Annotated in this window: 52 protein-coding genes, 1 tRNA gene and 3 pseudogenes (2 of these 56 only partly in view); 19 read left to right on the top strand and 37 right to left on the bottom strand. The window is 62.3% G+C overall.

The window, feature by feature from the left end; all coding sequences use genetic code 11:
• Positions 1-1,140, bottom strand: partial view of a DUF4350 domain-containing protein gene (locus tag AC1D1L_RS09475; RefSeq protein WP_477340691.1) — the 5' portion only. It extends 66 nt beyond the left edge of the window; only the first 1,140 of its 1,206 coding nucleotides appear in the window; the start codon lies at positions 1,138-1,140; its stop codon lies off the left edge, out of view.
• The gene (locus AC1D1L_RS09470) at positions 1,137-1,769 is read right to left on the bottom strand and encodes a DUF4129 domain-containing protein (RefSeq protein WP_477340689.1); all 633 of its coding nucleotides are present in this window, start codon (positions 1,767-1,769) and stop codon (positions 1,137-1,139) included. The genes AC1D1L_RS09475 and AC1D1L_RS09470 overlap by 4 nt, the downstream gene beginning before the upstream one ends.
• A gap of 150 nt (positions 1,770-1,919) precedes the next feature.
• On the opposite strand from AC1D1L_RS09470, the gene AC1D1L_RS09465 reads away from it, so the two are divergent.
• Positions 1,920-2,702, top strand: coding sequence for a hypothetical protein (locus tag AC1D1L_RS09465; RefSeq protein WP_112563582.1), 783 nt, complete (start codon positions 1,920-1,922; stop codon positions 2,700-2,702).
• A gap of 27 nt (positions 2,703-2,729) precedes the next feature.
• Here AC1D1L_RS09465 and AC1D1L_RS09460 read toward each other — a convergent pair whose 3' ends face one another.
• From AC1D1L_RS09460 to AC1D1L_RS09435, 6 genes and pseudogenes are all read right to left on the bottom strand, one after another.
• Positions 2,730-4,415, bottom strand: coding sequence for a hypothetical protein (locus tag AC1D1L_RS09460; RefSeq protein ID WP_477340687.1), 1,686 nt, complete (start codon positions 4,413-4,415; stop codon positions 2,730-2,732).
• A gap of 125 nt (positions 4,416-4,540) precedes the next feature.
• A pseudogene (locus AC1D1L_RS09455) lies at positions 4,541-6,180 on the bottom strand (ABC transporter substrate-binding protein).
• A gap of 316 nt (positions 6,181-6,496) precedes the next feature.
• Positions 6,497-7,519, bottom strand: a complete 1,023-nt coding sequence (locus tag AC1D1L_RS09450) for an alpha/beta hydrolase (protein ID WP_477340685.1) — start codon at positions 7,517-7,519, stop codon at positions 6,497-6,499.
• Between the two features lie 13 nt (positions 7,520-7,532).
• Positions 7,533-8,210, bottom strand: coding sequence for an isochorismatase family protein (locus AC1D1L_RS09445; RefSeq protein WP_477340683.1), 678 nt, complete (start codon positions 8,208-8,210; stop codon positions 7,533-7,535).
• The gene (locus tag AC1D1L_RS09440) at positions 8,211-9,515 is read right to left on the bottom strand and encodes a M24 family metallopeptidase (protein WP_477340681.1); all 1,305 of its coding nucleotides are present in this window, start codon (positions 9,513-9,515) and stop codon (positions 8,211-8,213) included.
• Positions 9,516-9,620: 105 nt separating this feature from the next.
• The gene (locus AC1D1L_RS09435) at positions 9,621-10,517 is read right to left on the bottom strand and encodes a GlxA family transcriptional regulator (RefSeq protein WP_352589602.1); all 897 of its coding nucleotides are present in this window, start codon (positions 10,515-10,517) and stop codon (positions 9,621-9,623) included.
• A 181-nt stretch (positions 10,518-10,698) separates the two neighbouring features.
• On the opposite strand from AC1D1L_RS09435, the gene AC1D1L_RS09430 reads away from it, so the two are divergent.
• Positions 10,699-11,196 carry a GAF domain-containing protein gene (locus tag AC1D1L_RS09430; RefSeq protein ID WP_477340679.1) on the top strand — a complete coding sequence of 166 codons (498 nt, stop codon included), beginning with the start codon at positions 10,699-10,701 and terminating at the stop codon, positions 11,194-11,196.
• Between the two features lie 6 nt (positions 11,197-11,202).
• Here the strand turns inward: AC1D1L_RS09430 and AC1D1L_RS09425 are convergent, their stop codons facing one another.
• Positions 11,203-12,279, bottom strand: coding sequence for a YeiH family protein (locus tag AC1D1L_RS09425; protein WP_477340677.1), 1,077 nt, complete (start codon positions 12,277-12,279; stop codon positions 11,203-11,205).
• Positions 12,280-12,637: 358 nt separating this feature from the next.
• Here AC1D1L_RS09425 and AC1D1L_RS09420 point away from each other — a divergent pair, with 358 nt between their 5' ends.
• The 3 genes and pseudogenes from AC1D1L_RS09420 (at position 12,638) to AC1D1L_RS09410 (ending at position 15,059) form a co-directional block, all read left to right on the top strand.
• Positions 12,638-13,099 (top strand): N-acetyltransferase family protein, encoded by a 462-nt coding sequence (locus AC1D1L_RS09420; protein ID WP_477340675.1) that lies wholly within the window; start codon positions 12,638-12,640, stop codon positions 13,097-13,099.
• Positions 13,100-13,123: 24 nt separating this feature from the next.
• A pseudogene (locus AC1D1L_RS09415) lies at positions 13,124-13,499 on the top strand (ACT domain-containing protein).
• 126 nt (positions 13,500-13,625) lie between these two features.
• The gene (locus tag AC1D1L_RS09410; protein ID WP_477340673.1) at positions 13,626-15,059 is read left to right on the top strand and encodes an aldehyde dehydrogenase family protein; all 1,434 of its coding nucleotides are present in this window, start codon (positions 13,626-13,628) and stop codon (positions 15,057-15,059) included.
• Between the two features lie 85 nt (positions 15,060-15,144).
• On the opposite strand, the gene AC1D1L_RS09405 is transcribed toward AC1D1L_RS09410, so the two are convergent.
• Positions 15,145-15,408: a hypothetical protein gene (locus AC1D1L_RS09405; protein WP_477340671.1), complete on the bottom strand. Its 264-nt coding sequence runs from the start codon at positions 15,406-15,408 to the stop codon at positions 15,145-15,147.
• Positions 15,409-15,571: 163 nt separating this feature from the next.
• Between AC1D1L_RS09405 and AC1D1L_RS09400 the strand changes: the two genes are divergently transcribed.
• Entirely contained in the window at positions 15,572-15,793 is a 222-nt protein-coding gene (locus tag AC1D1L_RS09400) for an aldehyde dehydrogenase family protein (RefSeq protein ID WP_477340775.1), read from the top strand.
• Positions 15,794-15,856: 63 nt separating this feature from the next.
• Here the strand turns inward: AC1D1L_RS09400 and AC1D1L_RS09395 are convergent, their stop codons facing one another.
• The 7 genes from AC1D1L_RS09395 to AC1D1L_RS09365 all read right to left on the bottom strand — a co-directional run bounded on the left by AC1D1L_RS09395 (position 15,857) and on the right by AC1D1L_RS09365 (position 24,890).
• Complete coding sequence (locus AC1D1L_RS09395) at positions 15,857-17,167, bottom strand: HlyD family type I secretion periplasmic adaptor subunit (protein ID WP_477340669.1); 1,311 nt, start codon at positions 17,165-17,167, stop codon at positions 15,857-15,859.
• Positions 17,164-18,900: a type I secretion system permease/ATPase gene (locus AC1D1L_RS09390; protein ID WP_477340667.1), complete on the bottom strand. Its 1,737-nt coding sequence runs from the start codon at positions 18,898-18,900 to the stop codon at positions 17,164-17,166. The genes AC1D1L_RS09395 and AC1D1L_RS09390 overlap by 4 nt, the downstream gene beginning before the upstream one ends.
• Before the next feature lie 34 nt (positions 18,901-18,934).
• Positions 18,935-19,327, bottom strand: coding sequence for a hypothetical protein (locus AC1D1L_RS09385; RefSeq protein ID WP_477340665.1), 393 nt, complete (start codon positions 19,325-19,327; stop codon positions 18,935-18,937).
• A gap of 72 nt (positions 19,328-19,399) precedes the next feature.
• On the bottom strand, positions 19,400-22,741 hold the full coding sequence (locus AC1D1L_RS09380) for a M10 family metallopeptidase C-terminal domain-containing protein (protein WP_477340663.1): 3,342 nt from the start codon (positions 22,739-22,741) through the stop codon (positions 19,400-19,402).
• A 342-nt stretch (positions 22,742-23,083) separates the two neighbouring features.
• Entirely contained in the window at positions 23,084-23,587 is a 504-nt protein-coding gene (locus AC1D1L_RS09375) for a hypothetical protein (protein ID WP_477340661.1), read from the bottom strand.
• A gap of 280 nt (positions 23,588-23,867) precedes the next feature.
• Positions 23,868-24,164, bottom strand: coding sequence for a hypothetical protein (locus tag AC1D1L_RS09370; RefSeq protein WP_352589496.1), 297 nt, complete (start codon positions 24,162-24,164; stop codon positions 23,868-23,870).
• Positions 24,165-24,257: 93 nt separating this feature from the next.
• Entirely contained in the window at positions 24,258-24,890 is a 633-nt protein-coding gene (locus tag AC1D1L_RS09365) for a hypothetical protein (RefSeq protein WP_477340659.1), read from the bottom strand.
• 184 nt (positions 24,891-25,074) lie between these two features.
• On the opposite strand from AC1D1L_RS09365, the gene AC1D1L_RS09360 reads away from it, so the two are divergent.
• Entirely contained in the window at positions 25,075-26,223 is a 1,149-nt protein-coding gene (locus tag AC1D1L_RS09360) for a hypothetical protein (RefSeq protein WP_477340657.1), read from the top strand.
• A gap of 74 nt (positions 26,224-26,297) precedes the next feature.
• On the opposite strand, the gene AC1D1L_RS09355 is transcribed toward AC1D1L_RS09360, so the two are convergent.
• The 8 genes from AC1D1L_RS09355 to AC1D1L_RS09320 form a co-directional block, all read right to left on the bottom strand.
• On the bottom strand, positions 26,298-26,828 hold the full coding sequence (locus tag AC1D1L_RS09355; protein ID WP_477340655.1) for a J domain-containing protein: 531 nt from the start codon (positions 26,826-26,828) through the stop codon (positions 26,298-26,300).
• A 423-nt stretch (positions 26,829-27,251) separates the two neighbouring features.
• Positions 27,252-27,731 carry a hypothetical protein gene (locus tag AC1D1L_RS09350; RefSeq protein WP_477340653.1) on the bottom strand — a complete coding sequence of 160 codons (480 nt, stop codon included), beginning with the start codon at positions 27,729-27,731 and terminating at the stop codon, positions 27,252-27,254.
• A 17-nt stretch (positions 27,732-27,748) separates the two neighbouring features.
• A complete protein-coding gene (locus AC1D1L_RS09345) occupies positions 27,749-28,033 on the bottom strand; it encodes a hypothetical protein (RefSeq protein ID WP_477340651.1) in 285 nt (94 codons plus the stop codon).
• Positions 28,034-29,190: 1,157 nt separating this feature from the next.
• A complete protein-coding gene (locus tag AC1D1L_RS09340) occupies positions 29,191-29,313 on the bottom strand; it encodes a hypothetical protein (protein ID WP_477340649.1) in 123 nt (40 codons plus the stop codon).
• Positions 29,314-29,333: 20 nt separating this feature from the next.
• Positions 29,334-29,534 carry a hypothetical protein gene (locus tag AC1D1L_RS09335; RefSeq protein ID WP_192253112.1) on the bottom strand — a complete coding sequence of 67 codons (201 nt, stop codon included), beginning with the start codon at positions 29,532-29,534 and terminating at the stop codon, positions 29,334-29,336.
• Between the two features lie 785 nt (positions 29,535-30,319).
• Complete coding sequence (locus AC1D1L_RS09330; protein WP_477340647.1) at positions 30,320-30,697, bottom strand: DUF2934 domain-containing protein; 378 nt, start codon at positions 30,695-30,697, stop codon at positions 30,320-30,322.
• Between the two features lie 210 nt (positions 30,698-30,907).
• Positions 30,908-30,981, bottom strand: a tRNA-Gln gene (locus tag AC1D1L_RS09325).
• Between the two features lie 137 nt (positions 30,982-31,118).
• Positions 31,119-32,051 carry a lysylphosphatidylglycerol synthase domain-containing protein gene (locus AC1D1L_RS09320; RefSeq protein WP_477340645.1) on the bottom strand — a complete coding sequence of 311 codons (933 nt, stop codon included), beginning with the start codon at positions 32,049-32,051 and terminating at the stop codon, positions 31,119-31,121.
• Positions 32,052-32,336: 285 nt separating this feature from the next.
• On the opposite strand from AC1D1L_RS09320, the gene AC1D1L_RS09315 reads away from it, so the two are divergent.
• Together AC1D1L_RS09315 and AC1D1L_RS09310 are read left to right on the top strand one after the other, a co-directional pair.
• Entirely contained in the window at positions 32,337-33,680 is a 1,344-nt protein-coding gene (locus AC1D1L_RS09315) for a Ppx/GppA phosphatase family protein (protein WP_477340643.1), read from the top strand.
• Positions 33,677-34,423: an RlmE family RNA methyltransferase gene (locus tag AC1D1L_RS09310; RefSeq protein ID WP_477340641.1), complete on the top strand. Its 747-nt coding sequence runs from the start codon at positions 33,677-33,679 to the stop codon at positions 34,421-34,423. The genes AC1D1L_RS09315 and AC1D1L_RS09310 overlap by 4 nt, the downstream gene beginning before the upstream one ends.
• A gap of 100 nt (positions 34,424-34,523) precedes the next feature.
• Here AC1D1L_RS09310 and AC1D1L_RS09305 read toward each other — a convergent pair whose 3' ends face one another.
• Both AC1D1L_RS09305 and AC1D1L_RS09300 read right to left on the bottom strand, forming a co-directional pair.
• Positions 34,524-35,945 carry an MFS transporter gene (locus tag AC1D1L_RS09305; RefSeq protein WP_477340639.1) on the bottom strand — a complete coding sequence of 474 codons (1,422 nt, stop codon included), beginning with the start codon at positions 35,943-35,945 and terminating at the stop codon, positions 34,524-34,526.
• 133 nt (positions 35,946-36,078) lie between these two features.
• Positions 36,079-36,270 (bottom strand): hypothetical protein, encoded by a 192-nt coding sequence (locus AC1D1L_RS09300; protein ID WP_477340637.1) that lies wholly within the window; start codon positions 36,268-36,270, stop codon positions 36,079-36,081.
• On the opposite strand from AC1D1L_RS09300, the gene guaB reads away from it, so the two are divergent.
• Genes guaB through AC1D1L_RS09285 form a run of 3 tightly spaced genes read left to right on the top strand, consistent with a single transcriptional unit; the run spans position 36,257 to position 38,790 of the window.
• Entirely contained in the window at positions 36,257-37,759 is a 1,503-nt protein-coding gene (guaB, locus tag AC1D1L_RS09295) for an IMP dehydrogenase (RefSeq protein ID WP_477340635.1), read from the top strand. The two genes, AC1D1L_RS09300 and guaB, sit on opposite strands and share 14 nt — an antisense overlap.
• Positions 37,760-37,802: 43 nt before the next feature.
• Positions 37,803-38,348, top strand: a complete 546-nt coding sequence (locus AC1D1L_RS09290) for a hypothetical protein (protein ID WP_477340773.1) — start codon at positions 37,803-37,805, stop codon at positions 38,346-38,348.
• Positions 38,349-38,370: 22 nt separating this feature from the next.
• The gene (locus tag AC1D1L_RS09285) at positions 38,371-38,790 is read left to right on the top strand and encodes an MAPEG family protein (RefSeq protein ID WP_477340633.1); all 420 of its coding nucleotides are present in this window, start codon (positions 38,371-38,373) and stop codon (positions 38,788-38,790) included.
• A 13-nt stretch (positions 38,791-38,803) separates the two neighbouring features.
• Here AC1D1L_RS09285 and rnd read toward each other — a convergent pair whose 3' ends face one another.
• The 3 genes from rnd to AC1D1L_RS09270 all read right to left on the bottom strand — a co-directional run bounded on the left by rnd (position 38,804) and on the right by AC1D1L_RS09270 (position 41,957).
• A complete protein-coding gene (gene rnd, locus AC1D1L_RS09280) occupies positions 38,804-39,955 on the bottom strand; it encodes a ribonuclease D (protein ID WP_112563616.1) in 1,152 nt (383 codons plus the stop codon).
• 74 nt (positions 39,956-40,029) lie between these two features.
• Positions 40,030-41,274 carry an MFS transporter gene (locus tag AC1D1L_RS09275; protein WP_477340632.1) on the bottom strand — a complete coding sequence of 415 codons (1,245 nt, stop codon included), beginning with the start codon at positions 41,272-41,274 and terminating at the stop codon, positions 40,030-40,032.
• A gap of 263 nt (positions 41,275-41,537) precedes the next feature.
• Positions 41,538-41,957: a hemin receptor gene (locus tag AC1D1L_RS09270; protein ID WP_477340630.1), complete on the bottom strand. Its 420-nt coding sequence runs from the start codon at positions 41,955-41,957 to the stop codon at positions 41,538-41,540.
• Between the two features lie 223 nt (positions 41,958-42,180).
• Between AC1D1L_RS09270 and aspS the strand changes: the two genes are divergently transcribed.
• Positions 42,181-43,971, top strand: coding sequence for an aspartate--tRNA ligase (gene aspS / locus AC1D1L_RS09265; RefSeq protein WP_477340771.1), 1,791 nt, complete (start codon positions 42,181-42,183; stop codon positions 43,969-43,971).
• Positions 43,972-44,088: 117 nt separating this feature from the next.
• Here the strand turns inward: aspS and AC1D1L_RS09260 are convergent, their stop codons facing one another.
• Positions 44,089-45,279 carry a hypothetical protein gene (locus AC1D1L_RS09260; RefSeq protein ID WP_477340628.1) on the bottom strand — a complete coding sequence of 397 codons (1,191 nt, stop codon included), beginning with the start codon at positions 45,277-45,279 and terminating at the stop codon, positions 44,089-44,091.
• Between the two features lie 404 nt (positions 45,280-45,683).
• Between AC1D1L_RS09260 and parC the strand changes: the two genes are divergently transcribed.
• From parC to AC1D1L_RS09245, 3 genes are all read left to right on the top strand, one after another.
• Positions 45,684-47,936 (top strand): DNA topoisomerase IV subunit A, encoded by a 2,253-nt coding sequence (gene parC / locus AC1D1L_RS09255; RefSeq protein ID WP_477340626.1) that lies wholly within the window; start codon positions 45,684-45,686, stop codon positions 47,934-47,936.
• 236 nt (positions 47,937-48,172) lie between these two features.
• The gene (locus AC1D1L_RS09250) at positions 48,173-49,378 is read left to right on the top strand and encodes an AI-2E family transporter (RefSeq protein WP_477340624.1); all 1,206 of its coding nucleotides are present in this window, start codon (positions 48,173-48,175) and stop codon (positions 49,376-49,378) included.
• Positions 49,379-49,433: 55 nt separating this feature from the next.
• Entirely contained in the window at positions 49,434-49,835 is a 402-nt protein-coding gene (locus tag AC1D1L_RS09245; protein WP_477340622.1) for a hypothetical protein, read from the top strand.
• Between the two features lie 8 nt (positions 49,836-49,843).
• Here the strand turns inward: AC1D1L_RS09245 and AC1D1L_RS09240 are convergent, their stop codons facing one another.
• The 4 genes from AC1D1L_RS09240 to AC1D1L_RS09225 form a co-directional block, all read right to left on the bottom strand.
• Complete coding sequence (locus AC1D1L_RS09240) at positions 49,844-50,740, bottom strand: DMT family transporter (protein WP_477340621.1); 897 nt, start codon at positions 50,738-50,740, stop codon at positions 49,844-49,846.
• Between the two features lie 131 nt (positions 50,741-50,871).
• Complete coding sequence (locus AC1D1L_RS09235) at positions 50,872-51,636, bottom strand: arginyltransferase (protein ID WP_192253163.1); 765 nt, start codon at positions 51,634-51,636, stop codon at positions 50,872-50,874.
• A 139-nt stretch (positions 51,637-51,775) separates the two neighbouring features.
• Positions 51,776-52,246 carry an RDD family protein gene (locus AC1D1L_RS09230; RefSeq protein WP_477340619.1) on the bottom strand — a complete coding sequence of 157 codons (471 nt, stop codon included), beginning with the start codon at positions 52,244-52,246 and terminating at the stop codon, positions 51,776-51,778.
• A gap of 108 nt (positions 52,247-52,354) precedes the next feature.
• On the bottom strand, positions 52,355-53,047 hold the full coding sequence (locus AC1D1L_RS09225) for a methyltransferase family protein (protein ID WP_477340617.1): 693 nt from the start codon (positions 53,045-53,047) through the stop codon (positions 52,355-52,357).
• 200 nt (positions 53,048-53,247) lie between these two features.
• Between AC1D1L_RS09225 and sthA the strand changes: the two genes are divergently transcribed.
• On the top strand, positions 53,248-54,636 hold the full coding sequence (gene sthA / locus AC1D1L_RS09220) for a Si-specific NAD(P)(+) transhydrogenase (RefSeq protein ID WP_352560476.1): 1,389 nt from the start codon (positions 53,248-53,250) through the stop codon (positions 54,634-54,636).
• An 8-nt stretch (positions 54,637-54,644) separates the two neighbouring features.
• Here the strand turns inward: sthA and AC1D1L_RS09215 are convergent.
• Positions 54,645-54,824, bottom strand: a pseudogene (locus tag AC1D1L_RS09215) (hypothetical protein); the annotation flags it as partial.
• Between the two features lie 130 nt (positions 54,825-54,954).
• Between AC1D1L_RS09215 and AC1D1L_RS09210 the strand changes: the two are divergent.
• Positions 54,955-55,596, top strand: coding sequence for a DUF47 family protein (locus AC1D1L_RS09210; RefSeq protein ID WP_477340615.1), 642 nt, complete (start codon positions 54,955-54,957; stop codon positions 55,594-55,596).
• Positions 55,597-55,599: 3 nt separating this feature from the next.
• Entirely contained in the window at positions 55,600-56,604 is a 1,005-nt protein-coding gene (locus AC1D1L_RS09205; RefSeq protein WP_352589417.1) for an inorganic phosphate transporter, read from the top strand.
• A gap of 125 nt (positions 56,605-56,729) precedes the next feature.
• Here the strand turns inward: AC1D1L_RS09205 and AC1D1L_RS09200 are convergent, their stop codons facing one another.
• A protein-coding gene (locus AC1D1L_RS09200) for a hypothetical protein (RefSeq protein ID WP_477340613.1) crosses the window boundary here: on the bottom strand, positions 56,730-56,765 show its 3' portion. It continues 135 nt past the right edge of the window; the window shows 36 of its 171 coding nt (coding positions 136-171); the start codon falls outside the window, past its right edge — the gene reads right to left on this strand; the stop codon is at positions 56,730-56,732.

The raw sequence follows: 56,765 nt of genomic DNA, 5'->3' as shown, positions 1-56,765 counted from the left end.
TGTCAGGGTCTTTGCCGCGTCGGCGGCTTGCAGGCGGGTCGTGAAACCGCCGGGTTCGTCCTTATCGCGGGAATCGAGCCAGCGGTCGAGCGCTTCGCCCTGCAAACCATGCGGCGCGCCGAGCAAAGCGCCGGCGCGCACCCGCGCCAACGCGCCATAGCGGTCGCCCAGTTCCTCCAGCCGGCCGGCGCGGCGCAACAGCATCGCCGTGGTGTCGACCAGCGCGCGCTTGCCGAAGGCGATGGCGCGCTGATCGGCCCGCGGCGGACCGAACCGGCCAAGGCCATGCAGGAACGCAAGTGCTGCCGCCGCCAGGATGGTCAGCGTCAACGCCAGGAAAGGCGGTTCGACCAGGAGCTTGGCGAGGTCGTATTTTCGCCCGAAACCGTGCAGCGTCAGGTCGAACATCACCGGACCCTCTTCGGACTGCAGGAACTCGATCAGCTTCAGCGCCGCCGCTGCCTTGTCGGGATCCTTGAGCGCGGCATTGTTGATCAGGTCGGGGTCGGTCAGGATATAGAACCGCTCGTCTTCCACCTCGGTCAGCACGGCCTTTCCTTTGCCGGCGTCAATGAGCGGGGTTTCGTCGGCCACCCATTGCAGCTGGTCGGGAACGGTAACCGTCTGACCTGCCACATCGAGTTGCTTGACCGTGGTCTCGCCCTCGCCGAGCTTGGCTTTGGTGATGCGGCCGAGCCAGTCGTTCACCACGACGGCCGGCAGCCGCTCGATCTTCATCTCCCAGCCCTCATGCTGGAACAGCGGCAAGGTCGCCCATTTGGGCAGCACGAACAGCGTATCCATACCCTTGCGAAGCTTGATGATGTTGGAGAGCGCATCTGGATCGCTGTCGGGTGAGATGGTGACGACCAGCAGCATTTCGGTCTCGAGGTCGCTGTCGGACCGTGCCATATCGGGGGCTTCGCCGGTCAGCTTCAGCCATTCCGCCAGGCCCGCATAGCCGATGCCGCTCTTCGACAGCGGCGTCGCGCCGCCGACGCTGGGCTGACGGAAGTCAGGGGCATAGGTGGACAACAGGAAGAAGCCCCCCGCCGCGAGCAAGCTGGCAAAAATGCCCCAGAACAGCGTCCTTCGGCTGAACGTTTCCTGTTGGGCGATGTCGGCGGTCGAAGCACTCACACCCAGGCATCCCTGAAGACGAATCGCTCATAGGCGCCGCGCGCCTCCTGCCAGCCCTCGGGTCCGACCGGCCGGCGCGCGAACAGCGCCGCTTCGACGATGCGCGCGATCTGGGTGAAGGCGCTGCGTGCCCGTGTTGGGATCGAAGCAGCATTGGCGATGTCGCGCGCGGTCAGCGACGGGCGCAAGAAGTCGGGCAGGCGCCCGGCAATGTCGGCGACACTGCGGCGAAGCAGGAGATGCACCGCTTCGTCATACTCGCCGCGGGCAGCCAGCGCATCGGCTTCCGACAACAGGATCTGGGCCGCACCGACGTCGGGACGCCATGTCCCTTCCGCCTCCGCCACGCTCTTCTTGCGCCGCCACGGCAGGCGCCAGGCAACGCCTTTCACCTCGAGCAAAATCAGCAACAGGATGATAGCGGCACCTGTGATCACAGCGCCCCAGAACAGGTAGATCATGTAGGGGCCAAGCCATTTCAGGAACTCGCCAAACGGCTTCAGCCACTCGGGGGGCTGGGGCTGCACATAGGCCGGCAGGTCGAACTGGATCGAATCATCCGACAGCAACTGCTTGTGCAGTTTGGCCAGCCATTCGGCTTGCGCAGCGTCCGGCTGTGCAGCAGTCACCTTTTCGCCCCCATGCAACCTGCGGTTCGCGGACCGACACTGACAATGCAGCGCAACATTTGCAAGTGGGCTAGACGGCGCTCACCAATCTTGGCAAATTTACTGCTGCGATCGCTGGACAATATTCGGCGATGAAACAGGGGGCGCATCATGACTTCGGCAACATTTGCACGGCCTGAGAAATTTCAGATCGGCAGGGTATTCAACAACAGCTTCTCCGTCATCGGCCGAAATATCGTCCTGACTGTCGGACTGGCATTGCTGTTTTCAGGGTTGCCGACGGTCTTGATGCAGTTGTGGACTGAATCGCGCATGCAGGCCATCCTGGCGGTCGATCCAGGCGCCGCGGCCGATCCCGCCTTCGCGTTTCGCAATTCCTGGATCTCGTTTGTCGCCATTTTCATAAGCTCCATTTTTGCGCTGCTGCTTCAGTCTGCGCTTGTGCGGGCCACGATCGAGGATTTGAACGGAAAGCGTCCGACCTTTGGCGACAGCCTGCAGATCGCCATTCGTTTTTTGCTGCCAACCCTGGGGATAGGTTTCCTCGTTGCTTTGGGATCGGGCCTGGCCATGATCGCCTTGATCGTGCCCGGCATCATCCTTTGGCTCGGCTGGTCGGTTTCGGTGCCGGTTCTGATCCAGGAGCGGCTTGGCGTGTTTGGTTCGATGTCGCGCAGCCGCGCCCTGACCAAGGGCAGCCGCTGGTCGCTGTTCGGCCTGTTCCTGGTCCTGATCATCATCGCCATGGTCATCCAGGGGGCGGTTGGCGTGGTCGTCTACCTGTTTCACGGCATTGTCGCGGCCATCGTGGCGGGGCTGGTGCAGAGCGTGATGTCTATGCTGCTGTCGGTTGCCGCTGCGGTCAGCTATGTCGAACTGCGCCAGGTCAAGGAAGGCACCAGCGTCGACGAGCTGGCGGAGATCTTCTCGTAAGGCGACGCCGCTGCGGTCGGCTGGGCTTCAATGGCAACAGCTATGGTCCGCTTGCACACTCGTCCGGCACACGCATGACGAGGTGATCGCCACATCCGCCTTCGCCAGCGCAGCGGCAAGCTTCGCCTGCAACTCCGGCATCTCCACGCTCTCGCCGCGCCGTTTCAGGCATTCGACCAGCCCGTGCAGCGCCCAGACATTGTCGGGATGCTGGGCGCAGCGTTGCACCCTGCCGCTCAAGCCCAGATCGTCGCGATAGACCTGCTCGGCCTCTTCAGCGTGGCCCTGGTCGAGCAGCAGGGCGGCCAGCGCATGGCGGGGAGGATGCATCCAGGCCCATGGCTCGGTGTAGGACAGATTGTCGTCGAGCTCGACCGCGTCGCGCAGATGAGCGTAGGCGTCGTCATGGCGGCCCTGGTGATAGGCAAGCTCGCCATCGAGCAGCGCCGCGCCGACGGCCAGCGAAGCCCGCGTCGGATTGCTGAGGAAGCGCCGCTCGGGCGCAATGCCCTCGACATGCCTGCGGAAGTTCTCGCGCTCGCGCTCGGCCGCCGAAAATTGCTTGAGCGTGGCATGCGCGACGCCCTTGGCGTAGTGCTGCATGGCTGATGTCAGCACGTAGAGTTCCGGCTCTGCCACCATCGGCTCGTCGATGATCTCCTGCCAGCGACCGAAGCGCACCTGCACATGCGCGCGCATGGCGTGATAGCCTTCAACCGTCTGCGTCAGCTTCGGCCGGTCCTGGATGGCGACCACGTCGCGCGCGACCAGGCTGCGCACCTTGTCGGCCGCCCACAGCGCCGGCTGGTACTGGCCAAGGAACATGCAGGTGAACATCATCAGATGCAGATCGTGGCAGCAGCCGAGCAAATAGTAAGTCGGCTCACTGGCATAGGCGAGGTAGAGGTCGTTGGCGCGCACCGCCTTTTCGCTGGCGAGCTTCGCCTTCTCGTATTCGCCGCACAGCACATGGATATGCCCAGGCATGTGGTTCATGTGGCCGGCATCGGGACACATCGTGCCGAGCCGGTCGGCCGAGCGAATGCCGCGCTCCGGCTGCGTCGACATTTCCAGGAGATGGATGTGGAGGTGTAGGATCGCCGGATGCGGCGCAGTACCTGCTTCGTCCGAAAGCCGGATCGAACGCTCACAGACATCCAGCGCTTCCAGCACATCCGAGTTCGGCGCCGGTATGCCGGTCTTCAAATCCCACAGCCGCCGCACGGTGCGCATCATCAGCGCCTCGACGGTGAGCGCCATCACGTCATGGTCGTCGGGAAAGTCGCGATAGACCTGCCGCATCGCGGCAGCATAGGCGTTGTCCCACTGTTCGAACTCGGCCGGTTCCACGCCGTGCGGCTGCTGGAAGCGCGCGGCCAGCGCTTCGATCAGCCGCTGCTCGACGGGGCTGGCGCCCGCAGAACCAGCCCGCGCGAGCTGAACATGATCGAAGCAGCGCTTGGCGGCGCGGTTGGCCTCGTCCTTGCCGTGCTCCTTCCAGGTGAGGTTATAAAAAGGCCCGGCGGCATAGGCGATGCCCCAATGCGCGAAGGCGCAATCAGGGTCGGCCTCCAGCGCCTTCTCGAAGCACTTTATGCCTTCCTCATGGTTGAAGCCGTAGCACCAGTTCAGCCCGATATCGAACCAGCGCTGCGTCTCAACCGAAGAGGTGGAGATGGGGCGGCGATAGGTGCCGAGGTCGAAATGGTCCATGCTTGATTCGCTCTGAGCCGAAAGTCGGTCAGGCGCAATCTGTGCCAAAAATCATGCGCATGGCAAACGGCATTCGGCCGGCGCGGCTCATTCGAACCGCGCCGGCCCAACAGTCCTGGGAGGGATCAGCTTTCCAGCCACACCTTCTCAAAGTGCTGCTCGAGCGACTGGTGCTGTTCGCAGCCTTGCACGCCCTTGCGATAGGTGCGGTAGACCGAGCGCCAGTAGGGCTGGATGATGATGCCGGCATTGCGCAGATTCTGCTCGATCTTGGCCATGATCTCCTTGCGCTGGGCGGCGTCCGGCGTTGCCAGCGCCGTGTCGAGAAGGTCGTCGAACTCTTTGTTGGCGTACGCGCTTTCGTTCCAGGCAGCACCCGATTTATAGGCTAGCGCCAGCACCTGGACCCCAAGCGGGCGGCCGAGCCATTCGGTGGTGGAGAAGGGGTATTTGCTCCAATCGTTCCAGAAGGTCGCCGCCGGCAACACCGTGCGCTTGATCTTCAGGCCGGCCTCGCGCATCTGCGCTGCGATCGCGTCGCCAGTGCTCTTTTGCCATTCGACATCGACGGAGATCAGGTCGAATTCGTGGTCGGCTTTGCCGGCCTCGGCAAGCAGTTTCTTCGCCTGATCCACGTCACGCTTGGCCGGGCCGATATCGGCAAACTCAGGATGCATCGGCCGACATGATGGTTGTCGGCGGGCTTGCCGCGACCACCGAGGCCAAGCGCCAGCACGGCCGAATTGTCGACCGAAAGCTGGGCAGCGCGGCGCACCTTGACGTCGTCATAGGGTGCATTGCCGACATTGAAGCGGGCGACGATGGTCGAGCCGGTGGCGATCTCGGAATTTAGCAGGCCCATCTTCTCGGTCTGCGACACGGCGTCGGAGGCGGTTTCGTGGTCGGTGTCGATCTCGCCGGATTCGAACGCCGACAGCATGGCGTTGGGGTCGGAGCCGTAATCGACCCATTTGATGCCGTCGAGGTAGAAGTCGCCCTTCCACCAGGGCTTGTCCTTGCGCTTCACCTCAGCACTTGTCTCGGCATTCCAGCTGACCAGTTCGCAGGGGCCGGTGGTGATCGCCAGCGCCTTCATCGGGTCGTCGCCGCCCTCATAGGAGCGGTGCATAATCAACGCCGGATAGTCGGCCATGCCGGCGATCAGCGAAATATCGGGCTTCGGCAGATTGAGTTTGACGGTGAAGTCGTCGACCTTCTCAATGCCGCCATCGACCGGCTTCTTGGTGTCGGCATTGACCAGCGCGCCCATGCGCGCGGCGACCGAATTGCCGGCCACTGACGCATCGCACCAGCGAGTGAGATTGTGGATGACGTCGTCGGCGTTGAAGGTGTCGCCGTTCGACCAGGCGATTCCCTTGCGCACATGGAGCGTGATTGTTTTCGCATCGTCGCTGGTTTCCCAGCTTTCGAGCAGCCAGGGCTCAAAGGTGAAGTCGCGGTTCCAGCGCACCAGATATTCGTTGCAGTGGCGCGCGACATTGGACATTTCGACGCCGTCGAAAGTGCGCGGATCCTTGAAGCCCTTGACGTTCATGGCGACGCGCAAGGTGCCGCCGCGCTTCGGCTCCTCGGCCCGGGCGGGCGAGGGGGCAAGACCGCCCAGCGCCAGCGCGCCAGCCGCGCTGACTCCGAAGCCAGCCATGATGGCGAGATATTCGCGCCGGTTGACGCCGCCCTTCCTGAAATCGTCGGCAACGGGTTTCGCCTTCGGATGCAATCTTCTGTCGGTCAGCATGAATTTCATCGTCGTTCCCTCTTTGTTGAGCGCCCCGACGGATCGCCTCCGCTGGGGGCGGATGCGACCGCCGGGCGCCGTTGCCTGAGCGTCGATGATAGGGCGGGCTGACGCAGGGAAATGTTCGCTTTTCCGCAATTCTTGTGCGCTGCTCCGCAGGAGTGTGCAGGACAGAGGGGGCGCTTTCCGCCGGCCCCTTCTGTCGGCTGGGGTGTCTTCGCAGACAATCGTTGCGTTAGAATATTGGAGGGCCGCGATCCTTCGCGCCCCCTCTGGCCTGCCGGCTTTCGGCGTTCGGAACGCCAAGCAATTGGCTTTCCACCCGCTATGCGGACCACTCCTCAACCCCCACGAGGGGGGAGATCAGCGTTTCGTCGTTCTTGCCGAGCACGGCGACGGCGGCGATGGCCGCCAGGATGCACAGGAAAGCCTCGCCGGCGCGCTCTACATTCTTGCGGGCACGCAAAAAACTGTGCACCAGCCGCGGCTCCTCGTACCACCAGGCGCGGCCGCCGGCGGCGACGATGCGGTCGCGGTAGGTCTCGCCGTCCGACGACAGCGGATCGCATTGGGCGGTGACGATGACCGTCGGCGGCAGGCCGGAGAAATCGCTGTCTTTAAGCGGCGAGAATGTCGGGTCGTCGGGCGTGTGCGCCGGGCCTGAGCGGATGGCGCGGTAGGCCTCGATGTCGCGCAGCGTCAGCAGCGGCGCTTGTGCGTGCTCGACATAGGAGCCGGCGTTTTCGTCGCCGCCGAGGCCGGGATAGATCAGCACCTGGCCGACGGCGTGGCGCGGGTGGCGGCGCGACGCATGCGCGACCGCGGCGGCAAGGTTGCCGCCGGCACTCTCGCCGACGAGCACGATTGGCAGGTCGGTCGTCTGCGCCGCCCATTCGAAGGCGGCAAGCGCATCCTCGAAGGCAGCCGGATGCGGATGTTCCGGCGCCAGCCGGTAGTCGGCGGAGACGACGTCGAAGCCGGTGCCGGCACAGATTTCGGCGCAGATGTCGTCATGACTGTCGAGCCCGCCCAGCACAAACCCGCCGCCATGATAATAGACGACGAGTGCGCGTAACGGCTTGCCCGCCATACGGTAGTGGCGGATGGGAATGGCGTGCCCTTTATCGCCGGCAATGATGCCATCGTTTGCGGTGACGCCTTTGGGATAACCCTGATGGAAGGCGCGGCACATCGCATCATAGACCGACCTCTGCTCGGCAATCGGCAGTTCGGCGATTTCGGGCGGAAACCAGTCGTTGACGCGGTCGATGTAATCCCACAGCGCCGGGTCGAGCAGGGTGGCGTACTTTCCCCGCCCTGCGGTCTTGAGCTTGTGGACCATGCCCATTGTCTCTTGCCGCTCAGAGTTCGCCGTAGAGCCGGCCGGCGTTTTCAAAGGTGAAGCGCAGCGGCACCGAGCCCTCGACCTGCCATGCATCAACCGTGTCGCCCGCCATCAGCCGGCAGGCGTCGATGGTGTTGGTGACGGCGCCGCCATAGAGCCGGTTGGCGAGGTTGAGGATGGCGGTCTGGTGCATCGCGGCACTGCCGCTGCCGCAGGCATCCTTGACCAAAAGTACACGAAAGCCGGATGCGACCGCGTCCTTCACGGTGGCGTCGACGCAGGCCTCGGTCCACACGCCGGCGACGATCAGCCATTCGATGCCGCCGGATTTGAGGTCGCGCGCCGCCGGCCCCGAACGGAAGGCGCTGGCCTCCGCCTTGATCAGCAACGCTTCGCCATTGGTCGGCGCCACCTCGTGGCAGATTTCCGTCAGCGGATCGCTCTTGTCGGAAAAGGCCGACTTGCCGTCGGCATCGAGCGGATGGAACGGCCGCGCCTTGGCGGTGTCGACAATATAGGCCCAGTGGTAGAGCGGCACGAAATTGCGCCGCGCCGCCGCCTGCAGGCGCTGGACGTTGGCCAGCACCTCGCTATAGCCTTCGACCAGATAGCGCTTGTCTTGCCGATGCTCCTCCTGAAGGTCGATGAACACCGCAGCCACCGTGCCGCGTTTGATCGAGATGGGTGCCTTCATCTAGGCAACCCCTGCCAGAAACTCGTCCTCATAGGGAAAGCGCGACAGAAGCTCGGTGCCGGTGTCGGTGATCAGGATCTCGTCCTCCAGCTTGACGCCCTCGCGGCCGCCTTTCTCGCCGATATAGCTTTCCACGCTGACCACCATGCCGGGCACGATACTGCCGTCGCGGCCGTAGGTCTCATAGTCCATGGCATGCGCAATGAACGGCGTCTCGCCATGCATGCCGACGCCGTGCATGACTGAGGTATAGCGCTGGTCGACAAAACGGTCCGGGATTTTCCACGCTTTTTCGGCGATCTCGCGAAAGGCCATGCCCGGCTTGACGATCGAAATATTGTGCTGAACCTGGTCGTGCGCCATGCGGTAGAGCGATTTCTGGTAGTCGGTCGGCTTGCCCGGCCCGCAGCGGAAGGTGCGCGAAAAATCGGAATAATAGCCGTAGCAGCCGATCGTGTCGGTATCGAGCGCCAAGAGTTCGCCCGGCCGGATCTTGCGGCCGCTGGCTTCGTTGAACCACGGATTGGTGCGCTGTCCCGAAGTGAGCAGCCGCGTCTCGATGAACTCGCCGCCCTGGCGGATCACCTCGCCATACATGATGGCGAACAGCTCGTTTTCGGAGACGCCGGGCTTGATTGCCTCGCGCACGGCATAGACAGCCGCCTCTGCGCCGGCCATCGACACCTGCAGGCATTTCACTTCCTCAGGCGTCTTGACCGCCCGCACAGCCAGGATTTCACCCTGGCAATCCCTGACCTCGCAGCCGCGCTTTTCCAATGCCAGCGCCTGAAGATGGCTGCAGCGGTCGAGGCCGAGCTTCATCGAGCCGCCGCCATGCTTCTTCAAAAGCTCGGCGATCTCGTCGGCGAAGGGGCCGGCGGTCTCGTCGTCGCGACCCGACACCGAAGACCACACCAGCTTGGACGGACGCGCCTCGTCGATCGTGTCGAGCGCCATCGAGACATGGTAGCTCTGCGGGTATTCGAACAGCACGATCGGCCCTTCGGTCGGGATGAAGAAATAGCGCGTCGAGTTGCGCAGGAAATAGCCGAACATGTTGCGCGAGCCGGTGGCGTAGCGCTGGTTGTAAGGGTCGAACAAAACCACGCCGCCATAGCCGGCCTCGCGCATCCAGCCGCGCAGCTTCGCAAGCCGTCCTTTGCGCAAGGCGTCGGCATCGATGAAGGACGGCTCGGTATCCGAAAGCCACATGCCGCCGGCAGAGTCGGCCGCGACCGGGTGGCGCATACGGTCCTTGAAGTCCACATCCTCGGTGCTGTCGGGGTCGAAAACGACGATGCTCATGGGTGCGCCTCCTGAAGGCTCGAACATAGCTCGGCGTTGAGCAAAGGCTGTGCGCAATCCCGCAAATGTCGTGCGAAATGCCGCAAGCGCAGCCGCGCTCAATCCCTAATGCCGTCGCATCGCCTTCGGCGCATGTCCGTGCTCCTCGCGGAAAGCCCTCGCAAAGCTCGACATCGACGCAAACCCGCAGGCCAGCGCAACATCTCGCACCATCAGCGTCGAATGCGCCAGAAGGTCAGCCGCGCGCCGTAGCCTGAGGCGCCGGTAGTAGCCGTTGGGCGAGATGCTGAGCTCGCTGCGGAAATTGCGCTCCAGCTTGTCGGAGGAGACGCCGAGCCTTGCCGCCAGTTCCGTCATGCCGAGCCGCTCCTCGACCGCATCCTCCATGATGGCGATGGCCGACAGCACCAGTTCGTTCTGGACGCCGGTGCGCAGCCTGAGCGGCATCAGTTTGCGGTCGACGCTGGAACGCAACGGGCTGTGCACGAACCATTCGGCGACACCGGCCGCGAGCTCGCCGCCATAGTCGTTGGTGATGATCTCCAGCATCATGTCGAGGCTGCCGACGCCGCCCGCCGAGGTGAAGCGCTTGCGATCGATGACATAGAGGTCGCGCCGAAGCTCGATGTCCGGGAATGCCTCGGTGAAGGCCGCCTGGCTGGTCCAGTGCAAGGTGCAGGCATGGCCGTCCAGCAAGCCGGCCCTGGCGAGGAAGAACGCCGCATCGGCCACCGCGCCGATATGGGCGCCGCCCCGCAGGCTCTTGCGCATCCAGGCAACCGCATCGTCGGCGACAAGCAAGTCCGCATTGCCGCCCGAGCAGACGACAATGCGGTCGACCTTCGGCGCGCCAGAGGCTGAGAATCCCGGTTGTATGACAACCCCATTGGACGCCTCGACCGTGCCCTGGTCGGCGCCGACGATCACCCAGCGATAACAATCCCGTTTGGCCAGCACATTGGCGGCGCGCAGCGGCTCGATCACCGAACTGAACGCCATCATCGGAAAGCCGGGAAAGACCAGCACGGCGAAGGTGAGAGGGCCTTCGCTCGCTGCCGGCTGCACCCGATCCTGTCTTCTGCTGGCATGGACGGTATTCACAATTGTGTATTTCCCGGGCGCGTCATTGGTGGCAGACAGGGATATAGCGGGCATCTTGGCTCGCCGGCAACGGAGACCAACCATGTTTGCGGCTCAGACCATCGACAGCAGCGACAAGCCAGCCTTCTACCGCGAACTGGCAGCCCAGTTGAAGGCGCTGCTGGAGGGCGAGAGCGATTCGGTCGCCAATGCCGCCAACACATCGGCGCTGATCTTCCAGATGGTGCCCGACCTCAACTGGGCCGGCTTCTATTTCCTTGCCTCCGACGAGGAACTGGTGCTCGGGCCCTTCCAGGGCAAGCCGGCCTGCGTGCGCATCGCCGTCGGCAAGGGCGTGTGCGGCACCGCGATCGATCTCGAAATGTCGATGCTGGTCAAGGATGTGCACGAATTTGCCGGCCACATCGCCTGCGACGCCGCCTCGCGCTCGGAGCTGGTGGTGCTGCTCAGGGACAATGACGGCGTCTTCGGCCTGATCGACCTCGACAGCCCGACGCCCGGCCGCTTCGACAAGGACGATCAGGCCGGCATCGAGGCGCTGGCCGCGATCTATGTCGCGGCAAGCTCGTTCGAGGACTGAGCGGCTTTAAGCGAACTTTACCAGCATCAGGCTGAAGCAGCCGATGAACAGGAACGCCGAGAAGGCGAGTGCCAGCGGCCGCAGGCCGCGCGAGCGCAGCTGCGAAATGTTGGCTTGCAGGCCCATGGCGGCGAGCCCCATGGTCAGCATGATGGTGGTGCCGAGCGCCATTGCCGACTTCACTTCCGCCGGCACGGTGATCAGGCTGTTCAGCGCCACGACGGCGACGAAAGCGGCGACGAACCACGGCATGGGCGGCCGTGCCGCCGATTGATCGCCTGACCGGTCGCTGCTCGTCTTGCGGCGCGCCATCAGGCCGAGCGCGATGACCATCGGGGCCAGCATGGAAACACGGGTCAGCTTGGCGACGGTGGCAATCTCGCCGGACTGTGCGCCGTTCTGGAAGCCCGCGCCGATGACCTGCGCAACCTCGTGGATCGAGGCGCCTGCCCACAGACCGAATGCGTGCTGGTCGAGGCCGAGCACCGGCGCCAGCAGCGGGTAGCCGAGCATGGCGACGGTGCCGAACAGCGTGATCGAGGCGACGGCGTAGGTGACGTCCTCGTCGCGCGCGTCGGTGACGATGTTGGTGGCGACGATCGCCGAGGCGCCGCAGATCGAGGTGCCGGCGGCAATCAGTTGCGCCAGCTTGGCGTCGACGCCGAGCAGCCGGCCGAGCGTGATGGTGAAGACGAAGGTCGCGCCAAGGGTAGCCGCAACAATGCCGACGCCACTGACCCCGATGGAGACGACCTGGCCGAGCGTCAGCTGGAAGCCGAGCAGCACGATGGCAAAGCGCAGCAGGCGCTTTTGCGAAAAGGCGATGCCGGCCTTGGCGTGGGCGGGGGTGCCGAGCACGTTGGAATAGATCATGCCGGCGACGACAGCGAGGATCATCGGGCTGAACAGCGCGAAGCCGGAGACGTTATGGGCCGAGAAGGCCACAGCCGTGATCATCGCCACCAGCACGACGCCGGGGATAACGCCGTTCCACGCCGAATCGAGCCGCTTGCGGCCCGCCGCCAGATCGGCAGAAATCGTGTTTTTCGGAATATCGTTCGCGATGTGGGTGGCGGAAGACAATGCAATTCTCCAAGCGGTTGCGCCGGAGGAATGCCATTCCTGAACCAATCTTTCCAACGAATTGTTTTGGTTAGAATGATCTGGTTTTACGAACGATCGGTTCTGACCTGACGAGGGAGCATCCCTGAATTCTACAGGCTGGGCCAATCTCAAAATCTTGACGGGCTGCGCTTCCTGTTCCAGCGTGGCGCCATGTCCGTTTTCTCGCTCGCCATCACCAAGCGACGTCGCCTCTGCACGATGCGGAGCGGCAAGCTGATTGCGCGACGACAAAGACCGGCACGATAGATCTCGGTTCGTTCGTTTCCAGCCCCGCCCGCAATATCAGCCGGCGGGGTTTTCATGTCTGGAGCTTGTTATGACCAATTCTTCCATCCGGTTTCGGCCGGCCGAACGCGCTGACGCCGCCGCGATCCGGGACATTGTGCGCGCCGCCTATGCCAAATGGGTGCCGGTGATCGGCCGCGAGCCGCTGCCGATGCGCGCCGACTATGACAAGGCGGTTGCCGAGCATCCCTTCGATCTCGCCATCGAGGGCGACCGCATTGTCGGCATGCTCGAAACCATGCTGGAGGACGATCATCTCTGGATCGAGAATGTCTGCGTCGCACCGCAGGCACAGGGCAGGGGGATTGGCCGGCTGTTGCTGGAGCGGGCCGAAGAGAAGGCACGCGCGGCTGGGCGCCGCGAATTGCGCCTGCTGACAAACGGCGCGTTCGAAGCCAATGTGTCGCTCTACAGGAAGCACGGCTACACGATCGACCGCGAAGAGCCATTCATGAACGGCACGACGGTCTATATGAGCAAGAGGCTGGCGTGATGGCCAACAAACGGGGAGGATCGGATGGCAGTCAGGGTCCGGTTGAAGCCGCTCTCGGGGCGGTACGCAGTTTCGCGCCTAAGAGAGCATTCCCGGCTGGGCCGACGGACCGGGCTTCGTCAGCATCACCCGGACCGAGGACGAGCTTTCGGTCGTCTGCCTGCAGGATCGGGTCCCGGACGGCCTGAAGCACGACAGGGACTGGGTCGGCCTGAAGCTCCAGGGTCCCTTTGCCTTCGACGAAACAGGCATCGTGCTGTCGGTCATAAAGCCATTGTCGGAAAACGAACTCGGCATTTTTCTGGTGTCCACCTTCGATGGCGACCATCTGCTCGTCAAAGTGAAGGATGAAGCCGCGGCGAGGGGGCTTCTGGTCGCGGCGGGGCACACGCTTCTGTAGCCGCCTGGCTCAATCGCCCCGCCCTTGCGTTTGACATCGCTCTTGCCGCATCGTTATCTCTGACGCGATACGACGATGCGGCGATCGCCCCCCAATCACATCAGATATCCCGCCCAAGGAGAAACCATGTCACACAATCTGCAGTTCTATATCGATGGCGTGTGGGTCGATCCTGTTGTGCCCAACACACTCGACGTCATCGACCCCTCGAACGAAGATGCCTTCGCGCAGATTTCGCTCGGCTCCAAGGCCGATGTCGACAAGGCGGTTGCCGCCGCCAAGCGCGCCTTCGACACGTTCGGCTTCACCTCGGCCGAGGAACGCCTCGACATCCTCAACCGCGTCATCGAGATCTACAAGAAGCGCAGCGGCGATCTGGCGCTGGCTGTGTCACGCGAGATGGGCGCGCCGCGCCGGATGGCGCTCGACAGCCAGGTCGGCGTCGGCCTTGCGCATCTGCAGAAGATGGCCGAGGTGCTGAAGTCGTTCGAATTCCGCCACGTCAAGGGCTCGTCCCTGATCGTCAAGGAACCGATCGGCGTCGTCGGCCTGATCACGCCGTGGAACTGGCCGCTCAACCAGATCACCTGCAAGGTCGGTCCCGCCCTTGCTGCCGGCTGCACCATGGTGCTGAAGCCGTCGGAAATCGCGCCGCTCGACGCCATCATCTTTGCCGAAATCATCGACGAGGCCGGCGTGCCGAAGGGCGTCTTCAACCTCGTCAATGGTGACGGCCCGGGCGTCGGCCAGGCGCTGTCCAGCCACCCCGATATCGACATGATGTCGTTCACCGGTTCGACGCGCGCCGGCATACTGGTCGCCAAGGCGGCGGCCGATACGGTCAAGCGCGTGCATCAGGAACTCGGCGGCAAGTCGGCCAACATTCTGTTCCCCGATGTCGACCTGGAAAAGGCCGTCAGCAAGGGCGTCGCCGGCTGCTTCAGCAACTCAGGCCAGTCCTGCAATGCGCCGACGCGCATGTTCGTGCCGCGCGACCGCCACGACGAGGCTGCCGGCTACGCCAAAACGGCGGCGGAAAAGTTCACCGTCGGCCCGGCCGATGCGGCTGGTTCCAAGCTAGGTCCGGTGGTCAGCCAGATCCAGTTCGACAAGATCCAGGACCTGATCCAGGCCGGCATAAACGAGGGTGCGACGCTGGTTGCGGGCGGACCGGGGCGTCCGGCTGAACTCAACCGCGGCTACTATGTCAGGCCGACCGTGTTCGCTGATGTCACCCCCGACATGCGCATCGCGCGCGAGGAAATCTTCGGGCCGGTGCTGGCGATCATGCCTTACGACACCGTCGAAGAGGCGATCGGCACCGCCAACGATACCGTCTATGGCCTGGCCTCCTACATCCAGGCCAAGGACATCCAGAAGGCCCGCGAAGTCGCCGCCCGCATGCGCACCGGCAATGTCTACATCAACTATCCGCAGTGGGATGCCGGCCTGCCCTTCGGCGGCTACAAGCAATCCGGCAACGGCCGCGAATACGCCGAATACGGGCTCGAGGATTTCCTCGAGATCAAGGGCATCGCGGGCTACGAGGCGGCGGAGTAGGGCAGGGAGACAAGGCTCTCGCTAGCTCCAATGCAATCGAAGGGGCGCGGTCTCGGCCGCGCCCTCGCTGGTCTCGTCAACCGGGTCACCGCCCGGAGACGGACCGCCGCTTGTCATAGCCATGGTTTGTCTCGATGATCCCAACCATGGCGCGGGTGAATTCGACCATGCTGTTTGCCGTGATGGCTGCATCGTCGGGACTCTGGCCGACATGCTCGGCGGCTCCGCAACATGACCGGCGGATGCTGTCGTAGTGCGTAACTCTCTCATCATCGGGCAACGCCGCCAAATTGAGGGCGCGGCCGTGGATCATGCGCAATAGCTGCGCCAGTGCGGTTTCGACACTCATGCGTTTTGCTCCGCATCGGTCGAGCGTCGCGGCACACAAATAGTGCCGGATCGTCGATCGGGAATTGGTCCCGATACGCAAAGGGTCGATCATACTTATTAATATATCGTTGAATGCTAATATGCATGGCCGTGCCGATTGAGCGCGGAGACGTTGCGGGCAGATCGGCACCGCCAACGACACCGTCTATGGGCTGGCCTCCTACATCCAGACCAAGGACATGAACAAGGCCCGCGAAATCGCCGCCCGCATGCGCACCGCAAACGCCTACATCAACTACCCCACCCCGGACGCTGCCCTGCCGTTCGGCGGCTACAATGCCGAATACGGGCTGGAGGATTTCCTCGAGATCAAGGGCATCGCGGGCTACGAGGCGGCGGAGTAGGGGCTACCCCTTCGGGATCGGCAGCCAGCCGGTCCGGATGCTTCAGCTCTCAAAGGTGCGGCTTCATTCTTCGCGGAAAGCTTTCTGGATCTGATCCGACAGCGGCTTCACCAGATAGGAAAGCATCGTCCGGTCGCCCGTCGGGAAGAACACTTCGGCCGGCATGCCCGGCGCCAGCGCCAGCCCGCGCAGCTTGGCGACCTCGGTTTTCGGCAGCGTCACCCGCGCAACATAGAAGGCTGCTCCGGTGCGCTCCTCGGTGGTAAGATCCGCCGAGATCCGCGACAGCGTCCCGGTCAGTTCCGGCGTGGTTTGCCGATTGAAGGCCGACAGGCGCAAAATCGCATTCTGGCCCATCGTTATCTGGTCGATATCCTGCGGCGCAATATGCGCTTCAACGGTCAGGTCGTCCGTTACCGGTACGATCTGCATCACCTGTTCGCCGGGCGTGATGACCCCGCCGATCGTATGCACGGCCAATTGCAGCACCACGCCATCCTGCGGGCTGCGCAGATCGATGCGCTTCAACTGGTCCTCGGCTGCCACCTTGCGTTCGACGAACTCGGAGATCTTTCCTTGCGCTTCGCGTAAATCGGTCGCGACCTCGCTGCGAAGATCCTGGTCGATCTGGATGATCTGCAGTTCGATCTCGGCCGCCTTGCCTTTCACCTGGGCAATGCCCGCGGTCAACTGCCCATGCTCGCCTTCGAGCCGCACCGCGTCCCGTTCCAGCGCCGTCATGCGCTCGATCCCTATCAGCTTGCGATGCCACAGGGATCGCACGCCTTCCAGCTCGATCTGGATCAGCTCGATCTCGCGGCGTTTGGCCTGCAGCTGCTCGGTCAGGCCGGCAGTCTCCTGCGTCAACTGGGCGATCCGTTCGCGCAATTGCGATCGCTGGCCAGACCGCGCCTGGCGCCGGAAATCGAACAGCGATTGTTCTCCGGCCATCGATGCGGCGACCCCGGCCTCGCCACGCCGCGATGTCAAAACCTCCGGGAAGCTGATCGTGTCCTTGCCGTCACGCTCTGCCTCCAGGCGCGCCAACCGCGCATAGAACTCATCCAGACCTTTTGAGACGATCGCCAGGTTGGCGCGCGTTGTCGTCTCGTCAAGGCGCACCAGAATATCGCCTGCTTTGACCCGGTCGCCTTCACGCACCCTGATCTCCCCGACCACGCCGCCGGTCGGATGCTGAACCTTCTTTACATTGGAATCGACCACCAGCCGGCCAGCCGCGATCACCGCACCCGACATTTTGGTCACTGCCGCCAGGCCGCCAACACCGCCGACAAGCAGCAGACAGGTAGCAACCCCGGCCACGAGATAGCGGTGGACCTGCTTGTGATGCAAAGCGGCTCTATCCTCGCTCATGCCGGGACGCCTCTCTCCGTAGCGGCAACGACCTTGAGCGGTGCTGCCGTTCGGAAAACCTTGTTCAGCACCTCATCCTTCGGACCGAAGGCCTGCATATGTCCGTTGGCCATCACCAGCACCGTATCGACATTGGCCAGGACAGTGGATCGGTGTGCGACGACGATAACGATACCGCCGCGGTCCCTGATGCCCTGGATGGCGGCGGACAAGGCCACTTCACCGTCAGCATCGAGATTGGAGTTCGGCTCGTCCAGGATGACCATGAACGGATCGCCATAGAGAGAGCGCGCAAGGGCGATACGCTGCCTTTGCCCCGCCGACAGCGAGGCCCCAGCTTCGCCAACCCTAGTGTCGTACCCGTCGGCCAGATGCACGACGAGATCATGCACGCCGGCGGCCTTGGCCGCCGCAAGCACCATATCGGACGACGCATCCGGGTCGAAGCGGGCGATGTTTTGCGCAATCGTTCCATCAAACAGCTGCACATCCTGCGGCAGATAGCCGATATGTTTGCCCAGCTCGTCGGTCGGCCACTGGTCAAGCGTCGCGCCGTCCAGCCGCACGGCGCCCCGCGCCGGCAGCCAGACACCCGCAAGCGCACGCACCAGCGACGATTTACCGGAAGCGCTCGGGCCGATGACCCCCAAGCCCGATCCCCTGGCCAGTGAAAAAGTTGCATCCCACACCACCGGCGTCCGTTCGCCCGGCGGCGCGACACTGACATTCTCAACCGCCAACGCGCTGACCGGCGCAGGCAGGGTTACGCCGGTTGCACCTTCCGGCAGCGCAGCCAACAGCTGCTTCAGGCGTGCCCAGCTTTGCCGCGCCGCAATGAAGCCCTTCCAATGCGCTATCGCCAGTTCGATCGGAGCCAGCGCCCTGCCCATCATGATCGAGCTTGCGATCATGATGCCGCCGGTCGCCTCTTGCTGGATGACCAGATAAGCGCCGATCGCCAGCATGGCCGATTGCAGCATCAATCGCAGGATCTTGGAAATCGTTCCAAGCGTTCCCGCCACATCGCTGGCTGCCGCGTGGGCGTCCAGGTACTCGGCATTTACGGCATGCCATCGCTCAGCGATACGCCCGCCAAAACCCATGGCCTGCATGGCTTCGGCATTGCGCCTTGTTGCCTCGGCCAAGCTGCTGCGGACGGCTGCGTGCTGTCCGGCGATCCTTGTCGGGCCGCGGGTCCGGAATTCGGCCAGAAGCGTCAGTGCAAACAGGACGACGGCGCCGGCAAGCGCGGTGACGCCGATCCAGAAATGAAAAATGAAACAGATGCCGATATAGAGCGGCATCCATGGCAGGTCGAACAGCGCGGTCGGCGCGGGACTGCCGATAAAGGCGCGAACCTGATCCAGATCCCGCAAGGGCTGCAGTCCGTCGCCGGAAGCCTTGGCGCGCAGCGGCAGGCGCATCAGCGCCGAATAGACCGACGGGCTCAGCTTTGCGTCCAACCCCTGTCCCAGCCGCACCATGAGGCGAGAACGGATCAGCTCCAGCACCCCTTGAAACACGAACAGTGTTCCCGCCAGCACCGCCAGGCCGACCAGCGTCGGCACGCTGCGACCCGGAACGACCCGGTCATAGACTTGCAGCATGAAGAACGAGCCGGTCAGGGTTAGCACGTTGACCACCCCGCTCATCAGGACAATGCCCGAAAAAGCACGTCGAAAGGACGCCAGAATTCCGACCAGCGTAAGCGGCGGCGATGGCGTCAGCTGCATGCAAGCTCGCAATCGGAATATGGCATCGCGTCCTTCAATACGTAACTGCCTTGAGCGTGACATGGACGGGCAAGCCCGCCTCGACCTGGGCGCTGCCCCGCGCCACCAGCCAGCCGTCCGCACGCTCCAGGCGCGCAACGACCTGCAGCGTTGGTGAAGCCGTCGAGCTTGCGGGCAGGGGCAAGGAAAATTCTATCGTCTTTGAGCCGCCCTCGCTTTTGAGGCTGGTTTTCGCAGCGCGACGTCGCGCACTGTCCTGAATGGCGGGGTCTTCGAGATAGATCTCCAGATGACCTTCCGGGATAGCCTTGCCGCCCACGAACGTGACTGAGCCGCGAATATCCGTCGATTGCGCAGCCGCTGCCCCGGTGGCCGCGGCGACAGCCGCAACTCCTGCGGCCATCAATACTGTGCGGCGGTCGGTCATTGCGTCCTCTCCCTTTTCGCTGCGGCGACGCGCTTCAGGAGGGAAGCCCGAAAGCCCCCTCCTGGTAACGCGTTAGATGACAATGAAGTCTGCAGCCGAAAGATCCAGATTTGTGTTTAGGTGCGCAAATTGAATGGCTGCTTCTTGTCCAGAACCATCGGCGTCGTAAGACAATATTCCATTGTCGGTATCGTAGATGATGCGGTCGTCGGCATCATGAGCAGCACCCGCTGCGCTCTTGTAGAATGAGCCCAGGGCGAGGGCGCCGTCGCCGCCAACGCTGGCAAAGATGAGGTTGTCCAGCAGGATCGTGTCGTCGGCGACCTTGAAGTCCTTGATCCAGTCAATATTGCCGTTCCCGAGCGCTGTCGAGAAGCGGAAATAGTCCTCGCCCGCGCCGCCGGTCAGCGTGTCGGCAGCCAGCCCGCCATCCAGCAGGTCGTTGCCGCCGCCGCCTGAGAGCGTATCGGCGCCCGCTACGCCCGGTTGAGCCGGCGCTGGTGGGAATTCGACCGATACGTTCAGTTTATATGTCGAGCCCTCGGGCACGGATTCCACCCAGCCATCGCCGGGAGCCGAGGCCGACCATTCGCCTTCCAGAATATAGTAGGTTCCGGTTTCCTGAACGATGAAGCTCGTGCTCGAATCCCGGCCGTTTGTGGAGCCGGGGTCGTCGCCGCCATCGTCGTTTTGGGCGACGACATTGCCATCGCTGTCCAGCAGCCTGACGATGCTGTCATGGACATTGGGGTCGGCAATACCATCGATGTCGATGGAGATGATCGTGCCGGCAGCCAGGTTGATACTGTAATATCCGCCCAGTCCGTTTCCGGTGGCGTTGACGGTGGTGTGAAGGGTGGTCGTCGAATCGAAGATGTCGGGGTCGGCGGCCAGCGAGAAGTTGTTCGAGATGTCGAAGGCGGTCGAGATCGAATTGTTCGTCGCATCGGGTCCGAGCGTGGCGTAGCCGGTGCCCATGCCCGGGCGTGGCGGAGCATCGCCCTGATAGGCGAAATCGCCGAGCAGAGTGTCATCGCCGCCGCCGCCGTCGATCTTGTCGGCGCCGCCCTGGCCGGTCAGCACGTTGGCCGAGCCGTCGCCCGTCAGGTGATCGTTGAAGCCCGAACCGGCCAGATTTTCGATCGAGATATAGGTGTCGCCGCCGGATTTGCCGCCACCCAGCTTGAGACTGAGCCCGCTGGTCGCGCCGGCGTAGTCCGCCGTGTCGCTGCCGGCGCCGCCATTCAATGTGTCGGCGCCGCCCCCGCCGGTCAGCGTGTCGTTGCCCGCGCCGCCGGAAAGTTTGTTAGCCTGGGCATTGCCGATGAGATGGTCGTCGAAGAATGAACCGACGGCGTTTTCGAAACCGACGAGGATGTCGTGTCGGATAACGGTGCCGCGCCCGACGATCTGCACCGGGCCATCGCCGTCACCGCCGTTGGCCGTGCCATTGGCGAGGTCGATCGTCACACCCGAGGAGCTGCCTTCGTAGACGGCCGTATCGATACCGGCGCCGCCATCCAGATAGTCCTGGCCGCCGCCGCCGATGATGGTGTCGTTGCCGGCTTCACCGTACAGGATGTCGCCGTCATTGCCGCCATCCAGTATGTCGTTGCCGCCGCCGCCGTTGAAATAGTCGCCGCCGCCCCGGCCCCAGAAATGATTTGCCGCCGACGTACCGATGAAACGGTCGATGCGGTCATCGGACCCGATCAGGTTCTCGATGCTGTAGAAGGTGTCGCCCGTGCCGGTGCCGCCATTGGCAACGTTCGTGGCGAGGTTGACGAGCAGCTGGAAGGGGCTTTCCTTGCTGTAGTCGACCGTGTCGACGCCCACGCCGCCCCTGAATATGTCGACGCCATCCTGGCCGCTCAGCGTATCGTCGCCGGCGCCGCCGTCGAGAATATCGTTGCCCTGGCCGCCGAGGATCGTATCGTTGCCGCCGCCGCCATAGAGCGTGTCATTGCCGTCGTCGCTCTCGGTCTGGTCTTCAAGGTCGGCGACATCGATGGTGTTGTTGATGTCGCGGCTGGCGAGCGAGTCGCGGCCGCCGATGATGAGGTCATCGCCGCCCTGGCCGAAGATCGTGTCGTTGCCGGCGCCGCCGTCCAGCGTATTATTCCCATTGTCGCCGAAGATGACGCTGGTCATCGTGTTGTCGCCGATGATGGGAGGCGTTTCGCTTCCGCCATCTCCCGGTTGGAGTGTCGACTCGTCGGCGTAGATGATGTGTTCGACGTTGGCAATTTTCCGGATATTCAAGTTCCGGGACAGCAGAACGACAGTGTCATTCCCTCCATTGGCTTCCTCGCGCACGATGTCGTCGAGGGAGTCGACGAAGTAGGTGTCGTCGCCGCCATTGCCGGCCATGCGGTCGCCGCCGCCGCGGCCATCCAGCACGTTGTTTCCGTCATTGCCGATCAGGACGTCGTCATGGCTGCTGCCGATGCCGTTCTCGATGTAGTAGTCGGTCCCATCGGCGTTGTGCCCGGCAAAGATCGACACATTGTTGCTATGGCCGTTGACGCTGGAGAACTGTCCGGCGCGCAAGTCAAGGATTGTGCCGGCCGTCGAGCCGGAGAAGTCGATCGTGTCGGTTCCGCCGGTGTCATGGATCACAAAACCGATGTCGTGCTGCATGCCCGAGGAGGTCAGCCGGTATCCATCCACAGTACTGCCGAAGCCGTAGACGTTATCGCCCGTGTTGAGGTCGATATGCTGATAGGTGCGCACCCCATTCTCGTCGACGGTCGAGAAAAAGCGGCGGATGACAGCCTCGATGTCGGCCATCATCGGCGTTGATGCCGACCAGCGGGTGGGTTCACCGACATCGATCCCGTCGAAATAGGACATGACGCTGTATTGCTGGCGGTCGTAGGTCCAGGTCGCATTGTTCAGATAATTGATCTGCACGCCGCCGGGACCGCTGTAATTGTAAAGGCCGGGATGGTTCAGGCCGAACTCGTGACCGAATTCGTGGATGAAGGAATCGAACACATAGCCGCCAATATCCGTCTTGTTGTGCTCGGTGTCGTGGAAACGCTGACCTATGCTGACATAGCGGTCGTTGGAATAGGCGCTGCCGTCGTCCTCCTCGCCCAGTTCGGGGCTGACAACCTGCATCCAGTCGGTCGCGCTGTTGTAGGGTGCGTTGTCGACGATTTCGAACTTCAGAGGCGTGACACTGGCCCACATCTGCAAGGCGCCGATCGCGGCGGCCTTGTATTCGGGATGGTCGTTGAGGTCAGAGACATTGATCCTTAGCGTTCCCGCCGCGATAGCCGGTGTCAGCGACCGGTCCAGCGCTCCAAGGTAGTCGAGGAAGGCGCCGTAATCTTCGCTTTTGCCATAGGGATTATCCGGCGTCTGGTCGTTGACCCACCATTGATCGCTGGCCTGGCTTGGGTTCGGCATCGTTGGGACTCCTTGTCTTACAACCGCGGCAATTACGGCTGTACGGTTTAGCTGTTGCCAACCACCGACAAGCATCGTTAGCGCTTGCCGGTCGAGCCCCGTCCCAGTGCCAACAATGCTATTGGAATCTTCGCTTGTCTACCCGCTATTCGCGCTCAATACATAAGAGTTTATTGGCGCGCTTGTCTCGGCGGATTTTGAGATACTGGCTTGGCGTTGGTTAAGCTCTCGCTAATCTATCTTAGCACCTGCCCGACCTTAACCAGCCTGCAAGGCCAAAGTGCTGGGACACTGGATGCCCGGCTGATGCCGGAAGCTGGCAGCAAAAAGCGCAGGCGTGCTTCAGGAACCCGTCCGCCGCGCAAAATGTTCATACGTCACGCGCCAGGGGTCGCTCTCCGCGCGTCTCTCCTCGCCGATCCAGTGAAAGCTGTCGGCGGTGATCTCGGTGAACCGCCATCGGGCCTGCAGACCGCGCGAGTCAGCGCCGATCTGGACAATATCCTTGCCCTCGGCCCGCCCGATCTGGCGCGAATAGTCCTGGTTGAGCGGATCGCTCCAGATGATGTGCCAGCCACCGATCCCGGGGTCGAAGACGCGCAAGGTCGTGCCATACATGGTGGACGGGGAAGGGCGCCTGGGCCTGATCCAGATGTCCTGAATGGCGCGGCCTTCCAGCACCCAGCCAAAGTGACATTCGCCGTCCATTTTCTGACTTGTGCCGTCGTTGCGGTGGTGGACCGTCTCCATGTCCCAGCTGCCAATCAACCATCCATAGAGGTCCATCTCTTTCGCCCGGTCGGCTGGAGGACCTTCAGAGCCGAGAGCGGTGAGAAACGTCGTCATGATTGTCTCCAGGGCAAGCCGCGCCAAGACGCTGGGGTCACAACCATTGCAGCGTTGAGGGTTCCGGGTCTTGGGAAAAATTGCTGTAGTGCCGCGGCTGCCAGCCTTCCGCGTTCGCGCCATTCCAGGTCAATGCACGAATGCTAATTTAGCGACGGCGGGTACCCCAATGCCCGCCTGGCCGGCGCCTCCTCGGGCAATCTCGTGGATGAGCGGCGCCGGCCGCCGGCTTGGGCGGCGACCAAATTCCTGACGTAGGAATATCAAGCCAAGCAGGTGGTTATTGCTGGGCAGTTTTGGTAGGCATTCCAATATCGGTCTGTATCCCCAGAACGTCCGCTGCCCAATCGCGCAGTTCCGGAGAAGCATCGCCCGATTTCATGATCGACACGGCTAGTGCTGCCATGTCTGCGGGCGGCTTTTTGCTGGAGGTCGCAAAGGCGAAATAGCCGGCCATGATGGCGCATCCCACCGAAATGACCGGTGGGGCGATCTGGAGGGTCGTCAAAGCTATTACGCGCCAGCGTCCGGATCGGCCGGGTGCTGGAACTTCATCCTCATCCACAAGGTCGACCATGCTGCTCTGTCCACAAGCCGCGAGACACAATCCGTAAGGATGATCTACATTAGTTAAAATGCAGATAAATCCTATTACTGATTAGTAGCTGTCCTAGTCGGTCTCTCCGGACAGCGCGGCATTTTCCCAGCCGGCCAGCTCCGGCAGGTCGTCAAGCCAGCTCTTTTCCGTCATCGACGCTTGGCCGGCCTGCGGTGCGGCCTCTGTGGCGTTTTGAATGAGCCAGTCCATCCACTTGCGATAGGCGGCAGGAGCCAGCTCGGGCGGCAGCACCTTGGCCTTGGCCAGCATACGTTTGCGGAAGCTGACTTGCCTGCGCAGTTTGGTCGTCGTGAACTTGATGACCTTGCCCTGGTATTCAACCGTCCAGCGCCCATCGCCGTGGCTGGCGAGCCTGTCGATGGCGAAACCGGCATCGACCGGCCTGTCGCGCCACGGAAGCTCGATGGCATTTCTCCTCAGATCGAGTGCCCATCGCCTGTAGTCAGCCCCTGCGCGCTGCGGCGGCAGCACGCCGGCTTGTTCAAGAATTTTTCTGCGGAAGGTCGGCTGCTTCTTGATCTGGCCGGTGGTCAGCTCGATGCGATGCCCACGCAATTCGACGTGCCAGCGGATCCTGCCATTGCCGACATACTTCACCAGCCTGTCGATGACGAACTCGTCCTCGGAAAGCGTCACGCAGCCTTGGCGGATGCGTTCGAGAATGTACTGGCTATCGGTGGGCATGACGCGACCTTGGGCAGGAACCTTTGACGAAGCTTAGCCAGTACCACAAACCAGCCAATCTTTTTCGCTCCGGGAATCTCGCCCCGAGCCGCCGGCTTGCGGCTGCCCGTCTGTGACACACCTCATTGACGCACCGTTTCGCCCGGTGCTGTAATCGGGCACGAACAGCCTTGATCGCGACCCCATGAACGACACCAGCACGAACAGCAAAGAGGTCGACGCCACCGCGACGCGGGCCTTCGGCATCGAAAAATATCTGTTCAAGAAGATCCCCTGGGCGCTGGGTTTCATGGCTCTTGCCATCCTGGTCCTGTTTCTCGCGCGCGGTGGCGACAGCAGCGACGACAGTGAGGCGAGGGTGGTCGCATTGTTCATCATCTTTGCCAGCCTCGCCTACATCGGCTTCGCCTTTCATCGTCGCAACAGCCCGCGAAAGCCGATGCTCGAGCTGTCTCCCTCCGGCATCCTGTTCCGTATCGCGAAGAACAAGGAACTCCGCATTCCGTGGAGCGAGATCCACGGTCTCGAACTGATCGACATCAGGGGGGCGAAGGGTCATATCTCCCGCGACGTGACGGCAGCGCTTGTGTCGCGGGAATTTTTCGACGCCAACAATCCGGTCAAATCGTGGTGGGGGCGGGGTCCTGGATGGAACGTCCACTTCGTTCCCAGGGACGAGATGGTGCAAGTCGCCTTCCACCACGACCTGCTGACCGTACCCGCCGACGAGTTGTGGCAGGAAATAGAGACGCGCTGGCGCCTATTCAGCGGCAACCCGTCCGCGCCGCTGCTGGCGACGCCGCGCGTGGTCAGGGAGCGCGGCTGGATTTTCGGCTGGAAGCCGACACCGCCGCAGCAGCGCGCCGGTGCCGCCATGCTGGCCGTCGCGGCCGTGGCCATGATCTATTTCTGGCAATATCTGCACGCCTCGATCACCTTTCCCGATTTCAACGGGGATATCGGCACGTATTATCTGAGCCAGGCATTCGACCAGACCGGCGTTTATGCGCGCCTCCCCGGCAAGGGCTTGGTTGTCCTGCGCCGTAGCGATTTTTCCGGGATCGGCGTGACGCGCTGCCGCAGCGATGTCGAGCGCGATGCGGCCCGCAGCGGCCTGACGCCAGCCTACACCGCGTTCGCCATCTGCTCGACGGAAATGCCGCACGTGTCAGGCGTAGCGGTTCGAGCCATCTTCAAGCTCGCCGGGCGGACGTTCACTTCGAAGGACTGGCAGGACAAGCCGGTCGAGTACAGGGCGATCTCGCCGGTGGAAATGAGCGTCGAGGAGGCCAGCGCCAGGCTTTGCGAGCTCGGCGTCTGCGCCGACGCATAGCAGCCGCAAAACGCGCTGGCGTTAGGGTTTTGACCGCCGGACCTGCAAGTAGCATAGGTCAACGGTTCAATGTTCTACGATCCCAGGAGCCGAATGCTGGTATCGCGACGCAGTTCGGAATCGGCGCGGTCGACGCCTTCAACCGTGATCGCGATTGTCCCGTTCTCAATTCTTGCGATCCATCCCTTCGCCTTCATGTACCAAAGATGGAACTCGAGATGCTCTCGCGGACAGCCCAATAACCGTTCGATTTCGACGTCGCCAATCCCGGGGTTGCTGACATCCTGGCGGCGCTTCACATAGAGCAGAGAAAGCAGTTTGGCCTGGACCACAGCGTCCTTCTGAATGCCTTTGCCGTCGCTTGCTTCCTCGGCCAATTGAAGGCGCAGACCGGCATGCTCTCGATAGGAGATGTCGTATTGGGCGCGCTTGACCGGATCTTTCAGGACATTGTGTGCTTCTACTATTTCACTGAAGCGGGCTTCATTTCCGGTTTGCTGATTGTCGGGATGATAGCGCATCGCAAAATAGCGAAATATTCGCTCAAGCGTCTCCGAGTTGGCGTTGGGGCTGATCTCCAAGAGTTCGTAGTAATCGACGAACAATGCACTTCTCCCTCAAACATCGCCCCCGAAAAACGAAGAGCCTGGGCCGCCTTGTCTGTTGCGAACCAGGCCCTCAACCGTCGGGTTTCTCAGCGATGTTGCACTTGCTTGAGGCCAGTCACAAGCCGGACTTTGGTCCCGGCCTGGTGCCAATACCGGCAAGGCAACAAACGCGCTCGCCTTGTCCTGATTATCAGCGGCAGGCGGCCAAACCGGCCCGATGGTGTTCCACTGGATGAGAGCCTGAAGGGTGGCTTCTCAATAGAGCTACCTTCTTCTCCGATCTTTTTACGAACCCAGAGCGTAAACGCCCATTTGAAGTTGAAGAGAGTCCATATTGTCGTCAGCTAGGGTAGTGGGTCAGTTTATCTGACGCTACGCTTTTTGCAGGGCGCTGTTCTTCGCTCAGCTCTGGCATATTTGTCAGTTCTTCGGCGTTTGGGGTGGCACAAGTTGAACGTATGGCGTCGTCGGTTCCTTATCAGAGCGAATGCGGCTAGGGGCCGGCTTCCCGTGTTTGCCGAGCGACCTAATGTATTGATAGAGCGATTGCATATCGCTCTCCTCCATCGCTCGAAGATTGTACCAAGGCATCGGTGGAGACGTTCTAATGCGCTTCAGCATCCCTACGAATCCACGCTCGCTCATTACCGAAGCATCTATCCGAAGATTGGTTGCATAGGTCGTGCCCCAGGGACCGCGCCAACCGACCGAGCTGCCCATTAAAGCCTTTTCAGGATCAATCTTGCCTTCTGTTTCGCTGTAGCCTTCCGTATGGCAATCGTGACAACCGCCGACGATTGATACCTGCAACCCTCGTTCGACCGATACTTCGCCTTGAGCGAAGGCTGCAATTGGCATCGTGAGCCCGGCTAATAGGAAATGCAGGCCTGTGACGCGCATCCTTCCCTCCCATGCGCTCAGCTAAGCATATATGTTGGCCGTTCGAATTTCCTCACCAACTCGACCGTACTGGCTTCGACCGTGACACGCCCGAGCACTTGCACAGTGACGCGGCCCAACTCCTCGTCGACAAAGACGACATCGCCCTCGAACCTAAGTTTGTCGCCTGGCTTCGCCTTTGGATCGATGATCGAATAGGGACTGTTGGCCGTGAGAATGTGGAGGGTAACGCGATCCTCGATACGCTTTCCCACAGTGGCGAAGATTGCCACCTTGTCACCTATGTTGATTTCCCGCGCCATGGTGACGATTCTGGCGCGGCTCGCCGCTTAGTCAAGCGGTTGCTAATGTAGACAATATGCGGGTGACCCACCAAGCGGCCCGACAGAGTCCGTTGGGGTGAATTCGACTTACCGCCGGGCCTAACCGACTCGGGGCTGGCGAGCCGGCTAATGCCACCCTAGTATTAGCAACTCCGCAACAGAACCCGGCGCGGACGTTTTCCCCAGATCAGATCACCTTGCTTTCACTCAGTCCCATTTCGGGAAATAATTGCTGGCATGAGTCTTGCTGCACGAGCTTGCCGGCTGACCCCGGTCCTGATCGCGCATTCTGATCAGGTTGTAGGCTCACCGGGCTTGAGGCTGTTGGGGTCTTCGCTCGGCGAGTTTGCCATAGCTTCAGGGCGCGAGGCAGTCGGACTGCGCATCCGCCGTCTGGTTGCAATCAAGATCAACCGTGATCCGATTTGGCGAGACGATCCAGCGTAGGAGAACAGCAATGGCTAGTCTGGGGCCGGCGCCCTCCTTTCGACACTGAACAAACCAGAGGGCGCCGAGCCTTACAGCGACGGCGCTTTGAGGGAAGCGCGCCGAGTAGTGAGCATACCGCTCTCGCTGGAGTTGTGGGAATACAGTCTTTTGGACGATGGTCCGCAGCGAACGCCGGTGAAAATGGCCGGCGCCGCAAGGGCGCTTGTTGGGGTGCCTTAGGCGGGGGGCGCCGGCCATGGCGGAAAATAGGGTCCGCCGCCAAGATAGTCTAACAGACGGGCCGCCGTTGCATATGGTGTGATCGCGGAAGAGACTGTAGCAGGGCGGCCCAGCGGCGTGGTCTAGGGGACTTGTGGCGGCTGCCGCTGGGCCTGACCAGTCTGGCTTGAACGAGGCGCGGTGCTGGCTGACTTAAGAATGAGCGCAAGCTACTTTGAAGGCAATCGGTGTCGTCTCATACGTTCGCTTATGCAGCCTCAGCCAATTTGCTTAGTTGCGACCTGCGGCCGATCTAAATCCTGCGGACCGCCCGCTTAGAAAATGCCCGGCGCCTGCTGGGAGGTCGCCTGATCAAAGGACCCAAGCCGGCCGCCTGGCAGGCCTATTGCGCCCAAATCGCTGGAGATGGCCAAGGAGATCGGCGACAAGGCACGGTGCGAGGAGATCACGCCGAAGGTGAAGAAGGGCTAGGGCAGCAGGATATAGGCGCCCAGCGCGGCCATCAGGAGGCAAGCGGCCATGCCGATCATATCGCGCTGCCTGTAGCGCCAGACCGCGCCAGCGAGGATGACGATGTGCCGAGGTACCAAATCCAGGGCAGCTGTGAGGCTTATTGGACAGTAGGTTTGGGTATGAACTTGGGCGATTGTAAATCGTGGCCCAGCTTTGTTGCCTGAGCGGGCCTAAGTATGATCGGAACAACATCACCTTCGGCCGGGTAAAGGAGTAAGACGACACCGCCGACTACTTCACTCATGGCTACCTCCCACTTGTCGATGGTGATAGCCGCCTTCTCGATATTGCGTGCCATTTTCTGCCCCCTTGCCCCGCGGTAGCATCGCGCAACCTGTGCGCGAACGCAAGCTTCGCTTCCCGCAATGGTGCGCTTGACGATTTCAGCAAGGGGAGGATGGCCGGCGCCGCTCGCTGGAGGTTGCCTGAATGGCGCCGGCCAAAGCGGCCGCGGGCTAGGCGAAAAAGCCTAGCCGGTATTGACAAAAGTACAAAAATAACTAGTAAAGTCAATGGCTTGACTCCTTCACGGCTTGCCGCATCGTTCCCCCGCGAGGCTGAATTGGCGGCTCGATCCTTGAGGGGTGGGGGCGAGCCGGTGGCAGATGCAGCGGGCTGGCGTTTCGAACCAGGTGAGTTCGTAACACACAAAGACCAAAGCTTACCGTCGCTAGTGATGGGGCGGGTTAGGACGGCCAAAGGATGCGAGATTTACGGCGTGCGCTCATTCGCCATCTTGGATCCCTGTAGGGATCGCACGATTGAGGGCGACTGCCTCAAGCCGATCGATGACGAGGCGTGGTCAGACTGCCTGCTCGCTGGCACGCAATACGACCCGCGTGTTGCCGTCTGATAACTTTGCACAGTGTGAAAAACCCGCTGCCTGGGGGAGAGGCAGCGGGTTGATTTCAAGCTCGCGGGGGGGGTGAGCTTGGCACGCCATCGCTTGGGAGGAGTAGATGGCCGACACCTAATAAAGTAGCGGCTACAATCCCGCGCCGCAATTGTGTGAAGGTGTTGCCGCCCTAAACGAAGGCGCTACCGGATCACATGAAGGTTTATCCCGCTTCGGCGGGGTCTTTTCTATTTGCTGAAATTCTGTTGGCCGGTCGCCAAACTCCGGGCTGCCTCCTCGATCGCCTCGCGGTCATCGCCCAACCTATCAATTAGGTCTTGGGCTTGGTCGCCCGTAATGCCGGTACGCATCGCCAGCGCCTCTACCGTCATGACGTCGGAACTGGCGGCCTCAGCACGCCGCTGGTTTCTCGTCTTGGCCGATAGCACCATCGCTCCAGCGGCACTTGGTTCGGTAAATGCCTGATCAGTTTCCAATTGATTCTCGCGCTCGATTTCTGCCTCAGCTTGGTGCCAATGTTTCTCTGGGTCGCTATGCACGCCGCCTTCGCGCTCCCAAATTTCGTATGCTCGTTGCTGAATTTTTTCGTGCCGTTCGTCGCCCATGTTGAGTCCTCCGTGAATTCTCTCTCAACGCGGAGGAGGGCGGAATGATCCCACCGCGGAAATGCAAATTTGCCATGTTGCTATCCATGTTGCTATTCGCAGCCTCCGATCCTTATCACTCCTTACAAATCAAGGGCTTACGTTGCTACGCATTTGGGGACCAGCAACATGGTTTGGGGCGGATTTGGTAGCTAAGTGATTGATTTTGTTTGGCTGGGGAACCTGGATTCGAACCAGGACTAACGGAGTCAGAGTCCGTGGGTCTACCGTTAACCTATTCCCCAGCAGGCGCTGTCGCGCTGGTGGGCCGCCGAAGCAGCCGCGCGTGCCTTGTAGCCGCCGCCGGAAAATAGTCAAGCCTGCGCTGCGTTTCAATCATGGGCTTTTGGTTTGTTGTGCGTCGGTGCACGGCGGGCAGGGGCTACATCTCGCCGCGGCTGTATTGCGAATGCTCGAAGAACAGCACCACCCCAAGCGCGATCACAAGCGGGATGATCAGGTAGAACAGGCGAAACACCAAAAGTGCGGCCAGCACGCCGACCGGATCCATCTGCGACAGACCGGCCAGGAACACCACCTCGAACACGCCGAGCCCGCCCGGCGCGTGCGAGATCTGCGCCACCGAGAACGACACCAGGAACACGCCGAGGATAACGAAATAGCCGGGATTGCCGGCCAACGGCAGGGCAAAGAAGATGATCGCCGCCGCGGCGAGCAGCTCGATCGGGCCGATCAGCAACTGCCGCGCCACGATCGGCAGCGCCGGGTAGTGCACCTGGAAGCCGGCGATTTTCAGCGGCTTCAGATGCAGCCAGCTGCCGAAGATGTAGGCGCCGACCAGAGTGAGCAAAGCGATGCCGGCGGCGATCGCCAGCCCATGATGCGGAGCGCCGGAGAAGCGGCCGATGATCTGCGGCTCGAACACCAGCACCAGGCCGCCGACCAGCAGGCTGGAGAGCACGAAGGTGATCCAGCAGATCGCCACCAATATGCCGACATCCTGGCCGGTCAGCCCCCTGGTGCCATAGGCGCGGTAGCGGATCACCGCGCCCGATAACACCGAGCCGCCAATATTGTGCGACAGCGCGTAGGTGGTGAAGGAGCAGAAGGTGACGAACAGCCACGACACTTTCTTGCCGATATGCAAGAGCGCGATGTGGTCGTAGCCGGCAAGCGAGGCGTAGGCGACCACCGAACTCAGCGCCGCCAGCACCCAGCCGCGCGTCGGGATAGCGACGATGCCGTCCCAGACGTCGTCGAGCGAGATGCCGCGCAGCTCATGCCACAGCAACAGCAGCGAGAAGATCACCGCTGCAATGCCGATGACCGGCCACAGATAGCGCCTCCAGTTCATGGAGTTCCCATCATGCGTTGCTGCCCATCGCCCAGGCGGGCGCGAAAAAATCCGCGATTCACCAATGTTACCCCTCATTTCAGAAATGCCTCATTGAAGCCGGCTATTCAACCGGACAAGCCCCGCTATTCAACGCCGCAAGCATTGCCGCTGCATGATGCCGGCAAAATTTGACCCGCTGCTCTTGGTGATCCGGTCCCGCACTGCTACTCTGGCGGCAACTTAAAACATTTAGGTGCCTGCTGCGTCCGGTTTCCGGTTCGCGCGGCGCCGGAAGGACCCGAAGTGGAAGACCACGACACCGGCGCAGGCGCGCCGGAAGTGGGCGTGTCCAGGGCTTCGCCGCCGTCAGGCCAGGCAAGCCCATCCGCCGGGCGGCCCCGCCAGGCGGGGCCCCAGTCCGGTGACGGACAGGCCGGCGACGCCCAGCCTCAGCGAGGCAAAGCGAGAAAGCGGCGCAAGCGCCGGCGCGGACGCAAGGTTTTTGCACGCGATGGGCTGGCGGTATCAGCGCACCTCGTTGCAGCCGGCCCGCCGGCCGTCAGCATCGCTGCCCCGAGCCCTCTAGTCGCACCTCCGGCTCCGCAGCCCAGCCCTGAACAGCCTATACAGCGGCCGCCGATGCAGGAATTGCCGGTGTTTGCCGCGCTCGATCTCGGCACCAACAATTGCCGGCTTTTGGTCGCGGTGCCGCAGCGCCATGGCCAGTTCCGCGTCATCGACGCGTTCTCGCGCATCGTCAGGCTGGGCGAGGGGCTGACCGCCAACGGGCACCTGAGCCAGGCGGCGATGGACCGCGCCGTCGAGGCGCTGAAAATCTGCGGCGATAAATTGCGCAACCGCAAGATCAAGAAGGCGCGGCTGATCGCCACCGAAGCCTGCCGCACCGCCGACAATGGCGTCGAATTCCTGCAGCGTGTCGAGCGCGAGGCCGGTCTGAAACTCGAGATCATCGACCGCCAGACCGAGGCCCGTCTTGCGGTGTCGGGCTGCGGCTCGCTGGTCGAGCGCGACACGCAAGGCGTGGTGTTGTTCGACATTGGCGGCGGCTCGTCCGAAATCGCGCTGATCGACCTCACCGGCCAGCGCTCGCCGCGGCTTGCCAACCACATCGTGTCATGGACGTCGCTGCCGGTCGGCGTCGTCTCGCTCGCCGAGCGTTTTGGCGGCCGCACGGTGACGCGCGAGATCTTTGCCGCCATGGTCGAGGATGTCGCCGTGCGGCTGAGGTCCTTCGACGGCCGCGACCGGCTGAGCCATGTGCTGGCCAGCCCGAAATTCCATCTGCTCGGTACGTCCGGCACGGTGACGACTCTGGCCGGCGTCCATCTCGACCTCGAGCGCTACGACCGCCGCCGGGTCGACGGGTTGTGGATGGACCGTGACAGCGTCGACCGCATGGTCGAAAAGCTGGTCGGCTGGGATTTCCAGCAGCGCTGCGCCAACCCTTGCATCGGCGCCGACCGCGCCGATCTGGTGCTGGCCGGCTGTGCTATCCTCGAAGCCATCCGCGCGGTGTGGCCGTCGGAGCGGCTGCGCGTCGCCGACCGTGGTCTGCGCGAAGGCATTTTGAGCGAGCTGATGGCCGATGACGGCGTCTGGCGCAACAGTGGGCGTGGCCGACAGTGACTAAGAAACCGGAAAAACCAGGTTCTGCCAGCATCCGCGTGTTGAAGACGCGGATCAAGAAAAAGAGCGGCCTGAAGGAATCGTCGCGCCGCTGGCTGCAGCGCCACATCAACGACCCCTATGTCCAGCGCTCCAAGGCCGACGGCTACCGCTCGCGCGCGGCCTACAAGCTGATCGAGATCGACGACAAGCATCATCTCTTGAAGCCCGGCATGAAGGTCATCGACCTCGGGGCTGCGCCCGGCGGCTGGTGCCAGGTGGCGGCCGCGAGGACGAAATCGACGGCGGAGAATCCGCATGTCATCGGCATCGACTATCTCGAAATGGATGCCGTGCCCGGCGCTCCCGTGCTGCTCATGGATTTCCTGGACCCCGAAGCGCCGCAAAAGCTCGCCGAAGCGCTGGGCGGCGACCCTGATGTCGTGCTGTCCGACATGGCGGCGCCGACCACCGGCCACAAGCGAACCGACCACATCCGCACCATGCATCTGTGCGAGGTCGCCGCCGATTTCGCGCTGTCGGTGCTGAAGCCGGGCGGGCATTTTCTGGCCAAGACGTTTCAGGGCGGCGCCGAGAATGAGCTGCTCTCCATGCTCAAGAAGAACTTTCGCTCGGTGCATCACGTGAAGCCGCCGGCGTCGCGGGACGAGTCGGTGGAGCTGTATCTGCTGGCGAAGGATTTCAAAGGGCGCGTTCTTCCTTCTCCCCTTGTGGGAGAAGGTGTCGCCGAAGGCGACGGATGAGGGGTGTTCCAGGGAACGCCAACGTCTCACTCCGCTGGAACACCCCTCTGCGCGCCGATCCACCTTCTCCCACAGGGGGAGAAGGGAAGGCGCCGCGCCGCTACTTCCCCGCCGTGCTCACTGGCTCCAGCGTCTTCGGCGTCGTCAGCCGGCCATGTCCCGACACCGCATTGCCGGCGTCCGACGCCAGCCGCATGAACGATATCGACGCTGCCGCCGATACAGCCGCGACAATGAAGAAGGCGATGTGGAAATCGCCAAGCGTCAGCGGGCCGCCATGGATCGAGGTCGAGACTTCCAGGATGCCGCCGGCCAGCGCCACGCCGAGCGCGATCGACAGTTGCTGGAACACCGCCGTGATCGGCGTCGCCTTGCTGGTGTCTTCGGCCGACACCTCGGCATAGGAAAGCGCGTTGACGCCGGTAAAGAACATCGAGCGGATGAAGCCGCCAACCAGCAATATGGCCAGCATCAGCGCGTAAGGCGTCTCCGGCGTGAACAGGCCGTATATGGCGATCGATGCGGCGGCGATCAGCGAGCCCCAGATCAAAACGCGGCGGAAGCCGGCCAGCCGGAAGATCAGCGCCGTGACGAACTTCATGCCGATGGCGCCGATGGCCGAGACGAAGGTGATCATGCCCGACTGGAACGGCGTCAGCCCGAAGCCGATCTGGAACATCAGCGGCAACAGGAACGGCACCGCGCCGATGCCGATGCGAAACAGCGAGCCGCCGAGCACCGAGGAGCGGAACACCTGGTTGCGGAACAGTTCCAGCGCCAGCAGAGGGTTTTTGGCGCGCCGCGCATGCAGGAGGTAGAGTGCGCCGGAAATCAGCCCGACCGCCACGGTGATGAAGCCGATCGCCGGCGGCAGATAGGGCAGGCTGACCACGGACAGGCCGAAGACAACGCCCGATGCGGCGAGCCCGCTTAGCACGAAGCCGGGAAAATCGAGCGGCGGCGTTTCTGCGGCATCGGTTTGCGGCAGGAAGCGCGTCGCCAGCCAGATGCCGATCAGCCCGATCGGCACGTTGATCAGGAAAATCCAGTGCCAGGTGAAATAGGTGGTGATGAAGCCGCCGATCGGTGGCCCCACAAGCGGCCCGACCAGCGCCGGCACAGTCAACCACGACATGGCGGCGACCAGTTCGCTTTTCGGCGTCGCTCGCACCAGCACCAGGCGGCCGACCGGCGTCATCATGGCGCCGCCTATGCCTTGCAGGAAGCGCGAGACGACAAAGGCCGGCAGCGAATTGGAGATGGCGCAGGCGACCGAGCCCAGGATGAACACACCGATCGCTGCCCGAAACACGTTCTTGGCGCCAAACCGGTCGGCCATCCAGCCGCTGATCGGAATGAAGATCGCCAGCGACACCAGATAGGCGGTCAGCGCCAGCTTGAGCGCGATTGGGCTGGTGTGGATGTCGACGGCGATCGCCGGCAGCGATGTCGCGATGACGGTCGAATCCATGTTTTCCATGAAAAGAGCGACCGCCAGTATGAGCGGAATGATGCGGTTCAACGAACGCGTCCGAACTGGCAAAAGGTGCGTGCCGACCGGGGCAAGCCGGCACGAAAAGGCGGTTATCACGCCCTTACCCGGATGTCGCATTAATTTGCTGTCACTTTTGTGCGACCGCAACCCGTGGTGGCGGCTATCGGGCCAGGCTCAACACTTTGCGGTGACATGCAATCACCCGCTTTTCATCGGCGCCGCGACGTGTTACCAGCCAGCGCCAATCCTGAAAGGGAAGAAACGAGTCGGCGCTGTCCATTGCGGTCCAGCGCTTTTTTGTATTCTCCCAGCGCTTTTTCGTATTCGAAGGACTGGCCATGGCAAAAATCATCGAAACGTCCACCGGCGCGCTGGCGCTGACCTTTGACGACGTGCTGCTGCAGCCCGGCCATTCCGAGGTCATGCCCGGCGAGACCGATATCCGCACCCGCATCGCCACCGACATCGACCTCAATGTGCCGATCCTGTCGGCCGCCATGGACACCGTCACGGAGGCACGGCTTGCCATCGCCATGGCGCAGGCCGGCGGCATCGGCGTCATCCACCGCAATTTCTCGCCGGCCGAACAGGCCGAGCAGGTGCGCCAGGTCAAGAAATTCGAGTCCGGCATGGTCATCAACCCGGTCACCATCGGCCCCGATGCCACGCTGGCCGACGCACTGGCGCTGATGCGCACCTATTCCATTTCGGGCATTCCGGTGGTCGAGAATGGCGGCACCGGCGGCCAGAAGATCGGTCGGCTGGTCGGCATCCTGACCAACCGCGACGTCCGCTTCGCCTCGGATCCTTCGCAGAAGGTTTATGAGTTGATGACCCGTGAGAACCTGATCACGGTCAAGGAGAATGTCGACCAGGACGAAGCCAAGCGGCTGCTGCACCAGCACCGCATCGAAAAGCTCGTCGTCGTCGACAAAAAAGGCAATTGCGTCGGCCTGATCACCGTCAAGGACATCGAGAAGTCGCAGCTCAACCCGCACGCCACCAAGGACGCGCAGGGACGGCTGCGCGCCGCCGCCGCCACCAGCGTCGGCGATGACGGCTTCGAGCGCGCCGAGCGGCTGATCGACGCCGGCGTCGATCTCCTGGTCATCGACACCGCGCATGGCCATTCACAGCGTGTGCTCGATGCCGTGACAAGGGCCAAGAAGCTTTCCAACTCCGTGCGCATCCTGGCCGGCAACGTCGCCACCGCCGAAGGCACTCGGGCGCTGATCGATGCCGGCGCCGACGCCGTCAAGGTCGGCATCGGCCCAGGCTCGATCTGCACCACGCGCATCGTTGCGGGTGTCGGCGTTCCCCAGCTTTCGGCGATCATGTCGGCGGTCGAGACGGCGCACAAATCCGGTGTGTCGGTCATTGCCGATGGCGGCATCAAATATTCGGGCGACCTGGCCAAGGCGCTCGCGGCCGGCGCAAGTGCGGCCATGATCGGCTCGCTGCTCGCCGGCACCGACGAAAGCCCGGGCGAGGTCTATTTGCACCAGGGCCGCTCCTTCAAGGCCTATCGCGGCATGGGTTCGGTCGGCGCCATGGCGCGCGGCTCGGCCGACCGCTACTTCCAGGCCGAGGTGCGTGACACGCTGAAACTGGTCCCGGAAGGCATTGAAGGGCAGGTGCCCTACAAAGGACCTGTGTCTGGCGTGCTGCACCAGCTTGCAGGCGGCCTAAAAGCCGCTATGGGTTATGTCGGTGGGCGCGACCTTGCTGATTTCCGCGAGCGCGCCACTTTTGTGCGCATATCCAACGCCGGACTTCGTGAAAGCCACGCCCATGACGTCACGATTACCCGCGAAAGCCCGAATTATCCTGGCGGAGCCTGACCAGCAGCCAGAGCGGAACGTGCTCTGGCGCAATCAGGCGGCGATCGTGCTGCGGCTGGCGCGCCATGCGGGCGCGCTGTGTTTTGCCTCCGGGGCGGTTTTCATCGCCATGACGCTGCTGGAATTCTTCTATTTCCGCCAGTTGAGCGGCGGCCTGCCGTCGCTCGATGTGCGCTTTGAAGGGTTCACGCCGGATGAGGGTATGGCCTGGCTGACGGCACTCGGCCGGCGCGGCAGCGAGATCATCCTCGTCTGGCACTATTTGACCTTCGACCTTCTGTTCCCGGCGCTGCTGTCACTGACCATGGTCAGCCTGATCCTTGCCACAGGGCGGCGGCTGAAGCTCTTTCGCACCCTGCCGGTACAGGTTCAGTCGCTGTTGGCGCTGGTTGTCGTACTGCCCTACACCTGCGCCGACTATGCCCAGAACATTGCGGTGGCGCGGCTTTTGTCCGATGCGCTGTCGGCCAATCCGGATTCGTTGTCCTTCGCCTCGTCGCTGATCGTCACCAAATTCGTACTTCTGGCGATACCTGTCGCCGTCGTTGCGGCCTTCATCGTCGCCAGCCAGCGGCGTCCACAGGCATGAACGACCAGGCAGGGGCAACGCCATGAGCCAGACAGCAATCTTCTGGCCGATGTTGGCGCAGGTGCTGTTGGTCTATATCGTCTATGTGGTGATGGGCCGGCGCCGCTATGGTGCGGTCAAATCGGGCGAGGCCAAGGTCGGTCAATACAAGATACGCACGACCGAGCCTGCGTCCAGCGTCACAGTCGCCAACAATCTCATCAACCAGTTCGAACTGCCGGTGCTTTTCTACGTGCTGTGCCTGGCGTTGCACGCGACCAATGGCGTCAATTACCTGACCCTGGCCTTGACGTGGGTTTTCGTGATTTCCCGCTATGCCCATGCCTGGGTTCACCTGACCAGCAACAATCTGCGGTTTCGCAGCCGCGCCTTCTACGTGGGCGCGATCATTCTCTTGCTGGCATGGATCTGGTTCGCGCTGCACCTGCTCGGAGCCGTATAGGGCTCAAAGAAGGTTACAGATCGAACACCGCGATCTTGCGCTTGTCGAACTTGATGCCGATTTCGCCGCGCACCAGCTTCAATGCAGCCTCGCCGAACACGGCGCGCCGCCATCCCTGCAGCGCCGGCACGTCGGCGGCTTCGCCTTCGGCAGCGATGCGGTCGATGTCGTCGCTGGACGCCAGCACTTTCGAGGCGACGCCTTCCTTCTCGGCTACGATTCGCAACAGCACTTTCAGCAGCTCTGCAGCCGCGCTCGAACCCTCGGGAGGCTGAAAGCTCTTGGGCAGCTTCGGCATCTCTTCCCGGGGCAGAGCAAGCGCCGTGTTGACCGCGCCGAGCAATGCGGTTGCCGTCGATGACCGTTCCCAGCCTTTCGGCGTGGTGCGCAGCTTGCTCAACGCGGCCGCATCGCGCGGCGCCTGCTGGGCGACCTCGTATATGGCGTCATCCTTGAGCACCCTGCCGCGCGGCACGTCTCGCTCGCGCGCCTCGCGCTCGCGCCATGCCGCCACCGTCTGCACGATCGCCAGCTCCTGCGGCTTGCGCAGCCGCATCTTCAACCGCTTCCAGGCATCCTCGGGGTGCGGATCGTAGGTCTCGCGCGAGGTCAGCACCTCCATTTCCTCGTTCAGCCAATGGGCGCGGTTTTCCCGCTCCAGTTCGGCGCTGAGATGCTTGTAGACATCGATCAGATGAGTAACGTCGGCTAGCGCATAGTCGAGCTGCTTGTCGGATAGCGGCCGGTGGCGCCAGTCGGTGAAACGCGATGATTTGTCGAGCCGGGCGCCGGTGATGCGCTGCACCAGCTGGTCGTAGGAGACGCTGTCGCCGAAGCCGCAGACCATGGCCGCGACCTGGGTGTCGAACACCGGATGCGGCACCAGATCGCCGAGATGGACGATGATTTCGATGTCCTGGCGCGCGGCGTGAAAAACCTTGACCACCGCCTCGTTGGCCATCAGCCGGAAGAACGGGGCGAGGTTGATATCGGGCGACAGCGGATCGATCAGCGCGGTGACGCCGGGCGCCGCCATCTGGATCAGGCACAGGATCGGCCAGAACGTCGTTTCGCGGATGAATTCGGTGTCGACGGTGACGAAATCCGACTTTTCAAAAGCGGCGAGAACGGACTCGAGCTCATTTTGGGTGGTGATGACGTGCATCAAATCGCTTTTTAGTACGGGTAAGGTTCTCTTTCAATTTCAGCCGTGGGCGCTTTCGTCAAGCCGCCCTTCGGTCAAGTATCCGTCGATCCGTCGGAATCGCCATTCCTGCGCGCCAGCCGCGCGAAGACAGTCGATGTGCGCAGCAGCGCCGTGAAGCGGCTGCGCTTGCCCGCCGGCACGCTGCCACGCACCTGCATGCGGTAGAGGATGACGGCGATGAGGGTAGCATAGACCGCAGCACTGAATACAAACAGGGCGCCCGGTCCGAAATACTGCATCACCGTCGACGCCGCGAAGGGGCCGCCAATGGCGCCGAACGAATAGAACAGCATCAAAGCGGCGTTGATCAGCACGAACTCGCCCTTGTCGGCGCGGTCGTTGGAATGCGCCGCCGACAACGAATAGAGCGGCATGGCGAAGCTGCCGAAGATGAAGACGATGACCAGGTTGAGGGTCGGATTGGCGCCGGCGACGAAGGCCAGCGCCAGCGCCGCCAGCAGGGCGCCGCATGTGGTTACCAACAGCACCGCGCGCCGGTCCCAGCGGTCGGAGAGATAGCCCAGCGGATACTGGATAAGGGCGCCGCCAAAGATGCCGACGCTGACGAAGGTGACGACATCGGCCACCGACATGCCGATCTGCTCGGCATAGACCGGCGACAGCGTGCGGAAGGCGCTGTTGGTGACGCCGACGCAGATGCAGCCGAAGCAGCCGAGCGGCGAGATCCGCCAGACGCGGGCGAGGTCGAGCTTGACGTCTTCCGGAGGCGTCGGGTTGGAACGGTCGCCAAGCGACACCGGCACCAGCGACAGCGTGATCATCATCGACATGATGGCGAAGATCGCAAAGCCGCCGGGGCCGAAGATCGGGATCAGGAACTGCGCGCCGGTAACCGAGCCGATATCGACCATGCGGTAGATCGCCAGCACCCGCGCACGATCCTTGTTTTCGACGCCGGAATTCAGCCAGGCTTCCATGACGGTGAACAGGCCGGCAAAGCAGAAGCCGCCGGCAAAGCGCACCGCGCACCACATCACCGGATCGATCACCAGCACCAGAAGCAGCGTGCCGGCCGAGGCGGTGGCGGCGAGCGCCGAAAACGTCCGGACATGGCCGACCGCCTTCAGGATGCGGGTGACGGCGAGGCATCCCAACAGAAAGCCTGCGAAATAGAACGTGCCCATCAGGCCGATGTCGGAGGCGGAAAACCCTTCCTGCGCGCCGCGCAGCGCAATCAGCGTACCCTGCAGCCCGTTGCCGCCAAGCAGAATGCCGGCGGCGATGAGGAGAGGGATCAGCGGGCGGATGGAAGACATGCGGAACCGATGCTTAGAGCATGATCCCGAAAAGTGGGAACCGGTTTTCGGAAAAAGATCATGCTTCGACAAAGAGCTAGATGAGTATGACGATTCAACGTCATACTCATCTAGGTGATTCCACAGTTCTGAACCATCAGTGCGACCATTGCCAGCGGCTTATCCCGCCGCCAACAGGTGCGTGCCCTACAAAGGTCGACGGCCGTTCAAGCTTCGTGAGCCCTCGCCAACGCTTCGCCCGCTGCCGGCTTAAAAGCAATCGTTCAAACCGTGCTGGAATTCGGCGCTTTCATCGACGCAGCGTGTACGATGAACGCTTCAATATCTTCCTTCGAGTAGCCAAGAAGAGTGCCTTCAAGCCTCGCCAGATCATTCGATGTGAAGATGTCAAAGGCCTCTCCGCTGCGGCACATTCTGGAGATCAACAAGCTCAGTTTGCAGCGCCATTCTTCTGTCGGCAGGCAGTAGCGGCGATCTTCCACGGACGTTTTTGGATCAATGTGGGTGAACTTCAGGATGCGGCCTTCTTCGACAAACGGTCCAAAGCCCGTGTCACCAACATCTTCGGCGTCCATACCCGGTTCGGCCCCGAATAGGGCCATTGGTTTGTCGCCTTGAAGCATCAGTTCCAACTCGCGGCCATTATGTGGCCCGACACCCGGCGGGACTGTGCGTTTTGGCATGAAGCATCTCCAGATTGCTCAAGGACTGCACTGTCGCGAGAAACACTTCTGACGGCAATCCGCCAAGCCTGGCAAAGACTTCGACGCTGACGATCGGTTAGAGAGACGACCCAAACCCGGCTTGCCTTGACAAATCCGGCCTCCCATGCGCTTTTCGCGCAAATTTTGGACCGGGCTTTGATGCTCGGGCCACAACCCAGCACCCCGGACTTTTGACATGACCATGCATCGTTACCGCAGCCACACCTGTGCCCAGTTGAGAAAGAGCGACGTCGGCTCTTCAGTTCGCCTGTCGGGCTGGGTGCATCGAGTGCGCGACCATGGCGGCCTGCTGTTCATCGACCTGCGCGACCACTACGGCCTGACCCAGATTGTCGCCGATCCGGATTCGCCCGCCTTCAAGGTCGCCGAGACGGTGCGCGGCGAATGGGTGATCCGTGTCGACGGCGAGGTGAAGGCGCGCCTGCCGGACACCACAAATGCCAATTTGCCGACCGGCGAGATCGAAATTTTTGCCCGCGAGATCGAAGTGCTGTCGGCGGCCAAGGAATTGCCGCTGCCGGTGTTCGGCGAGCCGGACTATCCCGAGGATATCCGCCTGAAATACCGCTTCCTCGACCTGCGCCGCGAGACGCTGCACAGGAACATCGTGGCGCGCACCAAGATCATCGCCGAGATGCGCAAGCGCATGACCGATGTCGGCTTCACCGAATTCTCGACGCCGATCCTGACGGCCTCTTCGCCGGAAGGCGCACGCGACTTCCTGGTGCCGTCGCGCATCCATCCCGGCACCTTCTACGCGCTGCCGCAGGCGCCGCAGCAGTACAAGCAGCTGATCATGGTCTCCGGCTTCGACCGCTATTTCCAGATCGCGCCCTGCTTCCGCGACGAGGATCCGCGCGCCGACCGGCTACCCGGCGAATTCTACCAGCTCGACCTCGAAATGAGCTTCGTCGAGCAGGACGACGTGCTGTCGACCATGGAACCGGTAATGCGGGGCGTCTTCGAGACCTTCGCCAACGGCAAGCCGGTGACGCAGAAATTCCAGCGCATTCCCTATGACGTCGCGATGCGCAAATACGGTTCCGACAAGCCGGACCTGCGCAACCCGATCGAGATGCAGGCCGTCTCCGATCATTTCCGCGACTCTGGCTTCAAGGTTTTCGCCAACATCCTGGCCAACGATCCAAAGGCCGAAGTGTGGGGCATTCCGGCAAAGACCGGCGGCAGCCGCGCCTTTTGCGACCGCATGAACTCTTGGGCGCAAGGTGAGGGCCAGCCGGGGCTGGGTTACATCTTCTGGCGCAAGGAAGGCGACAAGCTTGAAGGCGCCGGTCCACTGGCCAAGAACATTGGTGAGGAGCGCACCGAGGCGATCCGTCAGCAGCTTGGCCTTGCCGATGGCGACGCCGCCTTCTTCGTCGCCGGCGATCCGAAGAAGTTCGTTACCTTCGCGGGTGCCGCGCGCACGCGCGCCGGCGAGGAGCTGAACCTCGTCGACCGCGAGCGCTTCGAGCTGTGCTGGATCGTCGACTTCCCGTTCTTCGAATGGAACGAGGAGGAGAAGAAGATCGATTTCGCCCACAATCCGTTCTCGATGCCCCAGGGCGGTATCGAGGCGCTCGGTGGCGACGACCTGCTCGGCATCAAGGCCTTCCAGTACGACATGGTCTGCAACGGTTTCGAGATCGCCTCGGGCGGTATCCGCAACCATCTGCCCGAAACCATGGTCAAGGCGTTCGAGACGGTCGGGCTGGATCGCGCCACGGTCGAGGAGCGCTTCGGCGGCCTCTATCGCGCCTTCCAGTATGGCGCCCCGCCGCATGGCGGCATGGCGGCCGGCGTCGACCGTGTCGTCATGCTTCTGGTGGGCGCCAAGAACCTGCGCGAGATCACCATGTTCCCGATGAACCAGCAGGCCTACGACCTGTTGATGAACGCACCTTCGGAAGCCAGTCCCCAGCAGCTGCGCGAGCTCTCTCTGCGCGTCGCGGCGGTGAAGAAGGACGCCTGATCGCGAAGTTCCCGCGGTTCTTTAACAAACCGCCGGAACCGATTCTTTCGGATAGACAATCCAACAAAAAAGCCCGGCATCGCTGCCGGGCTTTTTGCTATTGAGCGTTTCGCTCGATCAGTCTTCGTTGGCCGTCACATGGACGCCGAGCGTCTTCGGCAGGTCGAGCGGGTTGGACATCGCGCCCGCCATGATCAGCGCGAACGGCACCGCTGCCGGCGGCTCGGCCGAAATCTCCAGGCTCTTCGGGTCGTCGAGGTATTTGCTCACAGCGGCCGTCACTTCGGCTGTCAATTCGGGATTGTTGAGCTGCGCCATGCCGAACGGCACGATCGCCTTGGCCTGGTTGGCGATGTCCTTGCCCGACATGCCCTGCTGCTTGCCGACATACTCAAGCACCTTGCCGGTCAGCGAATCGTCGTCGAAGCGGACCGAGGCGCCGTTGAAGGAAAGCTGCTGCAACAGGCCGAGCAACGCCATGCCTTGCGCCGAGTTGTCGGCCCCTTCGGGCTGCGCCGCCATCTTCTTCTGCATCTCCTGCATCGACTTGACGAAGTCGACCGTGTAGCCGCCGAGGCCGAAGGTCATGCCGAGCGTGCCGGCATTTTCGACCGAGATGTCGTATTTCGACAGGTCCATCTTGCCGTCGCTCGGCTGCCAGGTGCCGCCGATTTCGATGTTGCCCGATATGTTCTGGTAGCCCAAGGCGTTGATTGCTTCCTTGGACTTTGCATCGTCAACCAGGGTCAGGTCGGCGTTGAACTTTTCCGTGGTTGCGGAAAATTCCATCGCCTTGCCGTCGGCCGGGGGCGTGATCTGGACAGCAACGCCATCCACCGAGAAGGCGGTCTTGTCGGCAACCTTGACCGTCAGGTTTTGGAGTTCGGCCGACTTGTAGATCATCATCGAGCCGAGCGGGCCCGTAGCGCCCTCGGCCGGGATGTTGGCGTCATGAATCACGAAGGGAGTGAGGTTGAGCGTTACACCGTCCTTGCTGTGCTCGAAGGCCGAAGTCGTGATGGTCGCGACATCAAAGCCACCATTGGCCTCGGTCACGCCTTCAAGCTTGACGTCGCCGATCGGCAGCGCTTCCTTTTCGGCCGCCGGTTTGACCGACACGCCCTGCAGCACCATGCTGGAATTGTCGCCGGTAACCCCGGTCCAGGTGATATCGACGCCCTGGACGGCAAGTGCGGCCTTCAGCCGGTCGGCAACCGCCGCGTCCTGCGCAAAGGCGGCATTGAGCGGCAGAGTCAGCAAGAAGGTCGAAAAAGCGAGTTTCTTGAGTGTCGAGCGTTGGATTGTCATCGCGAGTTCCCTGAGAGAGTCCTGAAAAGTGTTTTCTTGAGTTCTGCGCCATCACCATTCCGTGACGAACTGGACGGGAAAAAGGCGCTCTCCCGCAGATTTGTCGAAAATCACGGCGAAAGGCCAACCGGAGCGGGAGCCTTCGCTCGACGCGGTGAATATGTCATGAAGGTCGGGCTCCCCTGAATACCGTCTCCTGCCTTAGAGAGGGCGTGTAACAGATTGATGTTGGTTGGCAACAGCACTGCTACCGGTGCTGTTGCACAGGGACGGCAAGCTGGAACATGAAGTCCGTCACACCCGTCATCGGATACTGAGCCGCCTTTCACAGCCCGGGGGCTGCAAATTGCGGATTTCCGCAGCTCCGCCTTGCCGCGAATCACCCGCTCGGCTAGTCCACCCGCATGGGAAAAAGGCTTTTGCCGCCTGAAGATGGCGGCGGTGACCATATCGAACCGGTCGATCTGAAGAAGGCGCTGGAAGAGCGTTATCTCGCCTATGCGCTGTCGACCATCATGCATCGGGCGCTGCCGGATGTGCGCGACGGGCTGAAGCCCGTGCATCGCCGCATCATGCACGCCATGCGGCTGCTCAGGCTCAACCCCGACCAGGGCTTTGCCAAATGCGCCCGCATCGTCGGCGAGGTGATGGGCAAGTTCCACCCGCACGGCGACCAGTCGATCTACGACGCGCTGGTGCGCCTGGCGCAGGACTTTTCCATGCGCTATCCGCTGGTCGACGGGCAGGGCAATTTCGGCAATATCGACGGCGATAACGCCGCCGCCATGCGCTACACCGAAGCGCGCATGACCGACGTGGCGACGGAACTGCTTTCCGGCATCACCGAGGACGCGGTCGACTATCGGCAGACCTATAATGAGGAGGACGAGGAGCCGGTCGTGCTGCCCGGCGCCTTCCCGAACCTGCTCGCCAATGGTTCGTCCGGCATTGCGGTCGGCATGGCCACCTCGATCCCGCCGCACAATGCCGCCGAGCTTTGCGATGCGGCCCTGCACCTGATCGAGGATCCGAGCGCGCCGGTGGCGAAGCTGATGGACTTCGTCCAGGGTCCGGATTTCCCGACCGGAGGCATCATCGTCGACAGCCGCGCCTCGATCCTCGAAGCCTACGAGACGGGCCGCGGCGGTTTCCGCGTCCGGGCCAAATGGGGCCAGGAAGACCAGGGCAGGGGCACCTGGAGCATCGTCGTCACCGAAATCCCCTATGGCGTGCAGAAGGCGCGGTTGATCGAGAAGGTCGCAGAGCTTCTGATCGCGCGCAAATTGCCGTTGCTCGAAGATATCAGGGACGAAAGCGCCGAGGACATCCGCGTCGTGCTGGTGCCGAAGAGCCGTTCGGTCGATCCCGGCATCCTGATGGAATCGCTGTTCAAACTGACCGAGCTCGAAAGCCGGTTCCCGCTCAACATGAACGTGCTGTCGCGCGGCAAGGTGCCCAACGTGCTGTCGCTGAAAGGCGTGCTGCAGGAGTGGCTGGAGCACCGGCGCGATGTGCTGATCCGCCGCTCGAAGCATCGCCTGGGCGAGATCGAAAGGCGCCTCGAGATCCTCGCCGGCTACCTGATCGCCTACCTCAACATCGACGAGGTGATCAAGATCATCCGCGAGGAGGACGAGCCCAAGCAGGTGATGATGGCCCGCTGGTCGCTCACCGACACCCAGGCCGAAGCCATCCTCAACATGCGGCTGCGCGCTCTGCGCAAGCTGGAAGAGTTCGAGATCCGCAAGGAGTTCGACGGCCTCACCACCGAGAAGAAGCAGATCGAGGCGCTGCTGGCGTCGAATGCCAAGCAATGGTCGACGATCAAGTGGGAAGTCGCCAGCATCCGCGACAAGTTCGGCCCCGAGACCGAACTCGGCAAGCGCCGCACCCAGTTCGCCGACGCGCCGGAACACGATTTGACTGACATTGCCCATGCCATGATCGAGCGCGAGCCGGTCACCGTGGTGGTCTCGGAAAAGGGCTGGCTGCGGGCCATGAAAGGCCATCTGGCCGACCATTCGACCTTGACCTTCAAGGAGGGCGACAGCCTCAAGCGCGCCTTCCATGCCCAGACCACCGACAAGATCCTGGTCTTCACCACCGGCGGCAAATTCTACACCATCGGCGCCGACCGGCTTCCGGGCGGCCGCGGTCATGGCGAACCGATCCGCATCATCGTCGACATGGACAACGACCAGGACATCGTCACCGCCTTCGTCCACGACCCCAAGCGCAAGCTGCTGCTCGTCTCCTATGATGCCAACGGCTTCATCGTGCCGGAGGAAGAGGTCATCGCCAACACCCGCAAGGGCAAGCAGGTGATGAACGTCAAGGCGCCCGACGAGGCCAAGGCCTGTGTCCCGCTTTCAGGCGATCACCTCGCCATTGTCGGCGAGAACCGCAAGATGCTGGTCTTCGCTCTGTCCGAAATCCCCGAAATGGGCCGTGGCAAAGGCGTTCGCCTGCAGAAATACAAGGATGGCGGTCTGCTCGACCTGAAACCCTTCACGCTGACGAGCGGCCTGTCATGGCAGGATTCGGCCGACCGCACCTTCACCAGATCGCGCGAGGAACTGGCTGAGTGGGTCGGCGCAAGAGCATCGGCGGGACGGATGGTGCCGAAGGGATTTCCGCGGACGGGGAAGTTTGGGTAGCTAATTTCCCCCTTGAGGGGGAGATGTCGCCGGAGGCGACAGAGGGGGTCGGTTCGACTGGACGCGACCTCCTATTTGGGACCGAACAAGGCTAGCGCTTCACGCGAGGCGACCCCCTCTGGCCTGCCGGCCATCTCCCCCTCGAGGGGGGAGATTCCCAACCATTTGGACTATCGTCACGATTGCGGCACTATAACAGTGCATAAACGCTTGGTAGGCCGGGGAGAGATGGGCGTTTGAAGGAAACGAAGATCCAGAAGCCGGAGCGTCAGCAGCGCCTGTTCGGCCTGTCGACGCCGTTGAGGGCCGCCGTCATTCCACCGCTATCGGCGGCGCGCTGGCTGTTGGTGCTGATCGTCGCCGCCGGCGTCTATTTCTTTCACGGCTTCCTGTTTCCGGTGCTGGCAGCGCTTGTCATCGCCTTCGCCAGTTGGCCGCTCTATCGCCGGCTGCTTGCCGGCGTCGGCGGCAACCGCACGATTGCCGCGACCTTTGCCATCCTGTTCATCCTCACCTTCCTGGTGGTGCCGATCGCGCTCGCCGGCACCTATGCCATCAACGAGGTCCGCGAATGGGTCGGCTGGGCGATCGAGACCAACCGGCATGGCGCCGTCACACCGCACTGGATCACGACGCTGCCGGTGATCGGCGAGTGGCTGAACGAACAGTGGGTCGACAATTTCGGCCACCCCGGCGGCATTGGCGAGCTCATCCAGCTGGTCAGCGGCGCCAATATAGGCAGCATCTATCGCGGCGTGCTGGCGGCTGGTGGCAGCGCCTTCGGCCTGCTTTTGACACTGCTGTTTATGATGATCGCCCTGTTCTTCGCCTACCGCGACGGCGAGCAGTTCGCCGCCCAGATCGACCGTCTCGGCGAACGCATCCTGCCGACGCGCTGGGAGCGGATTTCGCGAGTCGTGCCGGCAACCATCTCGTCCACCGTCACCGGCATGACCGTGATCGCCATCGGCGAGGGGCTGGTGCTGGGCGTCGCCTACTGGCTGGCCGGCGTGCCATCGCCGGTGACGCTCGGCGCACTCACCGGCGTGATGGCGCTGATTCCGGGCGGCGCCCCGCTCTCCTTCACCCTGGTGTCGATCTACCTCGCCGCCAGTGGCTCGCCGATGGCGGGGTTGGCGCTGTTCATCTGGGGCGCGGTCGAACTCTTCATCGTCGACAAGACCTTGCGCCCGAAACTGGTCGGCGGGCCGATCAAATTGCCTTTCCTGCCGACCTTTTTCGGCCTGATCGGCGGCGTCAAGACCATGGGCTTTCTCGGCCTGTTCATCGGCCCCGTGCTGATGGCGCTCTTGGTGGCGATCTGGCGCGAATGGCTGCGCGAGGTGGAACTGGCCGAGGACACCGTTCCCGATCCCGTGGCCGAGCTCGAAGGCGGCCCGCCGCAGATCGAGATTGTCGCCGAGAAAAAGGCCAGGGCATAATCTGCAGGATCAAAACGCGGCTAACCTGACGTCTCGTTTGGGGAGTATCCTACGCATGTTCTTGCGATTTGTTCGGCCAAGAATCATTAAGGGAACGCAGGCGCGCGAAGGTTTTTTTGCCGCTGCCTACGAGTTGCGGGGCCAAACGGATGTGGATCAACACACATTGGATCGGCTGGAAGACAGTCTTGCATGGTTTCGGCAGAACCTCGCGATCCCGCCACGCTTCAACCTCTCAAGGTCGAAAGGTTTTTACCGGAAACAGACGACCCAAGGACTAAGCTGGTTCAAGCCGACTGCGACGGAACATTTGGCGAGGGCTTTTGACCTCACCGCACTTCTTGCGCAGCACGGGCATCATGTCGAGGTCATGAAGAGTTCCCGTCTGGGATATGTCGTTTACGAGGACGAATACCAGATCGTTGCAGAGCCTTTTTCAAATACGGCGACCCGTTGATCGCGCCTCTAGCCAGGGTAAGCGACCGTAAGCGCCGCCCGACGCTTGCGCCCCTCATGCAATTGCCACAGCGAATGCGCTACCAGCGTGACGATCAGGATCGCGCCGCCGATCAGGCTGTTGCGCGACGGCGTCTCGGCAAAGATCATCCACACCCAGACCGGCGCCAGCACGGTTTCCAGGAGATAGAACATCGCCACTTCCGGACCTGAAATGTATTTCGGCCCGTTAGCGAGGCAGAAGAAGGCGAACGGCATGACGACGGCACCGTTGAGGATGATCCACCATGGCGCCTCCACTTGAAAACCGGTCCTGGAGACCATGAACACCGCCAACGCAAAAGGCAGGAGGACACCGGTCAACGCGGTGAAACCCATATCCTTGCCGCTGGCGCGCGAGATGGTGATGGCGCAGGCAATCGCGAAGGCCGAACACAACGCCATCACGTCGCCGAACAGGTGTCCGGTGCCGATGGAATCGCCGACGATGATGGCGATGCCGACGATCATCAACGCCATCGCCGCAAGCGTCAGCGGCCGCGGTCGCTCGTTCAAAAAGAGCCATGACAGCAGCGCCGAAAACATGGTGGAGAAGGCCAGGATGAAAACCAGATTGGCGGTCGAGGTGTTGTAGACGCCGGTGATGAAGGCGACCGCGCCGAGCCCGTAGATCACGGCGACAATCAGCCCTGACCAGCCGGGTATGAGGCGCGGCGCATTCTTGCTGAACGAGCGCCAGACGGCCCATACGATCAGCGCCGCCACGAAGGTGCAGCCGGTGCGCAGCAAAAGGATCGTCCACGCTTCGCCATGAGCAAGCCGGATAAGCGGGATGTCGACGGTCAGCATCAACCCGCCAAGCGCGGTGAGCAGAAGTCCTTTGGTGTGAGCGTTGTGAGATGACATGCAATGACTTTCGCAATGGACGGGAGGCAGGATGACCGGTCGGCGCAATCGCGCACTCTCCGCCAACAGCGAAAAGACCGGCATCGTTCCCGTTGAAAATGTTCAGGCCCGGATTTGGGAAAGAAGAAAGATCAGCGCGTGACCGCTTCGTGGTCGTAGCGTTCCCAGCCCTTCGGGCCGAGATGCTCCTGCGGCATGAAGCGCATCTTATAGTTCATCTTGCGCGAGCCGTTGACCCAGTAGCCGAGATAGACATGAGGCAGGCCCATGGCTCTGGCGCGGGCGATATGGTCGAGGATCATGAAGGTGCCAAGCGAACGGTCCTCGAACTCAGGATTGAAGTAGGAATAGACCATCGACAGGCCGTCGGCCATCTTGTCGGTCAGCGCCACGGCGATCAGCTCGCCCTGGCCCTTGCCGGTGATGAAAGTGTCGGGGCCGCGGCGCCGGTACTCGATGACCTTGGTGTCGACATGGGTGTCCTCGACCATCATGGCATAGTCGAGCACCGTCATGTCTGACATGCCGCCGCGACGGTGGCGGGCGTCGAGATAGCCGCGGAACAGCGAATATTGCTCGGTTGACGGCTGCGCGTCGTGCATGGCGCCGATGAGATCGGAATTACGCTGGATCACCCGCTTCATGTTGCGGCTGGCGGTGAATTCCTGCGCCAGGATGCGCACCGAGACGCAGGCGCGGCAGGTCTCGCAAGCCGGCCGGTAGGCAATGTTCTGCGAGCGCCGGAAGCCGCCTTGCGTCAACAGGTCGTTCATCTCCGGCGCCTTGTCGCCGACCAGATGCGTAAACACCTTGCGTTCGAACTGGCCCTCAAGATACGGGCACGGCGATGGCGCGGTCAGGAAGAACTGCGGCGACTGGGTCGGATGCTGGGTCATCGAACCTTGGAAACACTCCTGCGAATCGCTCTACCTTTGGCCTCGCCGGCGAAAAATTCAACAGGATTGTGAAGGCACGCTTGAACGAACGCCTTCAAATTTGCGCACAAATGCTTGTTGGGGTCGTTTGAATGCCGGTTCAATGGTCGCTGCGGCTGACAACAGTGCCAAGCAGCAGGTCGTGCAGCGTGCGCTTGCGATCGGAAAACAGCGTCACCAGGAGGACGAGCGGCGTCAGGATGACAGTGCTCGCCCAAAACAGCACCGAATGGACAACAGCGGTGAGCCCGTCGACCCGGCTGCCGTCGAGACGATCGAGCCGGATGCCCATCATCCTCATGCCTGAAGTGGCCTGGTTGCGACCGCCCAGCGTGTTCCAGATGTAGAGAATGGCGACCGCCGGCACGAGGATAGAATACAGCGCCCAGCCAAGACCGAAGGTCAAAAGGCCAAGCACGGCCACCAGGATCGCGAACGGAATGGTGAGCAGCGCCACGATGCAATAGTCGATAATGAAGGCGAGGATGCGCCGCGTGCGCACACCGTCATAGGCCCTGACGTCGTCGAGCCTGCTGGTGATGATTTCGCCGTCAAGTACGCGCGCGTTCATGTCATGTCCTCGCCATGGCATCCCAACTGGAATGTCTGTCGCCCTTTCAAATGGTGAGGGCGACGGCGAATTCAAGAAACGGACACTCCGGCGTTCGGCTGACCGTTCCTAGAAGATGCCGCGGAAAAGTCGGTAGCGGACCCTGTCCATATACTCGCGGTATTCCTGCGTCCTTGCCAGGATGGCTTCCTCGCGCAGGATGCGGTGGATCTGAAAGAGCGTGATGATGGCATAGACAGTGAAGTTGTAGATCGAGAAGCTCGACAGCAGAAACAGGATATGTCCGATCAAATAGCCGGCATAGATTGGATGCCGCACGAACCGGTAGGCGCCGCCGGTCACGACGCCGCGGTTGGCGGGCAGGATGGCGAAGGAGCGGCCAAGCGACACCTTGCCCCAGATGACAACGCAAAGCCCAATGACCTGGATAGGCGCCGCGATATAGAGCGGGATGATTGGAACGCCGGCCTCCATAGAGACGAAGCCGGCGCCGAAACCGGCTGCCAGAGCGATGAAGACGGTGAAGGGGTTCCAGTCGCGCACCAAGGGTCGCCGCGCCGTCAGCAACCAGATGAAAGTCAACGAGTCGGAGATCATCAGCAGCAACAGATTGAGGCGAGCCGGATCGACGACCAGATGCTGCAAGCCCCGATAGACAAAGAGCGCGGCGACAGCCAGGGCTATGAAACGGAACAGTCCCTCGCGCAGATCGACGAGGATTTCGCCGCCGCGCAGGCTGGACCAGAGACCCGCCTCTGCGCCATGCAGCGTCTCACTCTTGAAAATGCTCAAATCAGTCACCCCGGCGATCCCATCGAGAGGGACCATTGCACGCAAGCGTTGCCGTCGGGTTAAGCTTTCTCGAGCAGTTCTCACATTACGCCGGAAGATCCATCACAGTTGCGCCGAACCGCACGAGTTTGCGTTCTGGGCAGTTGAACATGACACTCTTCCCAGTTTAGCTTGCTGCGGCGCAACAAGACGCCGAGGGGACGGGGAAAATGGACTACGATATGCTGGTCATCGGCAGCGGCCCTTCCGGGCGCCGCGCCGCGGTACAATCGGCCAAGCTCGGCAAATCGGTGCTGGTGGTCGACAGGGGCCGGCGCCTCGGCGGCGTCTCGGTGCACACCGGCACCATCCCGTCCAAGACGCTGCGCGAGACGGTGCTGAACCTCTCCGGCTGGCGCGAGCGCGGCTTTTACGGCCGCGGCTACCGGGTCAAGCAGGATATTTCGATCGGCGATCTGGTCGATCGCCTGCACAAGACGCTCGACCACGAGGTCGAGGTGCTGCAGCACCAGTTCATGCGCAATGCGGTCAAGAGCGCACGCGCCACGGCGAAATTTCTCGGTTCCAACAAGATCAGCCTGACCGCCGACAATGGCGACTACTCGGAGGTCGGCTTCGCCAATGCGCTGATCGCCGTCGGCACCAGGCCGCATCGGCCGCGCGACGTGCCCTTCGACAAGGTCCGCGTCTTCGACAGCGACGAGATGCTGGAACTCGACCGCCTGCCGCGCACGCTGACGGTCATCGGCGCCGGCGTCATCGGCGTCGAATATGCCACCATCTTTTCGGCCCTCGACGTGCCGGTGACGCTGGTCGAGCCGCGCAACACCATTCTCGATTTCGTCGACCGCGAGATCGTCGACGACTTCATCCACCAGATGCGCGACCGCGGCATGACCATTCGCCTCGGCAGTACGGTCAAGGAAATCGTCTCCAAGCCGGACTATGCCGAAGTGACGCTGGCCGACGGCCGCACCATCCGCTCCGAGGTCGTGCTCTATGCCGCCGGCCGCAGCGGCAATCTCGGCAGCCTTGGCCTCGACGTGGTCGGCATCGATGCCGACTCCAGGGGCCGCATCAAGGTCGATCCGCAGACGTTCCAGACCGCCGTGCCCAACATCTATGCCACTGGCGACGTCATCGGCTTTCCGAGCCTTGCCTCGACTTCGATGGAGCAGGGCAGGGTGGCCGCCTGCCATGCTTTTGGCGTGCAGCTGCCGCCGCCGCCGGAAACCTTCCCCTATGGCATTTACGCGGTGCCGGAAATCTCTACCGTCGGCCAGTCGGAGGAACAGGTGCGCGAGAGCGGCGCTGCCTATGAGGTCGGCGTGGCGCGTTTTCGCGAAACCTCGCGCGGCCACATTATGGGCGTCAACACCGGCTTCCTGAAGCTGCTGTTCTCGGTCGAAACCCGCCGCCTGCTCGGCGCCCACATTGTCGGCGAGGGTGCCACCGAACTGATCCATATCGGTCAGGCGGTGATCAATCTCGGCGGCACGGTCGACTTCTTCGTCAACAACACCTTCAACTACCCGACGCTGGCAGAGGCCTACAAGATTGCCGGGCTGGATGCCTGGAACCGGATGGGGCAGGGGTAGGCGCTGGCTCAGCCTTCCATCTGGGCGAGCAGCGACAGCATGACGTCGGCCGAAGGCATCGGCAGCACCGCCTCGATTTCGGCCGGCCGCACGCCGGCGATCGCGTCGGCTCCGGCGGCGACGGTGCCTAGCGGCCCGCGGAAGCCATGTTTCGACCAGGCGAGTTCCTGCAGCTTCGGGCTGGTCAGCCCTCGAGCCGTCTAGCCGCATCTGCGATTCGCCCCGCATCCACATCTTTCAGCCGGCTTACTGTTTTCAGTGGCTCGATGGGGCGTTATGTGAGTTGATGGGTGTGGACGGGCGCGACGGGAGATCGAGATGCTGGGCTGGTTCCGCAAGCTGCTACCGCGCGAAGATCGCTTCTTCGATCTTTTTGAACGGCATTCCCGTACCGTAGTCGGTGGCGCCGAGGCGCTGCAGCAGCTTCTCCAGGGCAAGGATATCGAGCGCTGGTGCCAGGAAATCATCGATCTCGAGGACGAGGCCGATCACATCACCGCCGAAGTCCTGCTGGCGGTGCGGCGCTCCTTCATCACGCCCTTCGATCGCGGCGACATCAAGGATCTTATTCAGTCGATGGATGATGCCATCGACATGATGCACAAGACCGTCAAGACGGTGAAGCTGTTCGAAAAGAAGGAATTCGACCCGCTGATGCAGGAAATGGGTGGCGTCATCGTTGCCGCTTCCAGGCTGGTTGCCGAGGCGATCCCGCTGCTCAGCAAAGTCGGCACGCACACGGTGCGCCTCAACGCCATCGCAGAAGAAGTCATGCGCGTCGAAAGCCGCGCCGACGATCTGCATGAGCAAGGGTTGAAGGACCTGTTCAAGCGACATGGCCGCAGCGATCCGATGGCCTACCTGATCGGCAGCGAGATCTATGGCCAGCTGGAGAAAGTGGTCGACCGCTTCGAGGAGGTCGCCAACGAGATCAGCGGCATCGTCATCGAGAACGTTTAGGCAATGGAAGCCACCATCGCCTTTCCCGTGCTGGCCGGCCTTGTCGCCGTCGCGCTGTTTTTCGATTTTCTCAATGGCCTGCATGACGCCGCCAACTCCATTGCCACCATCGTCTCCACCCGCGTGCTGAGGCCTCAGTATGCGGTGCTATGGGCGGCCTTCTTCAATTTCATCGCCTTCATGTTCTTCGGCCTCCATGTCGCCGAGACCGTGGGAAAAGGCATCGTCGACGTCACCATTGTCACGCCGGCGGTGATCTTTTCGGCGCTTGTCGGCGCTATCGTCTGGAACATTGTCACCTGGATTGCCGGTATCCCATCGAGCAGCTCGCATGCGCTGATCGGCGGGTTGGTCGGCGCAGGCATTGCCAAGGCCGGCGTTGGCGCCATCGTCTGGACCGGACTCGGCAAGACGATCGCCGCGATCGTCCTGTCGCCGGCGACCGGTTTTGTGCTGGCGCTTATCCTGGTTCTCATCGTTTCCTGGCTGTTCGTGCGGCAGACGCCGTTCGCCGTCGATAGCACCTTCCGCGTCATGCAGTTCTTTTCCGCCTCGCTCTATTCGCTTGGGCACGGTGGCAACGACGCCCAGAAAACCATGGGCATCATCGCCGTACTGCTCTATTCGCAAGGCATGCTCGGCGCCAATTTCTACGTGCCGCTATGGGTCGTCCTCACCTGTCAGTCGGCGCTGGCTCTGGGCACGTTGCTCGGCGGCTGGCGCATCGTTCACACAATGGGCTCGAAAATCACCCGACTGAACCCGATGCAGGGCTTCTGCGCCGAAACCGGTGGCGCCATCACTCTGTTCGCGGCCACTTGGCTCGGCGTTCCCGTGTCTACCACCCACACGATCACCGGAGCCATCATCGGCGTCGGCGCTGCCCGCCGCGTCTCGGCCGTGCGCTGGGGCATTGCCGGCAACATCGTCATCGCGTGGATTGTCACCTTGCCGGCCACGGCGGCAATTTCGGCACTCACCTATTTTGTCACGCGCCTTGGCGGCTGACGCGGAGCGGGCGCAAAAATCTGATTATGGGCGATGAAGCGTCCATACAGATCTGACGCAAAGCCTAAGCCTGAAGCGTGGTTTGCATTCTCATCAAGACCGTGTCGCGCCCAAGCCGGCCCTTATCAGGTTTTTGCCAGATTTCTGCTAGGCAACAGTTT

The sequence above is a fragment of the Mesorhizobium sp. P2_D6 genome, from assembly GCF_056404315.1.
Note: the sequence above shows the minus strand (reverse complement) of the source record. Positions and strands in the feature narration are given on the sequence as shown.

Excerpts from the sequence above, each read along its gene's own strand:
- AC1D1L_RS09465 (WP_112563582.1), top strand. The coding sequence starts at position 1,920 with ATGACTTCGGCAACATTTGCACGGCCTGAGAAATTTCAGATCGGCAGG.
- AC1D1L_RS09460 (WP_477340687.1), bottom strand. The coding sequence starts at position 4,415 with ATGGACCATTTCGACCTCGGCACCTATCGCCGCCCCATCTCCACCTCT.
- AC1D1L_RS09450 (WP_477340685.1), bottom strand. The coding sequence starts at position 7,519 with ATGGGCATGGTCCACAAGCTCAAGACCGCAGGGCGGGGAAAGTACGCC.
- AC1D1L_RS09445 (WP_477340683.1), bottom strand. The coding sequence starts at position 8,210 with ATGAAGGCACCCATCTCGATCAAACGCGGCACGGTGGCTGCGGTGTTC.
- AC1D1L_RS09440 (WP_477340681.1), bottom strand. The coding sequence starts at position 9,515 with ATGAGCATCGTCGTTTTCGACCCCGACAGCACCGAGGATGTGGACTTC.
- AC1D1L_RS09435 (WP_352589602.1), bottom strand. The coding sequence starts at position 10,517 with ATGATGGCGTTCAGTTCGGTGATCGAGCCGCTGCGCGCCGCCAATGTG.
- AC1D1L_RS09430 (WP_477340679.1), top strand. The coding sequence starts at position 10,699 with ATGTTTGCGGCTCAGACCATCGACAGCAGCGACAAGCCAGCCTTCTAC.
- AC1D1L_RS09420 (WP_477340675.1), top strand. The coding sequence starts at position 12,638 with ATGACCAATTCTTCCATCCGGTTTCGGCCGGCCGAACGCGCTGACGCC.
- AC1D1L_RS09410 (WP_477340673.1), top strand. The coding sequence starts at position 13,626 with ATGTCACACAATCTGCAGTTCTATATCGATGGCGTGTGGGTCGATCCT.
- AC1D1L_RS09405 (WP_477340671.1), bottom strand. The coding sequence starts at position 15,408 with ATGAGTGTCGAAACCGCACTGGCGCAGCTATTGCGCATGATCCACGGC.
- AC1D1L_RS09395 (WP_477340669.1), bottom strand. The coding sequence starts at position 17,167 with ATGAGCGAGGATAGAGCCGCTTTGCATCACAAGCAGGTCCACCGCTAT.
- AC1D1L_RS09390 (WP_477340667.1), bottom strand. The coding sequence starts at position 18,900 with ATGCAGCTGACGCCATCGCCGCCGCTTACGCTGGTCGGAATTCTGGCG.
- AC1D1L_RS09385 (WP_477340665.1), bottom strand. The coding sequence starts at position 19,327 with ATGACCGACCGCCGCACAGTATTGATGGCCGCAGGAGTTGCGGCTGTC.
- AC1D1L_RS09380 (WP_477340663.1), bottom strand. The coding sequence starts at position 22,741 with ATGCCGAACCCAAGCCAGGCCAGCGATCAATGGTGGGTCAACGACCAG.
- AC1D1L_RS09375 (WP_477340661.1), bottom strand. The coding sequence starts at position 23,587 with ATGACGACGTTTCTCACCGCTCTCGGCTCTGAAGGTCCTCCAGCCGAC.
- AC1D1L_RS09370 (WP_352589496.1), bottom strand. The coding sequence starts at position 24,164 with ATGGTCGACCTTGTGGATGAGGATGAAGTTCCAGCACCCGGCCGATCC.
- AC1D1L_RS09365 (WP_477340659.1), bottom strand. The coding sequence starts at position 24,890 with ATGCCCACCGATAGCCAGTACATTCTCGAACGCATCCGCCAAGGCTGC.
- AC1D1L_RS09360 (WP_477340657.1), top strand. The coding sequence starts at position 25,075 with ATGAACGACACCAGCACGAACAGCAAAGAGGTCGACGCCACCGCGACG.
- AC1D1L_RS09350 (WP_477340653.1), bottom strand. The coding sequence starts at position 27,731 with ATGCGCGTCACAGGCCTGCATTTCCTATTAGCCGGGCTCACGATGCCA.
- AC1D1L_RS09345 (WP_477340651.1), bottom strand. The coding sequence starts at position 28,033 with ATGGCGCGGGAAATCAACATAGGTGACAAGGTGGCAATCTTCGCCACT.
- AC1D1L_RS09335 (WP_192253112.1), bottom strand. The coding sequence starts at position 29,534 with ATGGCACGCAATATCGAGAAGGCGGCTATCACCATCGACAAGTGGGAG.
- AC1D1L_RS09330 (WP_477340647.1), bottom strand. The coding sequence starts at position 30,697 with ATGGGCGACGAACGGCACGAAAAAATTCAGCAACGAGCATACGAAATT.
- AC1D1L_RS09320 (WP_477340645.1), bottom strand. The coding sequence starts at position 32,051 with ATGAACTGGAGGCGCTATCTGTGGCCGGTCATCGGCATTGCAGCGGTG.
- guaB (WP_477340635.1), top strand. The coding sequence starts at position 36,257 with ATGGCAAAAATCATCGAAACGTCCACCGGCGCGCTGGCGCTGACCTTT.
- AC1D1L_RS09300 (WP_477340637.1), bottom strand. The coding sequence starts at position 36,270 with ATGATTTTTGCCATGGCCAGTCCTTCGAATACGAAAAAGCGCTGGGAG.
- AC1D1L_RS09285 (WP_477340633.1), top strand. The coding sequence starts at position 38,371 with ATGAGCCAGACAGCAATCTTCTGGCCGATGTTGGCGCAGGTGCTGTTG.
- rnd (WP_112563616.1), bottom strand. The coding sequence starts at position 39,955 with ATGCACGTCATCACCACCCAAAATGAGCTCGAGTCCGTTCTCGCCGCT.
- AC1D1L_RS09275 (WP_477340632.1), bottom strand. The coding sequence starts at position 41,274 with ATGTCTTCCATCCGCCCGCTGATCCCTCTCCTCATCGCCGCCGGCATT.
- AC1D1L_RS09270 (WP_477340630.1), bottom strand. The coding sequence starts at position 41,957 with ATGCCAAAACGCACAGTCCCGCCGGGTGTCGGGCCACATAATGGCCGC.
- aspS (WP_477340771.1), top strand. The coding sequence starts at position 42,181 with ATGCATCGTTACCGCAGCCACACCTGTGCCCAGTTGAGAAAGAGCGAC.
- AC1D1L_RS09260 (WP_477340628.1), bottom strand. The coding sequence starts at position 45,279 with ATGACAATCCAACGCTCGACACTCAAGAAACTCGCTTTTTCGACCTTC.
- parC (WP_477340626.1), top strand. The coding sequence starts at position 45,684 with ATGGGAAAAAGGCTTTTGCCGCCTGAAGATGGCGGCGGTGACCATATC.
- AC1D1L_RS09245 (WP_477340622.1), top strand. The coding sequence starts at position 49,434 with ATGTTCTTGCGATTTGTTCGGCCAAGAATCATTAAGGGAACGCAGGCG.
- AC1D1L_RS09240 (WP_477340621.1), bottom strand. The coding sequence starts at position 50,740 with ATGTCATCTCACAACGCTCACACCAAAGGACTTCTGCTCACCGCGCTT.
- AC1D1L_RS09235 (WP_192253163.1), bottom strand. The coding sequence starts at position 51,636 with ATGACCCAGCATCCGACCCAGTCGCCGCAGTTCTTCCTGACCGCGCCA.
- AC1D1L_RS09230 (WP_477340619.1), bottom strand. The coding sequence starts at position 52,246 with ATGAACGCGCGCGTACTTGACGGCGAAATCATCACCAGCAGGCTCGAC.
- sthA (WP_352560476.1), top strand. The coding sequence starts at position 53,248 with ATGGACTACGATATGCTGGTCATCGGCAGCGGCCCTTCCGGGCGCCGC.
- AC1D1L_RS09210 (WP_477340615.1), top strand. The coding sequence starts at position 54,955 with ATGCTGGGCTGGTTCCGCAAGCTGCTACCGCGCGAAGATCGCTTCTTC.
- AC1D1L_RS09205 (WP_352589417.1), top strand. The coding sequence starts at position 55,600 with ATGGAAGCCACCATCGCCTTTCCCGTGCTGGCCGGCCTTGTCGCCGTC.